The sequence below is a fragment of the Streptomyces pseudovenezuelae genome (assembly GCF_001513955.1).
Lineage (GTDB): Bacteria > Actinomycetota > Actinomycetes > Streptomycetales > Streptomycetaceae > Streptomyces > Streptomyces pseudovenezuelae.
The window spans coordinates 1-56747 of sequence record NZ_KQ948156.1; the positions used below are offsets into that span (position 1 = coordinate 1).

Annotated in this window: 51 protein-coding genes (1 of these 51 running past the window's edge); 26 read left to right on the forward strand and 25 right to left on the reverse strand. The window is 71.0% G+C overall.

Annotation, left to right across the window (positions count from 1 at the left end; genetic code table 11):
* The first annotated feature begins 368 nt into the window (after positions 1-368).
* Positions 369-1139, forward strand: a complete 771-nt coding sequence (locus AQI94_RS41355) for a polysaccharide deacetylase family protein (protein WP_031055373.1) — start codon at positions 369-371, stop codon at positions 1137-1139.
* Positions 1140-1203: 64 nt separating this feature from the next.
* Here the strand turns inward: AQI94_RS41355 and AQI94_RS41360 are convergent, their stop codons facing one another.
* The 5 genes from AQI94_RS41360 to AQI94_RS41380 all read right to left on the reverse strand — a co-directional run bounded on the left by AQI94_RS41360 (position 1204) and on the right by AQI94_RS41380 (position 4343).
* On the reverse strand, positions 1204-1782 hold the full coding sequence (locus AQI94_RS41360; RefSeq protein ID WP_031055376.1) for a hypothetical protein: 579 nt from the start codon (positions 1780-1782) through the stop codon (positions 1204-1206).
* 204 nt (positions 1783-1986) lie between these two features.
* Positions 1987-3027 carry an adenosine deaminase gene (gene add / locus AQI94_RS41365; RefSeq protein WP_051832667.1) on the reverse strand — a complete coding sequence of 347 codons (1041 nt, stop codon included), beginning with the start codon at positions 3025-3027 and terminating at the stop codon, positions 1987-1989.
* Positions 3028-3068: 41 nt separating this feature from the next.
* Positions 3069-3290 (reverse strand): helix-turn-helix domain-containing protein, encoded by a 222-nt coding sequence (locus AQI94_RS41370; RefSeq protein ID WP_031055381.1) that lies wholly within the window; start codon positions 3288-3290, stop codon positions 3069-3071.
* The gene (locus tag AQI94_RS41375; RefSeq protein ID WP_031055385.1) at positions 3290-3781 is read right to left on the reverse strand and encodes a DUF2975 domain-containing protein; all 492 of its coding nucleotides are present in this window, start codon (positions 3779-3781) and stop codon (positions 3290-3292) included. Before AQI94_RS41375 ends, AQI94_RS41370 begins: the two co-directional genes overlap by 1 nt.
* Before the next feature lie 142 nt (positions 3782-3923).
* Positions 3924-4343 (reverse strand): MarR family winged helix-turn-helix transcriptional regulator, encoded by a 420-nt coding sequence (locus AQI94_RS41380; RefSeq protein WP_031055388.1) that lies wholly within the window; start codon positions 4341-4343, stop codon positions 3924-3926.
* A 62-nt stretch (positions 4344-4405) separates the two neighbouring features.
* Here AQI94_RS41380 and AQI94_RS41385 point away from each other — a divergent pair, with 62 nt between their 5' ends.
* From AQI94_RS41385 to AQI94_RS41390, 3 genes are all read left to right on the forward strand, one after another.
* A complete protein-coding gene (locus tag AQI94_RS41385) occupies positions 4406-5200 on the forward strand; it encodes an alpha/beta fold hydrolase (protein WP_031055391.1) in 795 nt (264 codons plus the stop codon).
* Positions 5201-5406: 206 nt separating this feature from the next.
* A complete protein-coding gene (locus tag AQI94_RS45260) occupies positions 5407-5556 on the forward strand; it encodes a hypothetical protein (RefSeq protein WP_167348048.1) in 150 nt (49 codons plus the stop codon).
* Positions 5557-5730: 174 nt separating this feature from the next.
* Positions 5731-6588, forward strand: coding sequence for an oxygenase MpaB family protein (locus AQI94_RS41390; RefSeq protein WP_031055392.1), 858 nt, complete (start codon positions 5731-5733; stop codon positions 6586-6588).
* Between the two features lie 82 nt (positions 6589-6670).
* Here AQI94_RS41390 and AQI94_RS41395 read toward each other — a convergent pair whose 3' ends face one another.
* Positions 6671-7690 carry a LacI family DNA-binding transcriptional regulator gene (locus AQI94_RS41395; protein WP_031055395.1) on the reverse strand — a complete coding sequence of 340 codons (1020 nt, stop codon included), beginning with the start codon at positions 7688-7690 and terminating at the stop codon, positions 6671-6673.
* Between the two features lie 261 nt (positions 7691-7951).
* On the opposite strand from AQI94_RS41395, the gene AQI94_RS41400 reads away from it, so the two are divergent.
* From AQI94_RS41400 to AQI94_RS46360, 5 genes are all read left to right on the forward strand, one after another.
* A complete protein-coding gene (locus AQI94_RS41400; RefSeq protein ID WP_031055397.1) occupies positions 7952-9937 on the forward strand; it encodes a glycoside hydrolase family 127 protein in 1986 nt (661 codons plus the stop codon).
* Between the two features lie 90 nt (positions 9938-10027).
* Entirely contained in the window at positions 10028-11281 is a 1254-nt protein-coding gene (locus AQI94_RS41405; protein WP_031055400.1) for a sugar ABC transporter substrate-binding protein, read from the forward strand.
* 115 nt (positions 11282-11396) lie between these two features.
* A complete protein-coding gene (locus AQI94_RS41410) occupies positions 11397-12380 on the forward strand; it encodes a carbohydrate ABC transporter permease (protein ID WP_031055402.1) in 984 nt (327 codons plus the stop codon).
* Positions 12377-13198: a carbohydrate ABC transporter permease gene (locus AQI94_RS41415; RefSeq protein WP_031055405.1), complete on the forward strand. Its 822-nt coding sequence runs from the start codon at positions 12377-12379 to the stop codon at positions 13196-13198. The genes AQI94_RS41410 and AQI94_RS41415 overlap by 4 nt, the downstream gene beginning before the upstream one ends.
* A 187-nt stretch (positions 13199-13385) precedes the next feature.
* The gene (locus AQI94_RS46360) at positions 13386-15158 is read left to right on the forward strand and encodes an RICIN domain-containing protein (protein WP_031055408.1); all 1773 of its coding nucleotides are present in this window, start codon (positions 13386-13388) and stop codon (positions 15156-15158) included.
* A gap of 64 nt (positions 15159-15222) precedes the next feature.
* Here the strand turns inward: AQI94_RS46360 and AQI94_RS41425 are convergent, their stop codons facing one another.
* On the reverse strand, positions 15223-16680 hold the full coding sequence (locus tag AQI94_RS41425; protein WP_031055411.1) for an APC family permease: 1458 nt from the start codon (positions 16678-16680) through the stop codon (positions 15223-15225).
* A gap of 136 nt (positions 16681-16816) precedes the next feature.
* On the opposite strand from AQI94_RS41425, the gene AQI94_RS41430 reads away from it, so the two are divergent.
* The gene (locus AQI94_RS41430; protein ID WP_031055414.1) at positions 16817-18001 is read left to right on the forward strand and encodes an ROK family transcriptional regulator; all 1185 of its coding nucleotides are present in this window, start codon (positions 16817-16819) and stop codon (positions 17999-18001) included.
* A 532-nt stretch (positions 18002-18533) separates the two neighbouring features.
* Entirely contained in the window at positions 18534-22607 is a 4074-nt protein-coding gene (locus tag AQI94_RS41435; RefSeq protein WP_051832679.1) for a beta-galactosidase, read from the forward strand.
* Positions 22608-22714: 107 nt separating this feature from the next.
* Here AQI94_RS41435 and AQI94_RS41440 read toward each other — a convergent pair whose 3' ends face one another.
* The 4 genes from AQI94_RS41440 to AQI94_RS41455 all read right to left on the reverse strand — a co-directional run bounded on the left by AQI94_RS41440 (position 22715) and on the right by AQI94_RS41455 (position 26440).
* On the reverse strand, positions 22715-23215 hold the full coding sequence (locus AQI94_RS41440; protein ID WP_031055420.1) for a pyridoxamine 5'-phosphate oxidase family protein: 501 nt from the start codon (positions 23213-23215) through the stop codon (positions 22715-22717).
* Positions 23216-23311: 96 nt separating this feature from the next.
* Positions 23312-24943 (reverse strand): sodium/solute symporter, encoded by a 1632-nt coding sequence (locus AQI94_RS41445; RefSeq protein ID WP_031055422.1) that lies wholly within the window; start codon positions 24941-24943, stop codon positions 23312-23314.
* On the reverse strand, positions 24940-25383 hold the full coding sequence (locus AQI94_RS41450) for a DUF485 domain-containing protein (protein WP_031055425.1): 444 nt from the start codon (positions 25381-25383) through the stop codon (positions 24940-24942). Before AQI94_RS41450 ends, AQI94_RS41445 begins: the two co-directional genes overlap by 4 nt.
* Positions 25384-25840: 457 nt before the next feature.
* Positions 25841-26440, reverse strand: coding sequence for a DUF308 domain-containing protein (locus tag AQI94_RS41455; protein WP_031055427.1), 600 nt, complete (start codon positions 26438-26440; stop codon positions 25841-25843).
* Positions 26441-26568: 128 nt separating this feature from the next.
* Between AQI94_RS41455 and AQI94_RS41460 the strand changes: the two genes are divergently transcribed.
* Positions 26569-27753: a sensor histidine kinase gene (locus AQI94_RS41460; RefSeq protein WP_037944864.1), complete on the forward strand. Its 1185-nt coding sequence runs from the start codon at positions 26569-26571 to the stop codon at positions 27751-27753.
* Positions 27750-28409, forward strand: a complete 660-nt coding sequence (locus tag AQI94_RS41465) for a response regulator transcription factor (RefSeq protein WP_031055433.1) — start codon at positions 27750-27752, stop codon at positions 28407-28409. Before AQI94_RS41460 ends, AQI94_RS41465 begins: the two co-directional genes overlap by 4 nt.
* Positions 28410-28420: 11 nt before the next feature.
* Here AQI94_RS41465 and AQI94_RS41470 read toward each other — a convergent pair whose 3' ends face one another.
* The 4 genes from AQI94_RS41470 to AQI94_RS41485 form a co-directional block, all read right to left on the reverse strand.
* Complete coding sequence (locus AQI94_RS41470; RefSeq protein ID WP_031055435.1) at positions 28421-29044, reverse strand: TetR/AcrR family transcriptional regulator; 624 nt, start codon at positions 29042-29044, stop codon at positions 28421-28423.
* A 129-nt stretch (positions 29045-29173) separates the two neighbouring features.
* Positions 29174-29758, reverse strand: a complete 585-nt coding sequence (locus tag AQI94_RS41475) for a hypothetical protein (RefSeq protein ID WP_031055445.1) — start codon at positions 29756-29758, stop codon at positions 29174-29176.
* A 99-nt stretch (positions 29759-29857) separates the two neighbouring features.
* Positions 29858-31336, reverse strand: coding sequence for a rifampin monooxygenase (gene rox / locus AQI94_RS41480; protein ID WP_031055448.1), 1479 nt, complete (start codon positions 31334-31336; stop codon positions 29858-29860).
* A gap of 340 nt (positions 31337-31676) precedes the next feature.
* Positions 31677-32255, reverse strand: coding sequence for a TetR/AcrR family transcriptional regulator (locus AQI94_RS41485; protein WP_031055450.1), 579 nt, complete (start codon positions 32253-32255; stop codon positions 31677-31679).
* A gap of 90 nt (positions 32256-32345) precedes the next feature.
* On the opposite strand from AQI94_RS41485, the gene AQI94_RS41490 reads away from it, so the two are divergent.
* The 4 genes from AQI94_RS41490 to AQI94_RS41505 all read left to right on the forward strand — a co-directional run bounded on the left by AQI94_RS41490 (position 32346) and on the right by AQI94_RS41505 (position 35171).
* A complete protein-coding gene (locus tag AQI94_RS41490; protein ID WP_031055452.1) occupies positions 32346-32792 on the forward strand; it encodes a DUF1772 domain-containing protein in 447 nt (148 codons plus the stop codon).
* Between the two features lie 407 nt (positions 32793-33199).
* The gene (locus AQI94_RS41495; protein WP_031055455.1) at positions 33200-33625 is read left to right on the forward strand and encodes a DUF4267 domain-containing protein; all 426 of its coding nucleotides are present in this window, start codon (positions 33200-33202) and stop codon (positions 33623-33625) included.
* 233 nt (positions 33626-33858) lie between these two features.
* Positions 33859-34479, forward strand: a complete 621-nt coding sequence (locus AQI94_RS41500) for a hypothetical protein (RefSeq protein WP_078902879.1) — start codon at positions 33859-33861, stop codon at positions 34477-34479.
* A complete protein-coding gene (locus AQI94_RS41505; protein ID WP_031055460.1) occupies positions 34476-35171 on the forward strand; it encodes a hypothetical protein in 696 nt (231 codons plus the stop codon). Before AQI94_RS41500 ends, AQI94_RS41505 begins: the two co-directional genes overlap by 4 nt.
* A 62-nt stretch (positions 35172-35233) precedes the next feature.
* On the opposite strand, the gene AQI94_RS41510 is transcribed toward AQI94_RS41505, so the two are convergent.
* Positions 35234-36178, reverse strand: a complete 945-nt coding sequence (locus AQI94_RS41510; protein ID WP_031055463.1) for a hypothetical protein — start codon at positions 36176-36178, stop codon at positions 35234-35236.
* Positions 36179-36502: 324 nt separating this feature from the next.
* On the opposite strand from AQI94_RS41510, the gene AQI94_RS41515 reads away from it, so the two are divergent.
* The gene (locus tag AQI94_RS41515) at positions 36503-37471 is read left to right on the forward strand and encodes an SMP-30/gluconolactonase/LRE family protein (protein ID WP_031055466.1); all 969 of its coding nucleotides are present in this window, start codon (positions 36503-36505) and stop codon (positions 37469-37471) included.
* An 85-nt stretch (positions 37472-37556) separates the two neighbouring features.
* Here AQI94_RS41515 and AQI94_RS41520 read toward each other — a convergent pair whose 3' ends face one another.
* The 3 genes from AQI94_RS41520 to AQI94_RS41530 all read right to left on the reverse strand — a co-directional run bounded on the left by AQI94_RS41520 (position 37557) and on the right by AQI94_RS41530 (position 39698).
* A complete protein-coding gene (locus AQI94_RS41520; protein ID WP_031055469.1) occupies positions 37557-38153 on the reverse strand; it encodes a DinB family protein in 597 nt (198 codons plus the stop codon).
* A gap of 46 nt (positions 38154-38199) precedes the next feature.
* Positions 38200-39057, reverse strand: a complete 858-nt coding sequence (locus AQI94_RS41525) for an alpha/beta fold hydrolase (RefSeq protein ID WP_031055472.1) — start codon at positions 39055-39057, stop codon at positions 38200-38202.
* A 173-nt stretch (positions 39058-39230) separates the two neighbouring features.
* Positions 39231-39698, reverse strand: coding sequence for a MarR family winged helix-turn-helix transcriptional regulator (locus tag AQI94_RS41530; RefSeq protein WP_031055475.1), 468 nt, complete (start codon positions 39696-39698; stop codon positions 39231-39233).
* A gap of 102 nt (positions 39699-39800) precedes the next feature.
* Between AQI94_RS41530 and AQI94_RS41535 the strand changes: the two genes are divergently transcribed.
* The gene (locus AQI94_RS41535) at positions 39801-41015 is read left to right on the forward strand and encodes an amidohydrolase family protein (RefSeq protein WP_031055477.1); all 1215 of its coding nucleotides are present in this window, start codon (positions 39801-39803) and stop codon (positions 41013-41015) included.
* A 96-nt stretch (positions 41016-41111) separates the two neighbouring features.
* On the opposite strand, the gene AQI94_RS41540 is transcribed toward AQI94_RS41535, so the two are convergent.
* Both AQI94_RS41540 and AQI94_RS41545 read right to left on the reverse strand, forming a co-directional pair.
* Complete coding sequence (locus AQI94_RS41540) at positions 41112-41648, reverse strand: hypothetical protein (RefSeq protein ID WP_031055481.1); 537 nt, start codon at positions 41646-41648, stop codon at positions 41112-41114.
* Positions 41649-41714: 66 nt separating this feature from the next.
* On the reverse strand, positions 41715-42320 hold the full coding sequence (locus tag AQI94_RS41545) for a hypothetical protein (protein WP_051832669.1): 606 nt from the start codon (positions 42318-42320) through the stop codon (positions 41715-41717).
* A gap of 123 nt (positions 42321-42443) precedes the next feature.
* Between AQI94_RS41545 and AQI94_RS41550 the strand changes: the two genes are divergently transcribed.
* From AQI94_RS41550 to AQI94_RS41560, 3 genes are all read left to right on the forward strand, one after another.
* Positions 42444-44597 (forward strand): FUSC family protein, encoded by a 2154-nt coding sequence (locus AQI94_RS41550; RefSeq protein ID WP_225890411.1) that lies wholly within the window; start codon positions 42444-42446, stop codon positions 44595-44597.
* A 107-nt stretch (positions 44598-44704) separates the two neighbouring features.
* A complete protein-coding gene (locus AQI94_RS41555) occupies positions 44705-45883 on the forward strand; it encodes a cytochrome P450 family protein (protein WP_031055489.1) in 1179 nt (392 codons plus the stop codon).
* Between the two features lie 200 nt (positions 45884-46083).
* Positions 46084-46755 (forward strand): class I SAM-dependent methyltransferase, encoded by a 672-nt coding sequence (locus AQI94_RS41560; protein WP_031055491.1) that lies wholly within the window; start codon positions 46084-46086, stop codon positions 46753-46755.
* Positions 46756-46841: 86 nt separating this feature from the next.
* On the opposite strand, the gene AQI94_RS41565 is transcribed toward AQI94_RS41560, so the two are convergent.
* Both AQI94_RS41565 and AQI94_RS41570 read right to left on the reverse strand, forming a co-directional pair.
* The gene (locus tag AQI94_RS41565) at positions 46842-48488 is read right to left on the reverse strand and encodes a peptidoglycan-binding protein (RefSeq protein WP_031055495.1); all 1647 of its coding nucleotides are present in this window, start codon (positions 48486-48488) and stop codon (positions 46842-46844) included.
* Positions 48489-48699: 211 nt separating this feature from the next.
* Positions 48700-49146, reverse strand: coding sequence for a peptidoglycan-binding domain-containing protein (locus tag AQI94_RS41570; RefSeq protein WP_031055497.1), 447 nt, complete (start codon positions 49144-49146; stop codon positions 48700-48702).
* Between the two features lie 276 nt (positions 49147-49422).
* Between AQI94_RS41570 and AQI94_RS41575 the strand changes: the two genes are divergently transcribed.
* The 4 genes from AQI94_RS41575 to AQI94_RS41590 all read left to right on the forward strand — a co-directional run bounded on the left by AQI94_RS41575 (position 49423) and on the right by AQI94_RS41590 (position 53784).
* Complete coding sequence (locus AQI94_RS41575) at positions 49423-50274, forward strand: peptidoglycan-binding protein (RefSeq protein WP_031055500.1); 852 nt, start codon at positions 49423-49425, stop codon at positions 50272-50274.
* Entirely contained in the window at positions 50271-51284 is a 1014-nt protein-coding gene (locus AQI94_RS41580; RefSeq protein WP_037944867.1) for a helix-turn-helix domain-containing protein, read from the forward strand. The genes AQI94_RS41575 and AQI94_RS41580 overlap by 4 nt, the downstream gene beginning before the upstream one ends.
* A gap of 101 nt (positions 51285-51385) precedes the next feature.
* Entirely contained in the window at positions 51386-51952 is a 567-nt protein-coding gene (locus tag AQI94_RS41585; RefSeq protein WP_031055505.1) for a PadR family transcriptional regulator, read from the forward strand.
* A 113-nt stretch (positions 51953-52065) separates the two neighbouring features.
* A complete protein-coding gene (locus AQI94_RS41590; protein ID WP_031055508.1) occupies positions 52066-53784 on the forward strand; it encodes an acyl-CoA dehydrogenase family protein in 1719 nt (572 codons plus the stop codon).
* A gap of 18 nt (positions 53785-53802) precedes the next feature.
* Here AQI94_RS41590 and AQI94_RS41595 read toward each other — a convergent pair whose 3' ends face one another.
* Together AQI94_RS41595 and AQI94_RS41600 are read right to left on the reverse strand one after the other, a co-directional pair.
* The gene (locus AQI94_RS41595; protein ID WP_051832671.1) at positions 53803-55011 is read right to left on the reverse strand and encodes a serine hydrolase domain-containing protein; all 1209 of its coding nucleotides are present in this window, start codon (positions 55009-55011) and stop codon (positions 53803-53805) included.
* Positions 55012-55128: 117 nt separating this feature from the next.
* Positions 55129-56747, reverse strand: partial view of an alpha-L-fucosidase gene (locus tag AQI94_RS41600; RefSeq protein WP_031055515.1) — the 3' portion only. 742 nt of this gene lie beyond the right edge of the window; 1619 of the gene's 2361 nt are visible here — the last part of the coding sequence; its start codon lies off the right edge, out of view; the stop codon is at positions 55129-55131.

The following is a 56747-nucleotide window of genomic DNA, read 5'->3' on the forward strand; positions in this document are numbered from 1 at the left end:
TGTTCCGGCAACATACTTGTTGCGTCACTCGGCAATAACTGCAGGTGGAGTCCGCTATTTCATTGCAACGGATCAGAAAGCAACGCAACGTCAGTCATGCATTCGTTGCAATGGATGAGAAGTGAACGCTATGTCGGAAGGAGGCGGCGGCGTTCACGATCCTGCGAAGGACGGTGAACGTTCCCTCCCGGCGACCGGCGGGTCAACCCGTCCGTCCGCGCCTGCTGTCGGCCCGGTTGTCCGCGAAATCCCCCGGAATTGTCCTTGATCGGTAACGGACGCATCCCGCAGCCGCCGTTGCCCGTCTAGTGGGGTGGTCACGGAGTGGCCAGGGAAACGACGAGTAACTGCGCGGGAGCGAGGCGGACATGGCACGGCACGGCGGGCGGGGCTGGAACAGCAAGGTGCTCGGGGCGGCGCTCGGGGTGACGTTGCTCGCCGCCGGTGCCTCCGTGTGGACCGCGCAGGCCGACGCCGTCGGTGGCGCGTCGCCCAAGGCGAACACAGCGGCCGGGGCGGGCAGTGCGGTGAAGCCGGTCGCCGTGTCCATCGTGCACGCCTCGGACAAGGGGGCCCGTGGCGTCAACATCACGATCGACGACGGACCCGACCCCGTATGGACCCCCCAAGTGCTCGACGTACTGCGGGAGTACGGGGTCAAGGCCACGTTCTGCATGGTGGGGACGCAGGCGCAGGCCCACCCGGAGCTGGTGAAGCAGGTGGTCGCCGCCGGGCACCGACTGTGCGACCACTCCGTGTCCCACGACACCACCATGGACAAGAAGTCCGAGACCTACCAGTCGCAGCAGATACTCGACGCCGAGCGCATGATCACCCAGGCGTCCGGCGGTGTCCGGCCGATGTACTACCGGGCCCCCGGCGGCGCCTTCACCCCCTACAGCCGCAAGCTGGCCGCTTCCCGGGGCATGCGTCCGCTGGGCTGGAACGTGGACTCCAAGGACTTCGAGCGGCCCGGCACGGACGCCATCGTCGCCACGGTCCAACGGGAACTGCCGGGTGGTCCGACCCTCCTCTTCCACGACGCGGGCGGCGACCGTTCCCAGACCGTCGAGGCCCTGCGCCGGATCCTGCCGTCACTCAGGGAGCAGGGTTACTCCTTCGGCTTCCCCGTGCGCTGATTCCGGAAGCGGCGGGAGCGGTCCGCGAGCCTGTGGGCCGGGGGTCGGGGGTCGGGGGCCGGCCCTACTCGACGAAGTCCGGTTGCCAGGGCAGGACCCGGAAGTCGCCGGTGCCGTTCTTCACGCGCTCGAACGGCGCCGAACTCACGCACTTGGGCAGGTCCTTGGTCTCCACGGGGCTGCCCACGGAGGCCCAGCTGTAGCCCAACCGGTCATGCCGGCTCAGGTCGTGAACGGTGAAGCCCACGCGCTTGCCCTTCGCTCCCGGCAGGTCGCTGCCGGTGATGACACCGGTGGCGACCGCGACCTTCCCACCGGTGACCAGGCAGTCGATCCGCCCCCTGGCCCAGGCGCCCTCGCCGTCGAGGTAGTGGCTGAAGCGGAACGTCCCGGTGGCCTTGGCCGGGTCCGTCCGGTGCTCGGCGGCGAGATGGGCGTCGAAGGTGAAGGTGATGTCGTCTCCCAGTGTCCGGGCGAGCTTGGCGGACCCGGTCAGAGCGGCGGCCTCCCGCGGCTTGGTGGGGGAGTCGGCCCCGGGGGAGCGGCCGGACGCGGTGGCGGAGGCGGTGCACGCGACGGTGATCAGGGCGGCGACGCCTGCGGCGACACGGATGCGGGCGGAGGCTGAGGCATTGCGGCTCATCGCTGGTCCTTCCTCGTGGATGACGCCCGTACGCTGCGGGCGTTCGCCTCCCCAGCCTCCCGTGAGCTGACGGCACCTCACATCGCCCGCCGAGCTGACGTATCGCTCCCTCGCCCGGCGCACACCGCTGACCGCCGTGCGCCCGGAGAGGTACGTCCGCCTGCACCTGCGGTCCCACCCCGCACCCCGCCAGCTGTGACGCACCTACCCGTAGAGGGTGTGTGTGCCGTCCTCTCTGTCACCGGCGTGTTGTTGTTCGGACGAGGTTCCCAGCCAGTCGTCGATGCGGACGACCGCGTTCTTGACCATTGCGCGCGGGGCGCCTGACGCTTCGACCGAGACGCGGGCCGTCCCGGCGAGTTGGGCGTCGCTGAGCCCCAGGGTCGTGCGGGCGGATTCGTACTCGTCCAGCAGGCCGGCGCCGAACAGAAGCGGGTCGTCGGCGTTGAGCGTGCAGCGCACACCGGCTCGCAGCAGAAGCGGGAGGGGGTGGACGGACAGGGATCCCACGACACCGAGGGCGACGTTGGAGGTGGGGCAGACGTCCAGGACGACGCCGTCCGCCGCCAGGCGCGCGAGGAGGGCCGGATCCTCAATGGCTCGTACACCGTGGGCGATTCGTCGCGCCCCGAGCACATCGAGTGCGGAGCGCACACTCGCCGGACCGGCGAGTTCACCGGCGTGCGGAGCGGAAATCAGCCCGGCTTCACGGGCGATGGCGAATGCCTCGGCGAACGGCCCGGGAGGATGGTGGGCCTCGTCGCCGGCCAGACCGAAGGCGACCACGCCGCTGTCCGCCCGAAGTGCCGCGAGGCGGGCCGTCTCGACAGCCTGCGCGGGATCCCCGTTGCGCCGGGCGAACATCAGGACGCCGAAACCGATCCCCAGCCGGGCGGCAGTCCCGCGCCCCTCGTCGATCACCAGATCCAGCAGGTCGAGCGCGGCCTTCGGATCGTCCACGTAGGTCAGAGGATTGAGATGCGGCTCGACCCAGACCGCCCCGTCCGCGGCGGCGTCCTCGACCACCTCGCGCACCAGCCGCAGCAGGTTCTGGCGAGGGCCCTCGCGTACCAGCCGGGCGGCGGCGCGATACAGGGAGGTGAAGTCCTCGAAGGACGTGAACCCGCCCCGCGCGTCAGGCTGTTGGCCGTCCTCGTCCAGGAGTTCCCTGAACGTGGCGGGACGCATCGCGCCTTCGAGGTGGAGATGCAGATGGGCCTTGGGCAGCTGGGCCAGGTCGCGCATGGTGCCTCACCCTACGGCTGCCCGGGACGCCGTGGGGCACGTCATCCGTCCTCGGTGTCCTGCCCCTCCCAGCGCAGCAGGTCACCCGGTTGGCATTCGAGCACCTCGCACAGTGCGGCGAGCGTCGCGAAACGTACCGCCTTGGCGCGGCCGTTCTTGAGCACCGCCAGGTTGGCCGGCGTGATCCCGACGCGGTCCGCGAGCTCGCCCACGGACATCTTCCGCTTGGCCAGCATCACGTCGATGTCGACGGCGATCGGCATCAGATCACCTCGGACAGTTCGGCCTGCAGCTGCGCCGCTTCGGCGTCACGCGCGACGGCCTGGGCGAGCAGCATCCGCAGCACGTACACGATGAGAGCCACCCCCAGGATGGCCACGCCGATGCCGCCCATGATGACGCTGACGCCAGGATCGTCCCGCTGGCCCGGCGCGTTGACGGCGGTGACGGCGAACCACACGAGGGCGGCCGCCACGATCGCGCCGATCACGCCGTCGACGTACCGGAAGGCGGCGTGGGAGAACACGGTGCCGCGTCGCACCATCGTCACCAGGCGGCCCACGCACACTACGGCGACCTGGACCGACACCATGCCCAGGACCGTGATCACACGCAGCGCGGTCAGCGGGAGCGTTCCGTCCTCCGGGTCCTTCCCGCTGACCAGCGTCCACACCATCAACGCCTGTACGAGCACGGTGCCGACCAGCACCAGCAGGAGTACGGCGCGCAGCGCACCGACAGCCAGCTTTCCCATGACCTCACCCTTCCATCGACTTGCGATGGAAACCTATCGACTTTCGATAGGTTGCGCAAGGGCTGCGGATGGCGGGAGCGGCGGCGATCCCGTGTGGCGGCTATCCCGTGCGGCGGCGAGGCGCCCCCTGTTTCCTCCTCCGTCAGGCGTCCCGTGGCGCGGTGAGACGCCGGAGCAGATCGAGCAGGGTCGCGCGGTCCGTGTCGGGCAGGGCGGAGAAGCAGTCGGCGAGCACCTTGTCGGCCACCCTGCGGCCCGCCGCCAGGACCTGCTCGCCGGCCGGTGTGAGGTGGTGTTCGATGCGTCGGCCGTGTCCAGGCCGGCGCTCCACGAGCTCCTGGCCGGTGAGGCGGCCGGCGAGCGTGCCGAAGGCCTGCTCGGTCTGGAAGGTCGCCGCGGCCAGCTCGCGGGCGGATGCCCCGGGGGAGCGGCCGATCGCGCGCAGCGCGTCCCACTGGGCCAGGGTCGTGCCGACGGACTGGAGGGCGCTGTCGAGGGCCCTGTGCTGTCGGTACTGGGCCTGCTTGACCGCTCGTCCGAGTTCTTGCAGCTCACCGTGCATGCGATGAGTCTACGCCATGACCAAGCTAGCTTATATAAAGATGTTTAGTTACAGTGATGGGCATGTCCCTCAACGCGTCAGCCATGTACCCCGACCTGTCCCTCACCCTGTCCGAGGCCGGAGCGGGCAGGCCCGTCCTGATCCTGCACGGCGGTGGAGGCCCGGCCACCGTCGCCGGTCTCGCCCGGCATCTGTCCGGCGCCGCGCACACGATCACCCCCGTGCACCCCGGCTGGGACGGCACCCACCGTCCCGCTGGGCTCACCGGTGTCGACGACCTCGCGCTCGTCTACCTGAACCTTCTGCGCGAGCGCCGACTGCGCGATGTTCTCGTCGTCGGCTCCTCCCTCGGGGGCTGGGTGGCCGCCGACATGGCGTCGCGCGACAGCACGGGAAGCATCACCGGCCTCGTCCTGATCGACGCCGTGGGCATACGGGTCGAGACCGAACCGATCACCGACTTCTTCGCCCTTGACGCCCGGGGCGTCGCGGAGCACTCCTGGCACGACCCGGAGCGCTACCACCTCGATCCGGCCGACATCCCGGCCGACGAACTCGCGCGCAGACAGGCCAACATGGCCACCATGCGCATCCTCGCCGGCGACCCCTACATGCACGACCCCGCGCTGCTGCCCCGGCTGGGAGGGATCCAGGTGCCCACGCTCCTGCTCTGGGGCGAGAGCGACCGCGTCGTCACTCCCGCGTACGGCGCCGTGTACGCCGACGCGTTCGGCGACGGCCGACTGGAGGTCGTCCCCGAGGCCGGTCACCTCCCGCAGATCGAACAGCCGGACGCCACCTTCGCGCTCATCGACGCGCACCTTCGCCGGACGACCGGCACTTCGCGTCAGCATTGAGCGACTTCGCGTCAGCACTGAGCGAGCGCGCCCCCGGCGGGGAGGGGCCAGTGTCCGCACCTATGTCACCGGGCTCCCCCGTCCGCTGCTCTCTCTCGTCCTGACATCCCGGCTTTCAGGGGTGGGACGACGTGCCCTGGGTAGCCGCCTGTGTACGCAGGCCGCGCTGTACCGAAGTGGTCGTCGACCTTCCGGGGAGGACCGTCATGCCAGGCATGTTGGAGAAGATCAAGCAGTTCAGCAGGAGCCCGCAGGGGCGGCGAGCCGCTGAGCAGGTGCGCCGTGCCTCGGCCGATCCGCGCCGCCGGGCGCAGGCGCGCCAACTGCTCGGCAAGCTCCGTGGACGGAGCCGCTGAGACGGGCAGAGGTCACGCCGCCGGGTTTCCGAGCGGTCCGCGCGAGCGCTGCGCGGGCCGCTCGGAGGCGGCCGTAGGAGCGAGACCCCGCTCCCTGCATCCGTACGCACCGCCGCTGACGAAGAAGAGTGACCAGGCGTGCGCACCCGGGCCGGGGAAGGAGGCGCGTGGCGGATGACCGACCTTCGTGATCGGCTGGGCAGAGCCGTGTTCCGGCGGGTCGCCGGTCCGGACGGACCGGCCAACCGCGCCCGCATTCACGACACGCCCGGGCCCCGGTGGTTCGGCCCCGAGCGTCCCATCCGCACCGTCCATGGTGACGCGTCGATGTTCATCGGCGGACTGAGCGCTCTCCTCCTGCAGTCCCTGCATCCGACGGCCATGGCCGCGGTGTCCGCGCACTCCGGGTTCCGCGGTGATCCCTGGGGCCGCTTGCAGCGCACCAGCACCTTCCTGGCCGTCACGACCTACGGCACCGCCACCGACGCCGAGGACGCCGTCGCGCGGGTGCGGAGCATTCACGAGCGGGTGCGGGGGACGACGGCCGACGGACTCGCGTACCACGCCGCGGACCCGCACCTGCTGGGCTGGGTCCACGCCTCCGAGACCGACAGCTTCCTGCGCGCGCACGAACGCTACGGAGCCCGCCCGCTCGACGCGGCGGGGTACGACGACTACGTGGCCGACACCGCGCGGGTGGCTGAGGCCCTCGGCGTGGTGGATCCGCCCCGCGACCGCCGGGCCCTGGCCGACTGTCTGGCCTCGTACCGGCCGGAGCTGCGGGCGACCCCGGACGCCTGGGCCGCCGCCCGGTTCCTGCTGCTGCACCCACCCCTGCCGCTCGCCGTGCGGCCCTTCTACGGCGTTCTGGCGGCCAACGCGGTCGCCCTGCTTCCGCCGTGGGCACGGAGCGTGCTACGACTGCCCCGCATCCCTGTCGTGGAGGGTCTCGCCGTCCAGCCCTCGGGTCTGCTGCTGACGCACACCATCCGCTGGGCCATGACCTCGGGGGCGCGTTCCCGGACCGAGTGAGGCGAGAAAAGGGTTTCCCAAGTGGGCCACAGTCGCTTGACCGGCCCTCCCCGGCGCGCTCTCCGCCCGCCGGGCCCGCGCGTCAGGACGACTCGCGCACCACGAGACGGCAGGGGACCGTGTGCCGCCCGGGTTCCGGCTGGGCGCCGATGGCGTCGAGCAGCCGCAGGGCGGCCTGGCGGCCGATCTCGGAGAGGTTCGTGTCGATCGTGGTGAGCGGGGGCCGGCAGGCCAGGGCCATGATGTCCCAGTTGTCGTAGCCCACGATCGCGATCTTGCCCGGCACGTCCAGCCCGCTCTCGCGCAAGGTGTCGGCGACGCCCCTGGCGATCTGGTCGTTGCCGCAGAAGAACGCGTCCGTGTCCGGGGCGATGCGCAGGACCGCCTCCGCCGCGCGGCGCCCCCACGCCTCGCTCCACTCGCCGAAGTGGACACGCCCGGTGGCGAGTTCGAGCGAGGAGTGCTCCAGCAGCTCGACGGTGTGGCGGGCGCGGTCCTGGGCGGCCGCGTGGTGTGCCGGGCCGGTGACATGTGCGATCCGGGTGCGTCCGGTCGCCAGCAGATGTTCGACGGCCAGCTGTGCTCCACTGAGGTCGTCCGACACGACGGAGATGTCGTCCGGGTCCGTGGACGGCGAGAGCGCGTAGACCGTCGGGATCGGCTCGATGCCCTTCAGGGGCGGCCTCGGGTCGGTGCGGCGGCCGGTGACGATGATGCCGTCCACCCGCCGGTCCATGAGGTTGCGCAGATGATGCTGCTCGCGGATGGCGTCCCCGCGGGTGTCGCACAGCAGCACCGAGATCTTCCCGGCGCCGAGCGCGTCCTCGGCGCCGAGCAGGACGGGGGTGCTGAAGCGGCCGATGCCGTCGGTCGTCATCAGGCCGACGGTCCAGCTGCGGCCCGTGTGCAGGCTCTGCGCGTGCTGGTTGGGACGGAAGTCGAGCTGCTCCACGGCGGCCAGGACCCGTTGCCGTGTCTCGGGCCGCATCCTGCCGTTGCCGTTGAGCGCCTTGGAGGCCGTTCCGACACTGACGCCGGCCAGCTTGGCCACATCGGCGAGCTTTGCCCGTCCGGCGGCAGGGGAATCCGGAGCAGCGGTCACGCGCAATCCTTTTCCTGAAGAGGGTCGGCGCTGTACATCCTGGCACCGTTCCCGCGCACGGGCCAGTCCTGCCCGGGGCCAGGAAAATACTCGGTCGTACCTCTTGACTCGTACGCACCAGCTCTCTACTTTTCCGGCAGAAAAACGTTTTCCCAAGTGAGTCCGGAAAGCGGGCCACCGCCTGCCCGACGCTGCCGACACCGTGGCACCGGAAGTGCACCGTATCCCCGGCCCGCGCCCCATCCAACTGTTCGGAGAGCCATGCCCGACGCTCGTTCCGCCGTGCCCTCCTTCGAGTCCCCGGCCCCGTCCGGACAACCGGCCGCTCCCGTGGGCCCGGTCCGTCCGGGACCGGCCGCCAAGGCCGCGCTCGCCCCCGCCGCCGCCGAGGTGCGGGGCGGTTTCTGGAGCACCCGGCGCCGGGTGAACGGCGGGACATCCATTCCTCAGGGTCCCGGACTGCTGGAGTCCGCCGGAAACCTGAACAACCTGCGGGTGGTGGCCGGCCTCGCGGAGGGCGAGTTCCAGGGCGGCTACCCGTTCGTGGACTCCGACGTCTACAAGTGGCTGGAGGCCGCGTCCTGGCAGCTGGCGGGGCGGGCTCCCGAGGAGGACGGCCCGCTCGCGGCGGAGGTGGAGCGCATCGTCTCCCTGGTCGCGGACGCCCAGCAGCCCGACGGCTATCTGAACACCTGGTTCCAGCTCCTCAAGGGCGGCGAGCGCTACCAGAACCTGCGCTGGAGCCACGAGTTGTACTGCGCGGGCCACCTCATCCAGGCCGGCGTCGCCCACCACCGGGCCACCGGACGCCGTGAACTCCTCGACGTGGCGGTGCGGTTCGCCGACCACATCGACTCGGTCTTCGGCCCGCCCGGCAGCGGCAAGCCGATCGACGGCGTCGACGGCCATCCCGAGGTCGAGACCGCCCTGGTCGAGCTGTACCGGGAGACGGGGGAGCGCCGCTACCTGGACCTCGCCGGCTACTTCGTCGACCGCTTCGGCCACGGCCTGCTGGGCGGCGAGGCGTACTGCCAGGACCGCGTCCCGCTGCGCGAGGCGACCGACGTCGAGGGGCACGCCGTACGGCAGTTGTACCTGCTGGCGGCCGCGACCGACCTGGCGACGGAGAACGGGGACGCGGAACTGCGCGCCGTCACGGAACGGCTGTGGGCCGCGATGACCGCCGCCAAGACCCATCTCACGGGAGGCCTCGGCGCCCACCACGAGGAGGAGGACTTCGGTGACCCGTACGAACTGCCCAACGAGCGTGCCTACTGCGAGACCTGTGCCGCCATCGCCTCGATCCAGTGGAGCTGGCGCATGGCCCTGCTCACCGGCGAGACCCGCTACGGCGACCTGATCGAGCGCACCCTGTTCAACGGCTTCCTGGCCGGCGTGTCGCTGGACGGCGAGCGCTGGCTGTACGTCAACCCGCTCCAGGTCCGCGACGGCCACACCGACCCCGGCGGCGACCAGTCGGCCCGCCGCACCCGCTGGTTCCGCTGCGCCTGCTGCCCGCCCAACGTGATGCGGCTGCTGGCCTCCCTGGAGCACTACCTCGCCTCCAGCGACGGCAGCGGCCTCCAGATCCACCAGTACGTCACCGGCCGCTACACCGGCGAGCTCGACGGAACCCCGGTCGCGGTGAGCGCCGAGACCGACTACCCCTGGCAGGGCACGATCGCCTTCACGGTCGAGGAGACCCCGGCCGACCGGCCCTGGACCCTCTCCCTGCGCATCCCCCAGTGGTGCGGCACCTACCGGGTCCGGTGCGCGGACACGGTGTACGACCGGACGGACGCGCCCGTCACCGACGGCTGGCTGCGTCTGGAGCGGACCTGGGCACCGGGCGACCGGGTCGTGCTCGAACTCTCGCTGGCCCCACGGCTCACCGCTGCCGATCCCCGGGTGGACGCCGTGCGCGGCTGCGTCGCCATCGAGCGCGGACCGCTCGTGTACTGCCTGGAGGGGCTCGACCATCCCGGCGGCGGTCTCGACGACATCGTCCTGGACCCCGGCGTCCCGCTCGCCGATGCGCACCGCCCCGACCTGCTGGGCGGCGTGACCACCGTGACGGCCGCCGGGCACCGCCGGCCCCGTGCCGAGAACGGCTGGTGGCCCTACGCCCCCGCCGAGGCCCAGGCCCCCGCGACGGAACCCGCTCCCGTCGAACTCACCGCCGTGCCCTACTACGCGTGGGCCAACCGCCAGGACGGCAGCATGCGGGTCTGGCTGCCCACCCTCTGAGCCCGACCGACAACCCGCTGGGCCTCCAGGGCCCTCCGCACACCCCGCACCGCCCCTCCCGATGAGCCGTCCCAAGACAACGAGGTCGCCGTGAGAAACACCCGTCGCACCCTGATATGCGCCGTCGCCACCGTCGGCGCGCTCACCTCCGTCGCCGCCTGCGGAGGCGGTTCCGACTCCTCCGCCTCCGGGACCGGCGGCTCCGGCGGGACGTACACCTTCTGGGACCCGTACCCGCAGTTCGACGCCTCGTCGGCGTGGGGAAAGCTGGTCGGCAAGTGCGGCACCGAGGCCGGGGTCAAGGTCAAGCGCACCGCGATGGACACCACGGACCTGGGCAACAAGGCCCTGCTCGCCGCCCAGCAGGGCAACGCCCCCGACGTGATGCTCGTCGACAACCCGGTCGTCTCCACGCTGGTGGAGGCGGGCATCCTCAACAAGACCGGCGATCTCGGCCTGGACACCAAGTCGATCCAGAAGAACATCCTCGGCGCGGGCGAGATCGACGGCTCCTCCTACGGTGTCCCGATCGGCGCCAACACCCTCGCCCTCTACTACAACAAGAAGGTCCTCGCCGCCGCGGGCGTCGACCCGGCCTCCGTCAAGGACTGGAACTCGCTCACCGCCGCCCTGAAGAAGGTGAAGGCGGCCGGCAAGAAGGGCATCACCTTCTCCGCCATCAACACCGAGGAGGGCAGCTTCCAGTTCCTGCCCTGGTTCTGGGGCGCCGGCGGCGACCTCACCCAGCTCGACTCGGCCAAGGGCGTCGCCGCGCTGTCCCTGTGGAAGGGCTGGGTCGACGACGGCCTGGCTCCCAAGGACGTCCTGCAGAACACCCAGACCACCAGCTGGCAGGAGTTCGCCACCGGCACGTACGCGTTCGGCGAGAACGGCACCTGGCAGCTCGGCAACGCCGACAAGGCCGGCTTCGACTACGGCGTCATCAGCATCCCCGGCCAGAGCGGCGGAGCGGCACCGGTGCCGACCGGCGGCGAGTTCGTCACCGTCCCCATCCAGAAGGACAGCGGACGCTACGACGTCACCAAGAAGATCGTCACCTGCCTGACCAGCTCCGCCAACCTCCTGGCCACGGACACGACCCTGGCCTACGTCGCTCCCACCGCGGCGGTGCAGACCGAGCAGGTCAAGGCGAACCCCGAACTGAAGCCGTGGGTCGACGCGGTGGCCGCGGCGCGGGGGCGCACCAGCGGCGGCCTGGGCACCAAGTACCCCACCATCTCGCAGCCGATGTGGACGGCCGTGCAGAGCGCCCTGTCCGGGGGCCAGAGCCCGCAGGCCGCTCTCGACGCCGCCCAGAAGGCCGCGGACAAGGGCGGGAGCTGACCCTCGACGCCCCAGCGGCACCTTCCGGGGTCCTGTCCCCGGCCGCCGCACGGCACTCGCCACCGCCCGGGCACCCGCACCGGTCCCGGGCGGGCCACCCCCTCCAGGAGTCCGCATGACCCTCGCCCGCGTCGACCGCCGCGCCCCGCGGTCCCCGGCCAGGCCCCGGGAAACCGGCACCGCCGACCCGGCGGACGGTCCGGCCCTGCGGCGCCACCGGCGCCGCAGGAACCGGCTGACCGCACTGGCGTTCCTCGCGCCGCTGGCCCTCTACCTGGCCGCGTTCTACGTCTATCCCCTGTACCGCAACCTCGACCTGAGCCTGCGCGACTACACGGTCCGGTCGTTCGTCGCGGGCGACGCGCCGTTCTCCGGGCTGGACAACTTCAGGACCGTCCTGGACGATCCCACCTTCGGTCCGGCGATGCGCCACACCATGATCTTCACCTTCGTGTCGATCGCCTTCCAGTACGGTGCCGGGCTCGCCCTCGCGGTCTTCTTCAACCGGCACTTCCGGCTGGCCGCCACGCTCCGGGCGCTGTTCCTGATCCCCTGGCTGCTGCCGCTGATCGTGTCGGCGTCGACCTGGTCGTGGATGCTCAACAGCGAGTCCGGAGTCCTCAACCACGCCCTGCGCACGGTGGGCGTGGCCCCGGTCGACTGGCTCAACTCGCCGCACTGGGCCCTGACCTCGGTCATCATCGCCAACATCTGGATCGGCATCCCGTTCAACCTGGTCATCCTCTACAGCGGGTTGCAGAACATCCCCGGCGAGCTCTACGAGGCGGCCTCCCTGGACGGGGCGAGTGCCTGGCAGCAGTTCCGGCGGATCACCTTTCCGCTGCTGCGGCCGGTCTCCGCGATCACGCTGCTGCTGGGTCTCGTCTACACCCTGAAGGTGTTCGACCTGATCTGGATCATGACCAAGGGCGGTCCCAGCGACGCCTCCTCCACGCTGGCGACCTGGTCCTACCAGCTCGGCTTCGGCTCCCTGCTCCCGAAGTTCGGTCCCGGGGCCGCCGTCGGCAACATCCTCATCCTCATCGCCCTCGTCTTCGGACTGCTCTACATCCGCGTCCAGAGGAGGCAGGAAGCATGAAGTCCCGTACGGGAAAGCGCCGTTACACCGTCATCGGCCTCCTGCTGACCGCCGTGATGCTGTTCCCGGTCTACTGGATGATCAACGTGTCCCTGACCCCGCAGCAGGACATGCGCAAGAGCCCGCCCGACCTGCTGCCCCTGCACCCGACTTTCGAGGGCTACCGCGCCGTCCTCGACGACCAGATGCCCTATCTCGGCACCAGCCTGCTCATCGGTGCCGGCACGGTCGTTCTCACCCTGCTGCTCGCCGCCCCGGCCGGCTTCGCGCTGGCCAAGCTCCGCCCTCCGGGCGGGGGTCTCCTCGGTCTCGCCCTGCTGGTCGCCCAGATGATCCCCGGCATCGTCATGGCGATGGGCTTCTACGGCATATTCCTCGACCTGGGACTGCTGAACTCCTGGTGGGGCCTGATCATCGCCGACTCCACCATCGCGGTGCCGTTCGGCGTCATGATCTTCACGGCGTTCATGTCGGGCATCCCCGGTGAGCTGATCGCCGCGGCCCGGATCGACGGGGCCGGGACCTTCCGCACCTTCCGGTCCGTGGTGCTCCCGGTGAGCCGCAACGCGCTCGTCACGGTCTCGCTGTTCAGCTTCCTGTGGGCCTGGTCCGACTTCGTCTTCGCCAACACCCTCGACGGCGGCGGCGACCTGCGTCCGATCACCCTCGGCATCTACCACTACATCGGCAACAACAACCAGGAATGGAACGCGATCATGGCCACCGCCGTCGTCGCGTCGCTGCCGGCCGCGGTGCTGCTCGTCCTCGCCCAGCGCTATGTGGCCGCCGGAGTGACCGCGGGCGCGGTCAAGGACTGAACCACGGTGCCTGCCGCCCCCGGCCCACCGGCCGGGCGGGGCCGAGCTCCACCCTGCCCTGCAGCGTTCCCGGCGGTGACCCCTCACCGGGTCGCTGCCCCCACGCAACCGGTCGGACGGTCCCCGGGCCGTCCACAGCGCACCCACCCACCCACATGTCCTGACCCAGACTTCAGGAGAGCCGCCGATGTCGTCGTCCCCGATCCCCCGCCGCCGCTCCAGAATCCCGCTCGGCCGCGGTACCGCCGCCGTCCTCGCCACGGCGCTGGCCGCCGGCGCCGTCGCCCTGACCGGCGGATCCGCCGCGGCCGTGCCCACCTCGTCCACCACCCTGGTGGTCAACGCCGCGCAGACCCTGCGGTCCGTCACCCACGTCGGCACCGGCAGCCTCTACGGCCTCGCCGACAACAGCACACCGGCCGACAGCCTGGTCACGGCGCTGAAGCCGAACACCTTCATCCAGATGGCACCCGGCGGCAGCCAGCTGCCCAACGGCGAGCCCGCTCCCGCGGGCGACTCCCTCAAGGTGGCCGCGAAGGCGGCCCGGGCGGGCGCCAAGGTCGTCGTGCGGATGCCGGACTGGTACCCGAACTTCCCCTACAAGTGGGTGAGTTGGAGCGACTGGCTGTCCGCCGTCGACAAGCAGGTGGCCTCCGTGAAGGCCTCCGGTGCCACCAACATCAGCGCCTACGCGCTGTGGAACGAACCCGACTGGACCTGGGACACCACCAACGCCGGTGCGTTCAACGCGGGTTGGGCGCGCACGTTCAAGGAGGTCCGCGCCAAGGACGCCACGACGCCGATCCAGGGCCCGAGCTACTCGGCGTGGAACCAGTCCTGGATGAGCTCCTTCCTCACCGACGCGAAGGCCTCCGGCACGGTCCCCGATGTCATCGCCTGGCACGAGCTCCAGGGCAGCCAGGACATCGCCGCGCACGTCTCCGCGTACCGCGCGCTGGAGTCGAGCCTCGGGATCAGCCCGCGGCCGATCGACATCGAGGAGTACGGCACGCCCTCCGAGATGGGCAACTCCGGTGCCCTCATCGGCTACGCCGCCAAATTCGAGCGGACCGGCGTACGGGACGCGGAGCTCGCCTTCTGGAACCACTACGGCACCCTCGGCGACACCCTGACCGACACCGGCGGATCGCCCAACGGGTCCTACTGGACGTACAAGTGGTACGGCGACATGTCCGGCTCCATGCTGGCCACCACGCCCCCCGCCCAGACCGGAATCGACGGCCTCGCCTCGCGCAACGGCTCGGGCAACCAGATCAGCGTCCTCGCCGGCGGATGCGCCGGCGCCTGTGCCGTGACGGTCAACGGCCTGAACTCCCTGTCCGCCTTCGGCAGCACCGTCCACGTGAAGCTGGAGTACAGCCCCGGCACCGGCCGCACCACCGCCTCCTCCGGCCCGATCACGATCTCCGACACCGACTACAGCGTCAGCAACGGCTCCGTCACCGTGCCCGTCACCATGAACGCCACCGACGGCTACCACCTGGTGATCACCCCGAGCGGCACCAGCACCTCGCTGGCCGGGCGCTACCAGATCACCAACAGGAACAGCGGACTAGCACTGGACACCCTCAACGCGGGCACCGCCCAGGGCACTTCGGTCGTCCAGGCCGCGTCCACCACCGGCACCGACCAGAACTGGACCCTCGTGTCCGCCGGTTCGGGCCTCTACAAGATCGTCAACCAGAAGAGCGGGCTGCTGCTGGGCATCACCAACGCGGGCACCGGGGACGGCGGCACCGCCCTGATCTGGGGCGACAACGGCACCGCCGACCATCTCTGGCAGTTCGTCCCGGCCCGCGACGGCTACTACAAGATCGCCAACTACAACAGCGGCCGCCTGCTCGGAGTGGACCAGATGAGCACGTCCTCCGGCGCGCAGGTCCTGCAGTGGTCCGACAACGGCACCGCCGACCATCTGTGGAGACTGACCGCTCGCTGACCCACCCGGGCCCCGCGCAGGCCGACGATCCGGCCGGCGCGGGGCTCCCCCGTCTCCGGTGAGGTCACGTGCCGGCCGGCGCCGCCTGTGCCGTCTCCTCCGGCGTCGCGTAGTCCTCCGTGATCTCCTTCGGGCCGAACGGCCACACCTTCTCGAAGCGGGCCCACAGGACGAACGCCACACAGCCGAGGGCCAGCCAGGCCAGCGACCACTCGATGGGGTGGCGGCCCGGCGAGTTCTTGTCGGCGTAGCCGTAGATCACGCACCAGCCGACGAAGGCGATGACGCTCGGCACCGGGTAGAGCCACATCCGGTACGGCCGCTTCAGCGTCGGCCGGCGCCTGCGCAGCACGCTCAACGCCACGATCTGGGCCAGCGCCTGCACGATGACCATCACCGTCGTGAGGAGCTGGATCAGGGTCGCCAGGTCGGTGTGACGGCCGATCAGGAACCCGATCGCCGTGATCACACCCATCGTCGCGAGGCCCAGGGTCGGGAAGCGGTGCTGGGGGTGCAGCTTGGCGTAGGGGCGGAAGAAGACCCGGTCGCGGGCCGCGTCGTAGGGCACGCGCGAGCCGCCGAGCAGGCCGGTGAAGACCGACGCGAAGGCCGTGATGAGGATGAGGACGGTGACGGTGTCGGCGGCCCCCTTGCCCCAGGTCTCCTCCAGTACCGCCGAGGCCACCGAGGTGGAGGCGATGTCCTTGGCGTCCGTCATCCGGTGCCAGTCGATCACGCCCAGTGTGCCGATCTGCAACAGCAGGTAGATCGCCATGATGCCGAGGATGGAGAAGATGATCGAGCGGGGCAGATTGCGGCCCGGGTCCTTGATCTCCGCGCCCATGTAGGCCGTGGTGTTGTAGCCGAGGTAGTCGTAGATGCCGATGGTCAGGCCACCCGCGAAGCCGATCCAGAACGTGTTGCTGCCCAGGTCGAAGGCGTGCGCCGGGTAGGTGAAGGCCAGATGGGCGCTGAAGTCGGTCGCCGCGGCCACGATGACCAGGAGCACCGAGGTGATCATGACCGCCCACATCACGGCCGTGATCCGCGCGATGTGCTCGATGCCCCGCCACAGCAGCACCACGACCAGGGCGATGACGCCCAGGCCGATCAGATCGCCCGAGGTCCGTCCCAGGTCGGGGGCGAGGTAGCCCAGGTACTGGACGAAACCGACCACGCCGGTCGACATGATCAGCGGGATGAAGAGCATCGCCGTCCAGACGAACAGGAACGGCATCAGACGGCCGGTGCGGTACTGGAAGGCCTGGCGCAGATAGACGTAGCTGCCGCCGGAGCCGGGCATCGCCGCGCCCATCTCGGCCCACACCAGCCCGTCGGCCAGTGCGAGGACCGCGCCCGCGACGAATCCGACCACGGCCTGGGGTCCGCCGAACGCGGCGACCATCAGCGGGATCGTGACGAACGGGCCGATGCCGCACATCTGGCTCATGTTGATGGCCGTGGCCTGGAACAGGCCGACGCGGCGGACGAAACCACCGCTGGGCGGCGGGCTACCGGACATGAGGGCTCCTGGAGTGTGAGGCGCGAGGGAGTGAGACGCGGCGTGCGGGCCGGTATCCGGTGTCTGTTGGCCGATAAAGTTAAGGAGACTTACTTGATGCGTCAAGAGGGGGCCCGCCGTGCGTGAGAATGGTGCGATGGCCGCCGGTGACGTCGTGGAGCAACAGGACCAGCCCTGGAACCGGCAGCGGCTGCGCAGCACCAACGAGCGCCTGCTGCTGGAGCGGCTGCGCGCGGACGGCCCCACGTCCCGGGCCCAGCTCGCCCGGGGGACGGGCCTGTCCAAGCCGACCGTCTCCAGCGCCCTCGCCGCCCTGGAGTCGGCCGGACTGGTCCGCGAGGTGGGCACCCACGTACCCGAGCGGGGTCGGACGGCGGTGCTGTACGCGCCCGATCCGGCGGCCGGTCATGTGCTCGGCGTCGACATCGGCCGCAGCTGGCTGCGGGTGGCCGTGGCCGACCTGGACGGCACCGTCGTCGCCCGCTCCGACGTGCGCAACCAGGCCCGCAGCTCGGGAGCCATGGCCGACCTGGTGGTGTCGACGGCCCGGCAGGTGGTCGCCGACTCGGGTGTGGCGCCGGTGGAGGTGGTGCACGCGGTGGTGGGCACGCCCGGTGTGTACGACGAGGAGCACCGCCGGGTGCGGTACGCGATGCATCTGCCGGGCTGGGGGCGGGCCGGGCTCTTCGACCGGATGCGCGAGGAACTCGGTGTCCCGCTGGAGGTGCACAACGACGCCAATCTCGCGGCCCTCGGCGAGTACACGTACGGCGTCGGGGCGGGCAGCCGGCTGTTCGCGTACATCCTCATCGGTACCGGTCTGGGCATGGGCGTGGTGGCCGACGGGCGGTTGTTCACGGGTGCGCACGGTCTCGCCGGGGAGATCGGGTTCCTGCCGTGGCCGGGGCAGCAGAAGCCGGAGCGGCTGGAGGACGCGGTCTCGGGCGTGGCGGTGGTGGAGGCGGCGCGCCGGTTCGGCATGCGGGGACAGCTCACGGCGAAGTCCGTGTTCGACGCGGCCCGGCAGGGAGACGACGCGGCGGTCCGGGCGGTCCGGCTGGAGGGTGAGCGCATCGCCCACACGGTTGCCGTGGCGGCGGCCGTGCTCGACCCGGATCTCGTGGTCCTGGGCGGCGGGGTCGGGCACAGTGTGGACCTCCTGCTGAAGCCGGTGCGCGACAACCTCAGGGCCCTGACCCCGCTGCGTCCGAAGCTCGCTCCGAGCCGGCTGGGCGAGGACGCGGTACTGCTCGGAGCGGTGGCGACGGCCCTCGGGACCGCCCGGGAGGTCGTGTTCGAGCGCCGGTCGGCGGTGTCCTGAGCGGTCCGGTTGCGGGCCGTTCTGATCGAGAGGCCGTACCGCGCCGTGCGGGGGTTCACGGTTGCGGCGGGGGCGCGGGGGGCCGGCGCACCACCCGGGTCGGAGCGACGAACGGCCGCCGGATGACGTCGAGTTCGCCGCTGCGCACCCCCAACACCCGTGCGGCCCAGGCAACTTTCCCCGGACGAGCGTGCTCGGCGAGGCGGGCTGAGGCCGAGCCGCCTGCCGGCGCCGCCGGTCCCGTCCTGACGGGATGCGCCGGCAGCCCTCCAGCCGTCAGCCGCCTCCGCTGGACAGCCCGGCGCAATCAGCCGCCCCCGCCGTCCCGTCCGTGTTCTGCCGCCCCATTGTGCTGAGCCAACGGCCCCCTTACTGTTCGACTTTGCCTGAGTCTGTTTGATGCTGATCGCTCAGGCAGAGGGAGGCCGCAGTGCGAGGCAATCGGACCGATGCAGAGACGGCGAGACCCGGTCGCCGTGGGTGGTGGAGGGCGGTCCTCGCGACGGCCGCGACCATCGCCCTGGCCGTGGGCATGACCGCGCCCGCCACGGCGCGGGAGGCGAGCGGGCAGGCATCCGCCGCCGCGCCGGCCGCCGACCGGCAGGCGCACACGGTGACTCTCGACGGCTATTCGTTCCTCGTCGACGGCAAGCGCACCTACCTCTGGTCCGGCGAGTTCCACTACTTCCGGCTCCCGAGCCCGGACCTGTGGCGGGACATCTTCCAGAAGATGAAGGCCGCCGGCTTCAACTCCACCTCCCTGTACTTCGACTGGGGATACCACTCGCCCAAGCCGGGCGTGTACGACTTCAGCGGCGTCCGCGACGTCGACAAGCTCCTCGACATGGCCGAGGAAGCCGGGCTCTACGTCATCGCGCGCCCCGCCCCGTACATCAACGCCGAGGTCGACAGCGGCGGCCTGCCCGGCTGGCTGACCACCAAGGCCGAGAACAACCGCAGCAACGACCCGCGGTTCCTCACGTACGCCGACGAGTGGCTGACCCAGATCGACCGGATCATCGCCCGGCACCAACTCACCAACGGCACCGGGTCGGTCATCGCCTACCAGGTCGAGAACGAGTACTACAACGGCTCCGCGGCGTCCCGCTCCTACATGCAGCACCTGGAGGACAAGGCCCGCGCCGACGGCATCACCGTGCCGCTCACCGGCAACAACAACGGCACCTTCAACTCCGGTGCCGGCGCCCTGGACGTGGACGGTCCGGACTCCTACCCGCAGGGCTTCGACTGCTCGAACCCCGCGAAGTGGAACGGCGTCCCCGACATCAGCTACGACCACCCGGCCGGCAAGCCTTTGTACTCCCCGGAGTTCCAGGGCGGCGCCTTCGACCCCTGGGGCGGCCCGGGCTACGACAAGTGCGCCGAGCTGATCAACGACCAGTTCGCGAACGTGTTCTACAAGCAGAACATCGCGGTCGGCGCGACGGCGCAGAGCTTCTACATGACGTACGGCGGCACCAACTGGGGCTGGCTGAGCATGCCGCAGAACTACACGTCGTACGACTACGGGGCCGCGATCCGCGAGACCCGGCAGCTCGATCCGAAGTACGACGAGGACAAGCTGATCGGGTACTTCACCCAGTCGGTGGCCCCGCTGACCAAGACCGACGCGATCAGGACCACGCCCCCGGACGATTCGGCGGTCGTCGACACGGCCCGGATGAACCCGGACACCAAGACGCAGTTCCACGTGCTGCGGCACGGGAACTCCACCTCCACGGCGGTCGACAAGGCCCACATCTCCCTGGACTTCAACGCCCAGCCGGCCGCGGACACCAGCTACACCTGGGACGACCCCGACTCCGCGCTCCAGTACGCCGGTTCGTGGTCGCACGTCGCGGACACCAGCTATACGGGCGGCGACTACAAGCACACCGAGTCGTTCTCCAACAAGGCCGGTGACTCGCTCACCGTCCCCTTCGACGGCACCGCGATCCGCTGGATCGGCTCGAAGACGAACAACCACGGCAACGCCGACGTCTACCTCGACGGCACCAAGGTCGCGACCGTCGACGACTCCGGCGGCGAGAGCCAGGCGGTGATCTTCCAGAAGACCGGTCTGGCTCCCGGGGCGCACACGCTGAAGATCGTCGTCGTCGGCAACCACGGCTCGGGGTCCACCGACAACTACGTGGCCGTCGACGCCATCGACGTGCCGACCGGTAGCGCCGCCTCGGAACCGACCTACCCGGTCGTGCCCCAGCAGCCGGGCACCGCGATCACGCTCGACGGACGCGACTCCCATGTGATCGTGGCGAACTACCGCCTCGGGGAAGCGCAGTTGCAGTACTCGACCTCCGAGCTCATGACCGGCGCGACCATCGGTGACCGGGACGTCGCCGTGCTCTACGGCGACCAGGACAGCGACGGCGAGACCGTCCTGCGCTACTCCTCGAAGCCCACGGTGACCACCAGCGGCGGCACCGCCACGACCACCTGGGACCCGGCCACCGGTGACCTGCGGCTGAACTACACCCACAAGGGACTCGTCCGGATCAGCGTCAGCGGCGGCGGACAGCGCCCCCTGCTGCTGCTCGTGGGCGACAAGGCCACGGCGAAGACCTTCTGGCGCCAGGACACCGCGACCGGCCCGGTGCTGGTGCGCGGCACGCACCTGCTGCGGACGGCGACCAGCCGGGACGGCGGCCGGACCGTGGCGCTCACCGGCGACAACGCCGACGACAAGAACATCGAGGTGTTCGCCGCCGCCGACCACGTCACCTGGAACGGCAAGGCCGTCAAGACCCGGACCACCGACACGGGAAGCCGCACCGGCACGATCCCGGTGGCCGCCGCGGTGCACCTGCCGGCCCTGACGAACTGGAAGCACGCCGAGGAGTCCCCCGAAGCGACCCCCGGCTTCGACGACACCGGTTGGCAGGTGGCCGACAGGACCACGACCAACAGCGTCTCCGGCATCACCAAGCTGCCGGTGCTCTACGCGGACGACTACGGCTTCCACACCGGCAACACCTGGTACCGCGGCCGCTTCCGCGCCACCGGCAAGGAGACCGGCATCCACCTGGTCTCGGACTCCGGCGGCGGTGCGCAGGCCTTCTCGGCCTGGCTCAACGGCACCTTCCTCGGCAGTTCCACCACCGGCAGCGCCGACTTCACCTTCCCGGCCGGCTCGGTCGAGTCCCAGGGGGACAACGTCATCTCCGTGCTCACCGTGAACATGGGACATGAGGAGGACTACAACTCCACCAACGGCAACAAGACCGCCCGCGGCCTGACCAGCGCCTCCCTCGTCGGAGCCCCGCTGACCTCGGTCACCTGGCGCCTCCAGGGTGTACGCGGTGGCGAGGACCTCCAGGACACCGTGCGCGGCCCGCTCTCGACGGGCGGCCTGTACGGCGAGCGGGCGGGCTGGTCGCTGCCGGGCTACCCGGACGCCAAGTGGGACCGGGTAGCCCTGCCCACCACCGACACCCGCCCCGGGGTCTCGTGGTACCGGACCGACGCCGAGCTGGACCTGCCGAAGGGCCAGGACACCTCGCTCGGCCTGACCTTCACCGACGACCCGTCACGCAAGTACCGGGCCACGCTCTTCGTGAACGGCTGGCAGGTCGGCAACTACGTCAACTACCTCGGCCCGCAGCACACCTTCCCCGTCCCCGACGGAATCCTGAACCCGAACGGCCACAACAGCATCGCCGTCGCGGTGTGGAACCTGGACGGCAGCACCGGCGGCCTCGGCAAGGTCTCGCTCACCGGCTACGGCAGCTACACCTCCTCCCTGCGGGTAGCACAGAACGACAGCCCGCGCTACGACGCCCGGAAGTACGCGATGCCCAGGCGCCCGGGAGCGGAGGTCGCCCTGGAGGTGCCGGACACGGCCCAGCCGGGGGAGGCCTTCACGGCCCGGACGACCGTGCGGGTGCCGAAGGACGGGACGTCCGCGTCCCGGCTGACGGCCGCAATAGCCGCCCCCGAGGGCTGGAGCGTCAGCGCCACGAGCCCGCTGTCCCTCAAGAGCCTGAAGCCGGGCGGATCGGCCGCCTTCACCTGGAAGGTCCAGCCACCGGCGGGGGACCTGCCGTCCGCCTCGGCACTCACCACCACGGTGCGCTACGTACAGAACGGACGGCAGGCCACCGGCTCCGACGAGCGCATCGTCGGCGGGATACCGCCCGCTCCACCGGCCGGGAAGACCGCGGTGAGCGACCTGCCGTTCCTGTCCTCCAGCAACGGATGGGGTCCCGTGGAGCGCGACAGCAGCGTCGGCGAGCAGGCGGCCGGGGACGGCCGGGCGATCACCATCGGCGGCGTGGGATACGCCAGGGGCCTCGGCACCAACGCGCTCAGTGACGTCCAGCTCTATCTCGGCGGACGCTGCTCGCGGTTGACGGCGCAGGTGGGTGTCGACGACGAGACGAGCGGTGCGGGCACGGTGACGTTCTCCGTGATCGCCGACGGCAAGAACCTGGTGACCACGCCGACGATCGGCGGCAGACAGGCCGCCGTGCCCGTCGACGTCGACGTGAGCGGCGCCCAGGTGGTCGACCTCAAGGTCGGCGACGCCGGTGACGGCAACGGCAACGACCACGGCGACTGGGGGGTACCGACCCTGACGTGCGGCTGACGGCCGTAGCGGCAGAGCGGGCACCGGCTTCTGGTCCTCATCCCCCGACAGGGACGGGGACCAGAAGCACGGGCCGGTGACCGGACCACGGGGCGGTCGCTCGCCGCTCAGGCCCGTTGCCGTTCCTCCCGCTGCCGGACCAGCTCCTCGACCGCGCTCGGCAGTGTCGTCTCGAAGTCGATCAGCTTCGCCCAGGTCGGCGTCACGACGATCCGGACCATCCCGTCGTGATAGAGCGACCGGACCTCCGCCTCCCACTCGACCCGCTGCTCGGGGGTCATCTCGTAGCTGCTGGTCGGCTGGAGGTACTCGTCCGGGATGTCGTCGACAGGGTCCAGCTCGGCCCGGCCCCGGATGAGCAGGATCCTCGGCGGGTGCACCTCGGTGTCGATCGTCAGGGCGACCGCCGGGTTCTCGCGCAGGGACGGCAGCTTGGGGGCGTTCTTCGTGGTGCACATGACGATCTCCGAGCCGTTCCAGACGAACGCGATCGGGACGTTGCGGGGCGTGCCGTCCTTGGCGACGTAGGCCAGGCGGGCCACGTCGCGCGCCAGCAGTTCCTGGCTGATCGGCCGGTTCAGAACCTCGGTGATCTCGTTCGCTTGCACGGTCGTACCTCCCGTAGTGGCTACTGACGCACCTGGGACGGAGTCAGTGCCACGTTCTCGACACCCGGACGTCGACGATCTTCTCGGGAGTTCTCTCTACGGCCCGTCCGGGCTCCAGCTCGGGCGGCGCCGCGGAGGTCCCGCGAGGATCAGCTGCTCGATGCCGGCGTACCGTTCGCGGGCGCGGCGGGCGCTGCGGCGTCCGCTCAGGACCGTGCCCAGCCAGCCGCAGGCGAAGCCCACCGGCACGGACACCAGGGCGGTCGTGGTGAAGGGGAACCAGTTCAGGTCGGCCTCCGGGAACGCCGACGCCGGTGAGCCGGAGACGAGCCGGGTGCCCGACATCAGGACCAGCACGGCGACCGAGCCGCCGATGAGCGTGCCGAGCAGTCCGGCCTTGCTGAAGCGCCGCCAGAACAGCGAATAGACCAGCGCCGGCGCGATGGCGGAGGCGCCCATGCAGAAGGAGAGGGTGGCCAGCGGCTGCAGGCTGCGGTGCTGGGCGAGGGCCGCAAGCAGCACCACGGGGAGGCCGACGATCAGCGCGCAGACCCGCGCCAGGGTCATCTCCCGCAGCGCGGGCATGCCCTGGTTCCGGGAGGCGGTGACATCGTGCGCCAGTGAGTTGGCGCAGGCGAGCGTCATCCCGGCGACGGACGCCAGGAGGGTCAGGAAGATCGCCGTCGTGACGGTGCTGAACACCAGGCTCTCGGCGCGGGAGACCTCGGAGCCGAACACGGCCCGCGCACCCAGCAGGTAGGCGGTGCTGCCGTGCGGGTCGGCGGCCGTGATCTGCTCGCGGCCGACGAGTGCCGTGGCGCCGAGGGCGATGACGGTGATCACCAGCATGAACAGGGCGACCGAGGACACGGCCCAGGACATCGTGCGCCGTACCTGACGGGCGTTGCCCGCGGTGAACATCCGCATGGTGACGTGCGGCAGACACGCACCGCCGAGCACGATGGCGACCTGGGTGCTGATCATGTCCAGTCCGGGGTGCGGTCCGTCCGAGAACTGGAGGCCGTACTGGAGGAACGCCCGGCCGGTGCCGCTGCGCTGCGCCGCGGTGTCGACCAGCGTTCCCGGGTGCCAGCCGAAGGTGGCGAGGACGAGCACGGCGACGACGAGACCGGACCCGAGAAGCATCACGGTCTTGATGATCTGGATGAGCGCGGTCCCCCTCATGCCGCCCAGGGCCGCGTAGCTGATCATCAGGACGCCCGCGCCGACGATGCAGCCGGTCTGCATGGCCCGGTCGGAGAAGCCCAGGATGAAGGCCAGCAGCTGGCCCACGCCCGCCAGTTGCACGATCATCATAGGGATCAGCGACAGCAGGGTCACCACGCATGCGGTGATGCGCACGGCCCTGCCAGGGACACGGCGGCTCAGGGCGTCACCCATGGTGAACCGGCCGGAGTTGTGCAGGGGTTCGGCGAGCAGGAACATCAGCAGCAGCAGGGACAGCAGCGTGCTCAGGGCCAGGACCACTCCGTCGTAGCCGCACAGCGCGATGACTCCGCCGATGGTGAGCACGGTCGCGGCGGAGATGTAGTCGCCGGCGACCGCGAGGCCGTTGCGCAGCGGGGAGAGGGTCCGGTAGCCGGTGTAGAACTCCTCCAGGTCGTCGCGGTCGGGGCCGGTCAGTACGCACAGCAGGAGCGTGAGAGTGACGACACTGCAGAAGGCGACCAGGGACCAGGACTGCGCGGAGCCGCCGAGGTCGGTCATGCCTGTGCCCGCCCGTCGCCGTCGGCGGGGCGCGCGTACCGGCTGACCCGGCGGGCCAGGGGATCGACGAACCGCCGTGCCGAGTACTCGAACAGCAGGACGGCCAGCCAGGTGACGGGGATCTGTGCGACGGCGAGCAGCAGGCCGGTGGGGAGTCCGCCGAGGGCCGGGCGGGCCATGAAGGCGGGGGCCCGGACGGTGAGGGTGAGGAAGACGGCGAAGTAGCCGAGGGCCACGAGGGTGGCGACCCGTCGCTGCCACCGGCAGGCGCGGCGCAGGAGGCGCAGGGCGCGGTGGTAGCTGGACCAGGAACGCTGACGGGTCCCGCTGCCCGGGCGCTCTCGGGCCGGCGCGAGGGGCGCCGGCCGGTGTGCGGTGGGGGAGGGGACCCGTCCGTGGTGCCGGTGCGGCAGGGATAATTCCGAGCGGTCGTAGGACATCCCAAAGCTCCTAGCGCGGTGGGCCCGGCGTCACGGACCGCGGGAAGGTGGGGGAGGCGGAGGCGGTTCGGGTCACCGCACGGTATGCGGGAGTCCGGGCAGGAGATGGGTGTTCCGTTGAACTTTCCGGTGGACGGCCCGAATGCGGGGCCGCCTCGACCGGTTCCCGTGGTGAGGGTGTGACGGAAGGGACGACAGACATCCCCTGTGATCCCATCCCTTCCGAATCGCTCGTCCGTACGTCGTACACCAGTCCCAGTCGGCATGGTCTGCTCCGACGGAAGCGGACCGGGCGGCAGGGTGACGAGCGGTACGTCGAATGGGGCAGTGGAGTGCCGTCCATCGAGGCGGTGGTACTGCTGTCATATGCCTGGCGGGTATCGCGCTGCCCGAACGTGCCCCGGTGCGCGATCAGGCGCACTTCACGTCAACGCGCTCCACGTCGACGCCCTTCTGGTCAACGCGCTTCGCGTCGGCCCCGGTTGCTCAGGGCGACCGCGGAGACAAGGAACCAGAAGGCACCGAAGGCCGAGTACCCGGCGAGGGCGGACAGACCGCTCCCCGCCGACGCGGAGCCGACGGCGATGGTGACACCGGCGAGGACGGACTGCGCACCGCTGACGATCATGGGCCACTGGGCGCCGACGGTGCGCCGGCGCCGGATCGCCACCGTGAGCTGGACCGCTCCGGAAAGGAGGGCCCAGACACCGAAGACGAGGAGAGCCGCCCTGACGTCGGAGAAGACGGCGACGATCATCCCGGCCGTGGTGGCGAGGCCGAGAGCCATGTTGACGGCAGTGACGCGGTGTGTGGACCCGGGGCCGGCCAGGCGGCGTTCGAGGAGTGTGGCGATCACGTCCCACAGGGGGTAGGTGACGAGGAGCAGGCCCGCGATCACGGTGGGCCGGTCCGTGGACACCAGCGAGCCGGAGGTCGTGAGGACCAGCGTCACCCAGACCAGGGAGAAGGCGACGCGGATCAGGTGGAGCGACCGGAGCCCGGAGGACGTCGTCGTGGTCGTGGCGGAGGCCGGAGAAGTGACGGTGGTGTGTGTCATCGGGTGTCCCGTTGCGTTCGTGACGGTGTGAGGCGGGCGCCTCGACGACGAGTCTCAGCGGCTTCGGGCGCCGCCGTGTACTTCGAACGAAGTACACGGCCGCTGCACACGTGAACGAGAATCGGCTCATGGCCAAGGCGCACGACAGTCAGGACGGACCCGTGGCACCCCTGTGGGTCCGCCGCCCCGAGGTGCTGCACCGGGCCGCCTACGCGGTGGCCGCACTGGTGTTCACCGGGCAGATCGTGGCGGTCATCCTGCGAGGGTCGGACTGGCCCACGGCCCTCTCCGTGCTCCTCGCCGGCAGCGGTGTCGCCCTCTCCTGGCGCAGGCCGTGGGCCGGACTGGTGGTGGCGAGCGCCGCGTCCTTCGCCGTCACCGCGGTGGGTCACGACCCCCTGTCGGTGTGGATGATGGCGGTGCTCGTCCTGTTCTCCGTCACGTTCAGGGGACTGCAGCCGTTGGTGGCGACCGGTGTCGTGGCGGCGTTCTTCCTGGGGGCGTTCATGACCCTGGGCGGATTCCGCGGCGGCGCGGTCGTGGGAGCGGCCGCCGTCTTCTCCGCCATGGCCGGAGGTGCGAGCGGGGCCGCGCTGCGCATCCACCGAGAGCACTGGTGGACCCTGGAGGAGCGGGCGGAAAGCGCCATCGCCACCCGTGAGATCGAGGCCACCCGGCGCGTGACCGAAGAGCGGCTCCGCATCGCCCGCGACCTCCATGACGTCATCGGCCACCAGGTCGCGATGCTCAGCATGCACCTCGGGGCGGCGGAGATCGGACTGCCCGAGGCCGCCGAGTCCTCCCGGCAGGCCCTCGTCTCCGCCAGGTCCAGCGCCCGTACCGTCGTCGTCGAAACGCAGCGCATCCTCGCGCTCCTCCGCCTCGGGGACGACGTCCGCGACGACGAGGCGCTCCGGCCGGTCCCGGCGCTCAGCGGTCTGGAAGCACTGGTCGCCTCGTTCGAGAGCGTCGGCCTCGACGTCCGCCCCTCCCTGGACATCCCCGCCGGTTTCGTGGAGCCCAGCGTCGGCGTGACGGTCTACCGGGTCGTCCAGGAAGCGCTCACGAACGCCTACCGGCACGGAGAAGGGTCGGCGACGGTGGAGGTGCGCGAGGTCGACGGCACGATCAGCGTCACCGTGGAGAACCGCGTCGCGCACTCCTCCCGCGGCGCCGACCCCGGCAGCGGACTGGGCCTGGTGGGGATGCGCGAACGCGTCGAGTCCTCCAACGGGCGGCTGACGATCGACGGCGACGACGGGCGGTTCCGGGTCCACGCGGAGTTCAGCCTGCTGGGAGCCGCCGTCCGATGACGCGCATTCTGATCGTCGACGACCAGGACGACATCCGGGCCGGAATCCGGGCGATGCTCCGGCTCGACCCGGGCCTCGTGGTCGCGGGGGAACTCTCCGACGGACTCCAGGTCGTCCCCTTCCTCCGGGACCACCCCGTCGACCTCGTCCTGATGGACATCCGGATGCCCGGCATCGACGGCGTCGAAGCAACCCGCCGGATCCGCGCGCAGCATGCGCCCGAAGAGACACGGGTGATCGTGCTGACCACGTTCGACCAGGACGACATCGTTCTCGCCGCTCTGCGCGCGGGCGCCAACGGTTTCCTGAGCAAGACCGTGAGCCCTGCCGAGCTCGTCGCCGGGATCGTCGAGGTCGTCGGCGGCGGAGGTGCCCTGTCGGCCGCGGCGACGGCCGCGCTGATCGGTCACATGACCGACAGTCCGCCGCCGGTGATCGACCGGGAACTCCTGCGCCGCTTCGACGCGCTGACCCCCAGGGAGCGGGACGTGGTCGTGCTCGTGGCGAGCGGTCTCGGCAACGACGAGATCGCGGCCCGGATGTCGGTGTCGCCGTTCACCGTGAAGACGCACGCGGTACGGGCCATGACGAAGGTCGGCGCACGCGATCGAGCACAACTCGTCTCGTTCACCTTCCGAGCCGGTCTGTATCCCTGAGCCCGGGCCGCTCACGCCTCGCCGTGGTCCGCCCCGGCCCCGGGCCGCTGCGGATGGCGCAGTCCGGCGACGAGGAGCGCGACCAGGGCGCGCGCGTCGTAGCTGGGGTCGTTCTCCGCGCCGACGCAGAGATTGCCCACGCCGCGCATCAGCTGGAGCCCTCCGATGCCGGAGCGGATCTCGCCGGCCGCCGCGGCGGCGTCGAGGAGCTGCGTGCACACGGGGACGAGGTGGTCGATGAAGTAGGCGTGCAGGGTCTCGAAGCCGGCGTTGTCGTGCTGCAGGGCGGCGGCGAGGCCGTGTTTGGTCACCAGGAAGTCGACGAACAGGTCGATCCATCGTTCCAGCGCCTCGTACGCGGTGGGGCAGCTCGCCAGCAGGGCGGGTCCGGCCTCGACGCAGGTCTCGACCTGGTGGCGGAAGACCGCGACGATCAGGTCCGCCCGGGTGGGGAAGTGGCGGTAGATCGTGCCGATGCCGACGCCCGCCCTGGCCGCGATGTCGCGTACCGGCGCTTCCACGCCCGAGGTGACGAAGACGGCGGCAGCCGCGTCCAGCAGGATCTGCTTGTTGCGCCGCACGTCCTTGCGCTGGGGCGCGGCGCCCTTCTCCGTGCCCTGGCGGCTGTCGCTCACCGTGAGGCTCCTCTCCTGCTATCGCACCGCGGATGCGGGATCCGTACGGCTTCTGGAACCGGGTTCCGTTTCGCTCATGATGTCAGATCCGGCCACCGGGCCGCCCGCTGACCTCGGCGTGCCTGCGGCTCATGCGGGTGCGCCGCCGCTGTTCGGAGGCCGACGGAGCAGATGCAGACAGACGACCGAGGCGACGACGGTCCGCCGTTCCGACGTGTCCAGGCGCGGGTCCGTCACGACGACGTACTGCTGCAACCCGAGCCACGCGTCGACGGTGCTCACCGTGACCCGGCCGAGAACCTCCGGTGCCGGGCTCCGGTGCGGATCGCTCTCCGTGAGCTGCCACTCGGTGGACAGCAGACCGCTCCGCGTGAGGAGCAGCGCGCGTCCCCGCGCGGTCCGCAGTCTCAGTTGCCAGGTCCTGACGGGGCCACGGGCGTCGACGGTGCCTGCCTCCCGGCCGGTGCCGTCGGTGACATCGAACCGCACGGCTCCGAGCTGCCCGAAAGCGGAGTGCTTCGCGATGCGTACGATGCCTTCGCCGGACGCCCTCGCGAGGAGGGAGTGCGTGTCGTCGGTGTACGTGACCTGGGCGAGCACCGTCCCCTCCACGGTCGACACGGCCAGCGCGGGGCCCTTGTACCGGCGCCACCGTGAACGCTTCGGCTGCGCCACGACGAGGGCTTCCCACGCGAACAGGCCGGCTTCCGGCAACGGTCCTTCTTCCCCCACCACAGCTTCCCCCTTGACCGAGTACGTTCACTGTGACCGATGACCGGTCCCCTGTGCGACGTGCGGACCCATTGACCTGACCTAGTGCCTGACGGCGGGCCTGCCGAACCAGCGGGCGAGATGGCTGTCCAGCTCGCGCTGATCGTCGCCGATCCAGGCGACATGGCCGTCGGGGCGGAGCAGCACGCCGGGAACATCCAGTGCCGCGGTGGGATCGGCCAGGTGATCGACCCGGTCCGACCAGGCGCCGACGGTGAGACGTTCGGTGCGGTCCAGCAGCAGACCGCGGCCGCGGTGCAGCAGATCGTAGAGCCGGCCCCCCTGCACGTCGATGTCGCGCATCCGGCGGCCGAGCAGGTCGGGGCCCTCGCCGAAGTCGTAGCGGATGCCGATCGCGGTGATCTTCTCGATCAGATGACGGTTCACCTCGTCGAAGTCCATCAGCTCGGTGAGCAGTCTGCGTACGGCCCGCGGACCCGGTTCGGGGGACAGGAGTTCCATCTGGGCGCGGGTGTTGTCCAGCACGGCCTCGGCGACCGGATGCCGTTCGGCCTGGTAGGTGTCCAGGAGCGTTTCCGGCGCCCGGCCCCGGATCTGTGCGGCCAGTTTCCAGCCGAGGTTGAAGGCGTCCTGAACACCCAGGTTGAGGCCCTGCCCGCCGACGGGCGGATGGATGTGTGCCGCGTCGCCGGCCAGCAGCACCCGCCCGACCCGATAGCGTTCGGCCAGCCGTGTGGCATCTCCGAAGCGGGACAGCCAGCGCGGGGAGTGCACGCCGAAATCGGTTCCGGCGACGGCGCGCAGTTGTCGTCGGAAATCCTCGAGGGTGGGCGGAACCGAGCGATCCGCGACTCCCGCCGCGGGGACGACGACGCTGTAGACCCCGGCGCCGAACGGCCGCAGCCAGAACCGGTGGTGAATCGCGCGGAGTTCGGCCGTCCTGGCGGCGATCTCCTCCTGCGGCGCACCCACTTCCATCTCACCCATCAGCGTGTCGGTGCGCGAGGGCTCGCCGGGGAAGCCGACTCCGAGCAGTTTGCGCACCGTACTGCGCCCGCCGTCACAGCCGACGAGGTAGCGCGCACGCAGTTGTTCGCCGTCGGCCGTCTCGACGGTCACCCCCTCGTCGTCCTGCTGGAATCCGGTCACCGCGCACCCGCGGCGGACCTGCGCACCCCGTTGGATCGCATGGTCTTCGAGCAGGTCGACGATGACCGGCTGCGGGATGCCCAGCAGGTAGGGGTGTGCGGAATCCAGGCCCTGAGGCGCGGGTTTGTTGATGGCGGCGAAGAATCCGCCGGCCGGACGCTGCCTGCCGTGCGCGCGCACGCGATCCAACAGCCCGCGCATTGCCAGCAGTTCGAGACTGCGCATGTGAAGACCGACGATGCGGACGTACGACGCCGGCTCGGTTTCCTTCTCCAGCAGGAGTACCCGCACGTCGTGCAGCCGGAGTTCGGCGGCCAGCATCGCGCCGGTCGGCCCGCATCCGGCGATGATCACGTCGAAGTCGACCGTGCCGTTGGACGACGGCGCCGGGGTGAACTGCGGAGAGCCCATGGGTGTGGCCTTTCAGGAGTGCCTTGTTGTCGAGGCGCTCCCGGCGACACCTACGTCAATCGCCGGCCGTGACGGCAAGGGGGAGCACCCACATCGCTACAGCGTTCATGGGTCTCACCTCCTCGGGCGGCGTCACGGTCGAGTGCAAGCTACAAGCCCTTCGTCGGTCCGTCCAACCCTTTTGTCGCGCGAGTCGACTCACGCGAGGGGGCGTGGAAGGGGCAGTTGCTGACTTCGCCGGCCGGCGACGGCGCGGGTGCATGACGCGCTGTCCGGGCGCGTATCGGCTGGTGAGCGACGGACCCGAGGGCCTCGGCTGTGCGCCGGCCCGGACGGTGCGTCAGAGAACGGCGAGCCGGTCCACCAGCAGCTCCACCCTCGGCCCGGTTTCGTGCGGCGGCAGCCGTCCCGCCCGGGTCAGGGTGACCAGCCCGTGCAGGCATGCCCAGAAGGTCTCGGTGAACAGCCCCGGCTGGACACCGTCCCCGGCGACCTCGCCGAGGCACTCCAGCAGGGCGGCGAAGGCGTCCTTGAGCGGTTCCGGGGTGTCCTCCTGCGCGTACGCCAGACCACCGTCGAGCTGGAAGATGGCGTCGTAGACCGCCGGGTTGCGCTCGGCGAAGTCGAGGTAGGCGCGCGCGAGGGCGGCGACCCGCTCGCGCGGGCCGTCCGCGGCGGCGGTCGAGGCCCGCACCGCCACGGCCAGCTCCGTGGCTCCCTGGAGCGCGACGGCGCCGATGATCTCGCGCTTGCCGCGGAAATGGCTGTAGAGGACGGGCTGGCTGTACTCGATGGATTCGGCGAGCCGGCGGGTGGTGACGGCGTCCCAACCCTGCTGCTCGGCGAGTTCACGGGCCGTCGCCACGATGAGGCGTTCGCGCTCCGCCCGTTCCCGTTGCTTGCGTTCCTGTACCGACATGATCCGATCCTAGCACCGCTAGACAAGAGAGCGGCAGTAGTACTAGCGTTGCCTCAACAGCTAGCAATGCTAGATATCGAGAGGGTCGTCATGCTCAACGCACTTGAGGTCGTCACCACCGTGGTCGTCGGCGTGATGGTGGGGGTGGAGTTCTCCGTCGCCTTCGTCATGAACCGGATTCTCAACGCCCTCCCTGAGGACAGCAGCCAGCTCGGCCACGCCCACGGGGGCCGGATGCTCGGCGCCGTGATGCCGGTCTGGTACATCGGCTCACTCGTCCTCGTCGGCATCTGGGCCGTCGCCGGATGGCACCACCACGGCTCCGGCCTCGTCGTCACCGCCGGCGCGCTCCTGGTCCTCAGTGTGGTCATGTCGGTGCTGCTGCTCGTCCCGATCAACAACCGGAACAAGACGTGGACCCCGGAGAGCCGGCCCGCCGACTGGAAGCAGCAGCTGAACCGGTGGGAGCGATTCCACTACGTCCGCGTCGCCGTGATCATCGCCGCCTTCGCCCTGCTGGTCGTCGCCCTCGCCTGAGCCCCCGGGCCCACCGGCCCGGTCGTCAGCCGCTACGACTCGGCCGTGCGCGATGGCTCGGCAGTGCGCCACGGCTGGCAGTGCGCCCGGAGCGCGGCACCGCTGTCCGCGGGACACCCGCCCCGACACACCCACCCGGCACGTCACCGCGTAGGAATGGCCCCCCGGGCGGCCTTCCTGGGCGACCGCCCGAGGGCCGACACGCCCAAGCGCACATCGCTCAGCCCTCCTCGGCCTCGCCCTGCGGGACGTGAACCAGGCCGAGCGCACCACGCTCCTCTCCGCACTCCAGGCCCGGCCCGCCCCATCCCATCCGGCACGCCCTCGGCGGCCTCGCCGCGGCCAGATCTGGTTGCGCGCCTCACCCACCCCCATCGAGCTCACGAAGACCCGCAAGGAGACGAACCATGGCGCTGAAAAAGATCAACACCGTCCTGACCGCCGCCTTCATCCTCTTCATCCTCTGGTTCGGGGCGGAGTTCATCCTGAGCCCGGAGACGACCGCGCCCGGCTTCGGCCTGCCGAGCCGGCCGTCCGGGGACGGTGGCGGCTTCCTCGTCGTCAAGGGAATCCGCGACGTCGTCCTGGCACTGGTCCTGGGCGTCCTGCTGGTGACGGGCCATCGCCGGGCGCTGGGCTGGGTGTTGCTCGTGGAGGCCCTCGCCGCGTACGGCGACATGACCACGGTGCTGGCCCACCACGGCTCCGTGGCCACCGCGTTCGGCGTCCACGGCCTGACCGCGACACTGATGGTGGTCAACGGCCTGCTGGTGCTGCGCGAGACCCGCAAGGTCGCCTCCGTTCCGGCCACACCCGCCCCACAGCCCGCCTGACCCCTGGCACATCGTTCCGAGGTGGCCCGGACCCCGACCGGGCCACCTCGGCGCGTACCGGTGTTCGCGCGTCACCTGATGGGGGCCGATCGGCTGATGGGGGCCGATCGGCCCGGCGCACCCGCAGCGAACCGCGAAACTGCCCAGCCGACGGGCCCGCCTGAGCCCGCTGCCGCAGTCAAAGCCCGTGGCGCCGTGCCGGTGGGTCCGGCATCATCCCTCGGGTGATCGTGATGCGACCCGTCCTGGAGATCTGTGTCGCCGACGGCTTTGCGCTGTGGCCGATCGGGGAGCACGAGTCGTACAGCTACCTCGTGCTGGACGGGAAGCTGACTCCGCGGGAGGTCGGCACGGCGGTCATGCGGATCGCCGACTGCAACGGCTCCGAGCCGGAGGACGAGCCCGAGCCGTACTCGACCGACCCGCTCGGCACCTTCCTGCACGGGCTGCTCACCCTGCCCGACCTCGTCGCCAACGGAGGGTTCCGGGTGACCGACGACGCCACCGGCACCGTCTTCGTCGAGCCGGGCTGCTGCAGCGGGCTGGAGACCTGGCGGGACTGGCTGGAGGTGCTGGACGGCACCGGCTGCGCGTCCTTCGGTCACGACCCGTTCTCGACGGCCGAACGCGTCGGCGACACCGTCCGACTGACTCTCGACGCCCACGCGAAGGACGCCGCCCCGACGACCGAGTTGCCGGTGGACCAGCTGCGCACACTCATCACCGGTGCCGAGCAGGACTTGCGGGACTTCCTCGCTCTCGCGGCAACCTGGGCCGAGGAACATCTGCCGGCACAGGCCGCCCCCGTCACCGCGGCCCTGGCCCGCGCACTGGACCTGGAGCCCACGCCATGACCAGCTTCCTGACCCACCGGGCGCGCGTGCACGACGTCCGCCTTCCTCTCCACCGCCGACACAGCGCGCTGCGGACCTGCGTCACCCTCTTCGCGCCGTACGGCTTCCGGGCGACGTACCACCACCTCACGCTCAGCGCCGGAATCCCCCGGCGGCTGGAGGCGGACCCGGACGCGCTGGTGCGAGCGGTGGAGGAACTGCATCAGGCCCGGGTGCTGTGGCTCGCGCGGGCGGAGGAGTACGTCGTGCAGCGCCGGGCGGAGAAGCGGGCCGGGCGGCGGGCTGTGCCGAACCCGCGACCATGGTGGCTGCGGAGCTGGTGGGCGGGCTGGGCGGGCCCGGAGCGCGCCTGGTACGAAGACCCGTTTCGCCACCCTTCGCTGCGCCTGCCCGAGTACGTCCGCCGACGGAACGCGCTCCTCGACGGTGCCGACCTGCCGGGCTGCCCGGCCTGCGGGACCGAAGGACCGCCGACGTCCGTCTCGACGGGGCACAGCTGGGTCGAGCTGTGTCAGGGGTGCGCGTGGGCGGCAGCGCCCTGTCCCTGCGGGCAGCGGCACCGGCTCCTGCCGGAGACCCCGTACGGCTGGGACGAGATCTGGCAGCGGGCGCACATGAGTGATGACGGCTTGCCGCATCCGCACTGGCCCGCGGGCCGGTCGGCCGGATGCGGCAGGCGACCCGTCAGCTGACGCGAAGATGCCGGCCGGCGGACCTCAGGAATCCCGGGCACCGCGCACTTCCGCCCCCGGACCTACCTGTTGCGTGAGCTCAGGCGCTTCAGCTCCCGTTCAGCCTCGCGTGCCTCCCGGCGGGCCCGTACGTGTGCGTCAGCGGCGGCGTGGCCGCGTTCCTCGGCCTCCCGCTGTGCACGGTCGGCTCGCTGGAGTTCCTCCCGCGCCTGCCGCAGTTGCCGCTCGGCGGCGGACACCTGCTGCCGGGCCTGCTCGTGCCGGTCGCGCGCCTGCTTCTGTGCCGCCTCGGCCTCGGCTTCCTCGGTCCGGGCGTCCCGCAACCGCCGTGCGGTCTCCTCGGCCGCCGTCCGGGCGTGATCGAGCCGCTCCTCCCGTTGACGCTTCTGACGGCTCTCGGCGAGTTCGTTCTTGGCCCGGGTACGCGCTGATGGTCGCGGAGTCGTCTTCGGGCGTGGCTTGTGCGTGACGCCGGTCGGCGAGGCGGTGCCGGGAAAGTCCGACGGCGGGGTGAGAGCGCCCTCCAGGCGGCCGCCCGCCCACCGGTCGGCCGCGTCCGGATCGGTGAGCACGGCGCGCAAGGTGGCTTCGACGTCCTGCCGGACCTGGTCCGACAGCCGGTGCCCGGCCTCCTGAGCGAGCTGCGCCGCCTGCCGGGACAAGGCAGCCACGATGCGCCGCCGCTGTTCGGACAGCTCGTTGATCCCTACGGCGTCCAGGGCGCGGTACGCCTCGCGCAGGGCCTGCCCCAGCTCCAGGAACTGCCGGCTCTCCCGCGGCCGGGAGCGCAGCAGGAGGTTCGCGGCCCAGGCCGCCAGGGTGGGGCGGCGAGCTGCGTGAATCCGGCGGGCGTCGTCCGTGTGGCCGGCTGCTCCGGCCGCGGCGGCCAACTCCTGGCGGCGAGCGACGAAGTCGGCCGGGGGCGTGGTGTAGAGGTCGTCGAGAACCGCTTCCACATCGCGCTCCGCGCCGGTCTTCGCTCCCTTGCGCCTGGTCACGGCGGCCATACGCAGGGCGGGTGGACGATGGCTCGGCGCTCTGACACGGCACCAGCGTCGCCCGCGGGGGGTGATCCCGCATCCCGGCCGGCACCTGCGGACGCGCCTCGGCGATGCCTCGGCCATGCCTCGGAGATGTTCCGGAGAAGCCTTCCCGCTGCTGCCGTGGGCGGCCGGCGTGGACCGTTCATGGCAAGGCGGGGGCCTCCTTCTTCGTTCCGTGGGCCGCGAGGGTGATCTCCCGGCCGTGACTCCGGTACGCGCCGACCGGCGTGGCGCAGGCTGCCTCCGGCGCCACAGCGGTGGCGCCGGAGGCAGCCCAAGGAGAGGTTCATGCCCCGACTCCCGCACCTGGCCGGTATCGCCGCGACCGCCGTCGCCCTCGGCGTGCTGGCATCCGCTCCCGCATCCGGTGACGAGCCGATCGTGTCGCAGCCGCGTGTGGTCGCACACTTCGACTTCGCCGCCGGGGAGACACCCGAGAACATCGCGGTCGAACCCGACGGCTCCGCCGATCTGACCTTCGCCTTCGCCCGCCAGGTCGCCAACGTCACCCGGCACGGAGACATCCGCGGGCGCGTCACCCTGCCCGCCGTCGAGAACCCGAACACCCCCGTCGTCCACAACGCGATCGTTCTAGGCATCGCCCGCGCCCACGACGGCACCCTCTACGTCAACTACGCCACCGGCACCAGCAAGACCGGCATCTGGCGCATCGCCCCCGACGGCGGCAAGCCCCGGCAGATCGCGAAGCTGCCCGCGAACGGGTTGCCCAACGGCCTGGCCCTCGACGAGCACCGGGGCGTGCTCTACGCGGCCGACTCGGTGCGGGGGATCGTCTGGCGCGTGCCGTTGGCAGGCGGCGAGCGCACCGCCTGGGCCACCGGAACGGCTCTCACCCCGGTCCCGTCCGGAACCGGCTTCGGTGCCAACGGAATCAAGGTCCACGACGACGCCGTCTGGGTGTCCAACACCGACCGCGGGACGCTGCTGCGCATCCCCGTAAGGCGAAACGGCTCCGCGGGCCCGATCGGGACCCGGGCCTCAGGGCTCGGCGGTATCGACGACTTCGCGTTCACCTCACACCACGGCGACACGGTCCTGGCCGCGGTGAACGGCACCAACCAGGTGGTCGTGATCCGCCCGGACGGCACCCACTCCGTCGTCCTCACCCAGCAGGACGGGCTCTCGAACCCGACCTCCGTGGCCGTACGCCACCGGACGGTCTACGTCCCCAGCGCCTCGTACTTCGCCACCGAGCCGGACCCGAACCTCCTCCTGGCCCACCTGAACCATGGATAGGGCCTGACCGGGTTTGACGGAAAGGGCGGGCCCGCTTTCCGGGCCCGCCCTTCCGGCGCTCTCCCGGCTGGGACAGTGGCCGGGATCAGCTGTCGGCTTCCCGTGCGACGCGCTCCAGCCGGCTTCGATAGCTCGCCCACCACGCCTGATCTCCTGGCGGCATGTCGCCCTTGTGCTGCAGGCACCCGACGGAACCGTCGATGAGTTCTCGCACGATGTCCGCGTGGCCCGCGTGCCGCTGCGTGTCGGAGATCACGCGCACCAGGATGTGGTGCAGTGTCGTCTCGCGACGTTCCTCCGGCCACCAGGGCACCCGGCCGACCGCGTCCAGCGCCAGCGTCGCGATCGTGCTGTCGGAGTGCTTCCACGCCAGGCGGTACAGCCCGACGATGTCTTCGCGTGACTCGTCCGCGGTGGCCCACATGTCCGCGTTGGGTTCTGCGTCCTCCGTGTACCACCAGGCCGGCGGTCGCTCCTCGAAGAACGGCCGCCCGAACGTGTCGCCGAAGTACCCAAGCTCCACACCGGCGACATGTTTGACCAGCCCCAGCAGATTGGTTCCCGTGGGGGTCAGAGGACGCCGGACGTCGTATTCCGAAAGCCCGTCGAGCTTCCAGAGCAGGGCGTCGCGCGCTTCTTGCAGGTAGCGAAGAAGGTCCGCTTTCGGGTTCGGTTCGATCATGCGGGCAGTCTTGCAGTCGGCACTGACAGCGGGAGTGCCGACCGGATCAGCCTCGGTCGAGCTGTTCGAGACGGAGCATCGCCTCGGTGACCTCGCCGACCGCCGTGCAGGGAATCGCCGTGGCGGCCTCATCGAGGACGAGCAGCCGGGCTCCGGGGATGTCGCGCGCGATCGCCTCGCCGTTGCCGACGGGGAAGAACGGGTTGCGGCGGCCGTGGACGACGAGTGTGGGGACCTCGATCCCGGGCAGGCGCTCGCGCCAGCGGGGTGCGCAGTCGAGCCTGGCGAACACCACGCCCATCTGGTTGGCCAGCTGGACCGGGGGCGCGGTGCCGGGCGTGCGGTCCCAGATCCGCTCGGCGGCGGCGCGCGCGGTGACGGGTTCGTCGCCGAGGATCTCCGCGCCGGCGGCGGCGAAGGCCGCGACCGCGTCGCGGTCGGTCCAGTCCGGCATCGCACGCGCGAACAGCCGACTCATCGTGGCCCGGTCGTGGTCGGGGAGATCCTCGTCGACCGGGCCGGGGGCGACGGCGCGGGTGCCGATCAGGGTGAGCGCCGAGAACGCGTTCGGATGGTCGAGGACGGCCACCTGGGCGACCATCCCGCCGACCCCGATCCCCGCGAGGTGCGCTCGCCGCCCGCCGAGCGCGTCGACAAGGGCCGCCGCGTCGGCGGCCAGGTCGCGCAGGGTGTAGGCGGGCGCCTGCGGATCCGTGGTCGTCGACTCCCCGCTGTCGCGCAGGTCGTAGCGCACCACCCGGCGCCCGCCGGCAGCGAGTTGCTCGCACAGCGCGTCCGGCCAGGAGAGCATCGTCGTCCCGCCCGCGAGCAGGACGAGTGGCGCGTCGTGGTCACCGAACGACTCGATGCCCAGGAGGGTCCCGTTCGCGGTGACCGTGGTCATCGGATCACCGCGAGACGTCGTCGGCCGGCCGCGTCACGGTCGATGCAGCGATCACGCTCCAGCGCGCGGCTGTGAGGGACTTCGGTTCGAGTCATGCCAGGGCAGACCCGATCCAGCGCCCGAACTCATCGCTCACTTGTCAGAGCCCCGGAGGAGCTGGCGTGATCGCTCGTTCAATCGCGGCTCGCGGCCTGCTTCCTGGACCATGCGGTGGCGTCGACGCCGTAGCGAACCAAGAGGCGGGCGAACTGGATCCGTTCCTCCGGTGACCAGGCTGCGGTGATCTCCTGAAACGCCTTTCGCTGTTCGGCGGCGAAGCGGCTGCGTTCGGCCTCGCCGTGCTCGGTGAGTTCGAGCACGGTGCGGCGTCCGTCGACCTGGGACGCCGCCCGGCGCAGCAGTCCGTCCTCGATGCAGGCGGCGACGGTCCGGCTGGCCACCGGCTGCGCCACGCCCATCTCGGCGGCGAGTCCACCGACGGTCGTCTCGTCCGGCGCGTCGGCGATCACATTGAGCACCAGGTTGCGGGAGAGGTCCTTGCTCGATGCCGGTGCGCGTCGTCGCAGACGCGACAGGGCGGGCCCGATCTGGTCCAACGCCGCGTCGTCGGAAGGCTGCTCGGAGAAGGACGGGCTGCTCATGTGCCTGAGTCTAGGCCCAGCTCCCGCATTTGCATACCTCCAGGCATGTATATAGCTTGGGGTATGCAAATTCTGACGAGCGAGAAAACGAGGCGGACTGCTATGGCGCTCACCGCGATCACCAATGCGCAGATCTTCGACGGGGAGAAAACGGTAGGTGTGCGGACCGTGGTCATCGACGGCGGGAGGATCTCTCGCATCGGTGGCGATGCTCCCCGGGGCAGCGAGATCGTGGACGGCGGCGGCGCCACACTGCTGCCGGGGCTCATCGACGCCCATGTCCACTCCGCTCCGGGATCCCTGGCGCTCGCCCTGCGGTTCGGGGTGACGACCGAACTGGAGATGCAGGGGATGAACACCCGGGAGAACAGGGCCCGCATCACCGACGACGACGCCCTGGCAGACGTGCGCTCCTCGGGCTTTGCCATCACGCCGCCCGGTGGTCACCCGAGCGAGCTGATGCCCGAGGGCTTCCGGCCGAAGTGGGATCTCCCCCCGGTGATGCCGTTGATGCCGTTCTCCACCACGCCCGAGGAGGCGGCCGCCTTCGTGCCCCAACTCCTCGCCCGGGGATCCGACTTCATCAAGTTCATGATCGACGACGGCAGTGTGGAGGGACACCCCGGGCTGCCCTCGCTCGACCAGGCCACCGTGGCCGCCGGTGTGGCCGAAGCCAAGAAGTACGGCGCCCTGACCGTGGCCCACGCGCTGACCCTGGAGGCCACCAGGACGGCGGCAGAAGCCGGCGTCGACGGCCTCACCCACGTGTTCATGGACCAGCCGCACACCGACGAGATCATCGCCCTCATCAAGGACGCGGGCATGTTCGTCATTCCCTGCATCAGCCTCAACGCCTCGATGATGGGAATCACCGGCAGCGAACTCGCCGACGACCCCCGCGTGGCCGCACGCCTCGACAGCGCATGGGAGCGAACGCTGCGGTCCAGCTACGACCGTTACCCGCAGGGCAAGCTCCAAGACGTGTACGACACCGTGCGCGCGCTGGACGCCGCCGGCGTCGACGTGCTGGCCGGTACCGACGCGTCCATGCCCGAGACCTTCTTCGGGGGCCTGGCACACGGGGCGAGCCTGCACCACGAACTGCAGTACCTCGTGGCGGCCGGCCTCACGCCCGCACGGGCCCTGCGTGCGGCCACGGCGACCACGGCCCGCCGCTTCCGCCTCAGCGACCGGGGCCGCATCGCGGAGGGACTGCGCGCCGACCTTCTGCTGGTCGACGGCGACCCGACCAGCACCATCGGCGACACCCTCAACACCCGTGCCGTCTGGCGCCGGGGCACCCGCCTGGCGGTATGAGGGCGGTGCTTTCCTCCGGCGGCACAGGCGTATTTCTTCGACAGCGCGCCCTGGAGCCGGATGCCCTGGGACGGCGGGCGTCGTCGCCGTCGGCCGTCACGGACTACCGGGGCCGGCCGCTGTCACGGCTTCCGCCGCCGTCCGCCGCAGCGCACGGACGGTGATCCAGCGGTTCTTTCCGTCGGCAAGGTGTGCGACGGCATGGCCCACCCATTCCGGGTCCCCGAGGAGATACGGCTTGCCCTCGTCGATGAGGTGCCGCAGCAGATACTCAAGCCGAAGGACGTCCACCGCCCGGTACGCGCGCGCGTGTTGGTCGAAGCGCAGTTGCTGGTCCTCGAACGGATGACGCAGCGTCATGTGCAGCCAGCCGCCCCCGTGCCCGGCGACCATGCCCTTGACCGTGTACCTGCCCCTGCTGCTCGCGTTCCAGGACTGCTTTCCCCAGGTGATCCAGACGCCGGTGACGATCCTGGACCAGGGGACCAGCCGTCCCTCGGACTCCGGCTCGTGCTGGTGGAGCCCGTCCGGGCGCAGCTCCACCCAGTGCGTGCCCGCTCGGGTGGCGTCGCCGACGACCCAACGTCCGTCGAGCAGTTCCAGCGGACCCAGGAATGCACCGTCCTTCAGCATGCGGTCATTGAATCACCTGACTCCGAACTGTTGCGCTATTTCGGTGCGCACCCCCGTCTGTGTCGGTCAGCGCTGATACAGCTGCCACATGGCGAGTTCGTCGTCGTGCGCGCGCAGGCGTTCGACGGCTGCCATGGGGGAGCGCTTTTCCGTGAGCTCGTAGAAGAAGAACAGCGGGGCGAACACGCTCGCGTAGCCGAACGGCGCGCCCCGAGGGGCGACATAGACGCCGGCACCGGCGTCGAGGAAGGCCTCGGCGAGCGCGGGATCTCCCGTGTCACATCCGGTGACGAGCGTGACGCTGCCCGGCAGCCGGAAGTGCTCGCGTACGTGGTCCGGCCCGACGGCACCGTTGAACGGCTGGAATCTGGCCAGTTCCTCGGCGACGTCGTCCATCAGGATTCGGCCCTCGTCGCCGTGACAGGACAAGATCACGTACGGGGCGATCGGTCTCGTGCCGTCCAGCGCGGCCACCAGATGGCGAGGTTGCCCGACGCGCAGGTAGTTGACCTGGACACCGAAGACCTCCAGCCCGTCACGCAACGGACGCGCGAACCCGCCCTCGAGATCGATCAGGTCGACCTCGGTCCATGCCAGGCGACCGGCCTGGACCTCACGCACCCGTGACGGACGCTGAGTCGCCAGCCACTCCTCTTCCTCTCCATGCACCATTCGGGCCACGATGCCACGGCCACAGCCGTCGACACCCCGGTTAGCGAAACCGGGCGCGCGGCGTCAGCCCGCGGGGCGGGGCGGGCAGGTGCCGGGTCGGGAGGTGTGGGCGATGCTGAAGGGGTGCGGGATGTCGTAGCCCGGTGGGTGTGCCCGGCGGCGTACGCCGCCTCGGGTCGACGGGCCGTGCGGGTGTCGGTGGTCGCGGCGACCGGGTTCTACGTCTTCCGCTACGGCCTGGACCGTCCCGTGGCGGCGACCTACGCGCTGTTCGCCGCCATCGCGCTGGGCGGCCTGTCACGGATTCCCGGCACCGGACGGCAGCGGGCGGCCGTGCTGCTGAGGGCGGTGCCGCTGAGCTGGGTCCTGGTGGTGATCGGCACCTACCTGTCGGTGCGTACCTGGAGCGCCGCCGTCGGCATGCTGGTGGTCGGCTTCGCGCTGGCCTTCTCCGCCGTGGGCGGCCCACGTGCGGCGGGGACGGCACCGGGTCTGCAACTGCTCTACATCCTGCCCTCGTTCCCGCCCTACGATCCCGCCTCGCTCGGCGACCGCCTGCTCGGGACGAGCACCGGCCTGGTTCTGCTCGTCGCGGCGGAGGCGCTGCTCCTGGCCGAGCCGCGCCCTCCGGCGTACGAGGAACGGGCCGCCGGGGCCGCGCGGGCCGCGGAACGGTGCGCGCGGCACCTCGCCGCACCGCCGTACACCCTGACCGGCGACGACCGGGCGGCGGGTCGGGAGGCCGGGCAGGCGCTGCGGCCCCTGCACGTGCCGGAGGCGGAACGCCCGGCCGGGCCGGGCAGACGGGAACGCGCGCTGGCGCACACCGGCCTCGCGACCCGCACCCTGCTCAGCCGGCTGGCCGGGCTCGGCACAGGCCGCGGCGAAGCGGACCCCGCGGTCACGGCCGTGCTGCGCGCGGTGGCGGACCTGGCGGAGGCGACCGCGGGCTGTCTGTTGTCCGGGCCGTCGCCGCGGGCGTCGTACGAGGCGCTGGTCGCGGCGCGCGCACACCTCTCGGCCGTCTCCGCCGGCCCCTACCGCGGCAGCGGTGTCCGGACCGTCGCTCCGGCGGTGCTGCGCGGGCACGCCGCCGTCCTGGAGGTCGCCGACGCGGCGCTGGCCATGGGCGTCGCCGCCGATCTGGCCGCACGGGGCAGACGTGCCGAGGTGCCGGTACCGCCGGGCCGCTTCTGGTACGCCACGACGTGGGCGCCGCTGTTGTGGTGGCACCGGATACGCGGTCACGCCGGGCGCCGCTCGGTGTTCTTCCAGAACGCGGTGCGCATCGCGCTCGCGCTGACGGCCGCGCGACTCGTGGCCGGGGTGGACACGCTGCCCCACGGCTTCTGGGCCATGCTGGCGACCCTCACGCTCACCAGGACCACCCTGGACGAGACCTGGCACACCATCCGCCTGGCGCTGACGGGCACGCTCGCCGGAGCGCTGCTGACCGCCGGGACACTGACCCTGGCCGGGACGGACACCCGTGTCTACGCGGTCCTGCTGCCGGTGTGGATGCTGATCGCCTTCACCGTCGGGCCGGTCCGGGGCGTCGGCTGGGCGCAGGGCCTGTTCACCGTGCTCGTGGCCCTGGTCTTCGCGCAGCTCGCGCCTCCGACGTGGCACCTGGCCGAGGTACGGCTGCTGGACGTGCTGGTCGGCAGCGTGATCGGCGCGGTCTTCGGGGTGCTCGCGTGGCCGCGCGGCGCCCATGACGAGCTGCGCTACGCGGTCGCGGAGCTGCTGCGCAGGGCGGCGGAGATCGTCGTGGCGACCAGCGCCTCGGCCGCGCGGGGCACCGAGGCGGTCCCGTCCTCGGGAGCGCCGGCCGGTCACCGGTCGCTGCATCGCTCGGTCATCCTCGCGGAGTCCGCGTACGCCCAGTACCAGAGCGAGCCCGTGCGCTTCGGCGGCCGGGCACGCGCGGTGCCGCCCGCGGTGGACTGGCAGGCGACGCTGATGGCGGGCCATCACACCCTGTGGGGCGCGCAGCGGCTGCTGGAGCCGCCCATCGCCGAGCTGGGCCCGGTGGCGGCAGAGGTGCTCGCCGGGGCGGGGGAGCGGGTGGCGGGTCGGATGCTGCTGGTCTCGGCTGCGCTGGACCCCGGTGGTGACACACCGAACGCGTCCGTGCCGGCGATCGACGGGGCCTTCGCGGAGTTCGCGGCCGAGCCACCGGACGCGCCGCGGCTGTACTACGCGGCGGTGTCGTGGCTGGAGTCGCTGACGACGGACCTGACGCGGATCGGGTCCGGTGTTTCGGACGGCACCTGAGGATGTCGTTCTCCTTGGGGGCGTGTCCCGAGCGGGAAAGGTCAGCTGGAACCGTGTCGGGCGTGTCGCCCATGACGGCGAGGAGGGGTCCGTTGGAGCCTGACGGCATGACCGACCCGACGCAGGATCCCCGCTTCCTCCAGGACCCCTGTCCCACCTTCGCTGCCCTGCGGTCCAACTGCCCTGTGCAGCCCATGCATGCGGAGTCGGGCGGACGGCCCGGTTACCTGGTCACCGGCTACGCGGAAGCCAGGGAAGCCCTCGGCGACCCTCGGCTGTCGAAGGACACGGCCGCCTTCTTCGCGGGCAAGGAGTCACGGCGCCGTCTGCACCCCGCGGTGGCGCACAGCATGCTGGCGAGTGACCCGCCCCGGCACACCCGGCTGCGCAAGCTGGTGACCAAGGCGTTCACGGCCGGGGCCGTCGCACGGCTGCGTCCGTTCATCGCGCGGGTCACCGAGGAACTGCTGGACCGATGGCCGATCGGCGAGCGGTTCGACTTCATGACCGCCCTGGCGGTGCCCCTGCCGGTCATCGTGATCTGCCAGTTGCTCGGAGTTCCGCAGAAAGACCGTCCCGATGTCCGGCGCTGGTCCGGAGAACTGTTCGCGGCAGGCAGGCCCGACGTCATCGACGCGGCCTCGCACTCCATGGCCGACTACATGACGGGCCTCGTGGCCGCCAAGCGCCTGGACCCCGGTGACAGCCTCCTCGACCAGCTCATCTCGGTTCGCGACGGGACGGACCGGCTGAGCGAGGAGGAACTGGTCTCCCTGGCGGTGCTGCTGCTCGTGGCCGGGCACGAGACCACGACCAACTTCCTCGGCAACGCGACCCTGGCACTGTTGCGGCGCCCCGCCGAGTCGGATCGCCTTCGGAGGAATCCGGACGATGTCCCAGCTGTGCTGGACGAGTTGCTCCGGTTCGATTCCCCCGTCGGCACAGCCACCTTCCGCTTCACGACGGAGGCGGTCACGCTCGGCGGAGTGGACATTCCGCCCGGGGCTCCCGTACTCGTCGCTCTCGGCGCGGCCAACCGTGACCCCGTGCGGTTCCCGTCCCCGGACCGGCTCGATCTGGACCGAGACGCCGCCGGCCATCTCGGCTTCGGCCACGGTGTCCACCGCTGTGTCGGCGCGCCCCTGGCCAAGGCCGAGGCGGAGATCGCCCTGCGAGCGGTCCTGACCCGGTTCCCCGACATCCGTCTCGCCGTACCGCCCGATCGACTGGAATGGCGGCGCACTCGACTCGTGCGCGGGCTCGCGGCGCTTCCTGTCACGGTGTAGCCGGTCGGTGCGCGGGATTCGGGGCGCCATGACGGCCGGCGAAACCCACCGGCGGGAGGAGTTCGTCCGGGGTCCCCGAGGCTCCTGACTTTTGCCGGTCCGGCAACTTCGCGTGCGGTTCGGCGCGGGCCCCAGCACCATCGAGAACGTGCCCGCATGGGCCGGCGCGGCAGCGCGTCACGAGCAACGGGAGGCATCCGGTGTCAGGACACCACGAGCACGGCCGAAACGGTGAGCACGGCGAACAGACGGCCGCCGAGATGTTCGAGCCGGCGGCCTGGGACGAGCGGTACGCGGGTCAGGAGCGGTTCTGGAGCGGTGAGCCCAATCCACAACTCGTCGCCGCCGCCGGTGAGTTGAACCCGGGCCGTGCGCTGGACGTGGGGTGCGGTGAGGGCGGTGACGTGGTCTGGCTGGCCGGGCAGGGCTGGCACGTGACCGGCGCCGACTTCTCGGCCGAGGGCCTGGCCCGTGCCGCCCGCCACGCCGAGCAGGCCGGCGTGGCCGACCGTGTCGACTGGTGGCAGGTGGACGCCCGGGCCTTCGATGCCGGTGACCGTTCGTACGACCTGGTCACCAGCCACTATCTGCACGCGCCGGACGGGGGCATGGTCGAGGTGACCCGCCGCCTCGCCGCGGCTGTTCGCCCCGGTGGCCTGCTCCTGGTGGTCGGGCACGCGCCCTCGCACGAGTTCACGCACCTCGCCGAGAGCCACCGCAAGGCGATGTTCCTGGCCGCGGAACTCCTCCCCGGCCTGCCGGACGACTTCGAGCCCGTCGTCGTGGAGCAGCGCACTCGGACGCTGAAGCGGGACAACGGGCCGGTCGAGGCGGAGGACTCGGTTCTGCTGGCCCGCCGCGCGGAGCGCTGAACACCCACTGCGCGGCCGGCCGCGCGGACGCATCCCCTCGTGTGCGTCCGTGCGGCCTTGCCCGGCCCGTGACGTGCCCCTCCGGCTCAGCGGACGCGGATGAAGACCACGTCGTAACCGCTGTTGGTGGCACGGGACTTGACGTAGACGCCGTCGCTGCCGCCGTTGGGGTTGCTGGTGTTGCCCTCGACGGTGGTGAAGGAGGAACCCCCGGACACCGTCCGCACGATGCCGATGTGCTCGTTGCCGCCGGTGAAGTCGCTTCCGCCGTCCCAGTCGAAGGCCACGATGTCACCCGGCTGCGGGTCGGTCGTCACCGAGAGGTGGTAGTTGCCGGCCCGCGCCTGCTTGACCCAGCCCGAGACATAGGAGTTGCGGTAGGAGCTGGCTCCCGTCTGCTTCGCCACCCAGCTCACGAACGTCGCGCACCAGGCGTAGTCGCTGGTGGACAGCGACAGACCCACGGCCGAGCCGTAGCTGTTCGCGCGGGCGCTGCCCTCGACCGTGCCGGCCTCGGCCGCCGCCACGTCGAGGATCTTGGCGTATCCGCCGCCCGGCGGGGGCGACGACGGCGGCGTGACCGTGCCGTACAGGGCGGCCTTGGTGTTCGGTCCGACGTGGCCGTCGACCGAGAGACCCTTCTCGGACTGGAAGTCCCTGACGGCACTGTCGGTGAGCGGACCGAAGTCGCCGTCCACGGCGAGATCGGCACCATGGTGGTTGAGCAGGCTCTGCAACTCGGTGACGCAGCCGCTGCGTTGGCCCTGCACGATCTCGTTCGGGCAGGAGGCCGAGTTCAGGTTGACCGGCGCGGGCGCGCCGTTGCCGCCGCCACCACCGATGTTGGAGTACAGGGCGGCCTTGGTGTTCGGACCGACCTGGCCGTCGGCGGAGAGACCGCTCGCGGACTGGAAGGCCTTCACGGCCGTCAGCGTCTGCGGGCCGAAGCTGCCGTCGACGGCGAGGCTCTGGCCCTTGCCGTTCAGCAGGGACTGCAGCGTGGCGACGCAACCGCCGCTCTGCCCCTCCACGATGTTGTCCGGGCACGACGCCGACCGCAGGTCCAGGCCCGTCGCCGGTGACTCGTCGGTGTCGTACAGCGCCCGCTTGGTGTTCGTGCCGACCTGGCCGTCCGCCGTCAGGCCGTGGGCGGACTGGAAGCTGCGGACGGCACTGGCGGTCCCGGCGCCGAAGTCGCCGTCCACGTCGACCGGGTAGCCGTGGTGGATGAGCAGCCGCTGGAGCTCGGTGACGCATCCGCCCTTGGCGCCCTGGACGATGTTCGCGGGGCACGAGGAGGAGTTGAGATTGACCGGGGCGGGCGCCGAGCCGCCGGTCGCGTACAGCTTGCTCTTGGTCGCGGGGCCCACCCGGCCGTCCACGGCGATCGCGGTGGCCGCCTGGTACTCACGGACGGCGTAGAGCGTGGCCGAGCCGAACTGGCCGTCCACCGACAGACCGGCGCCGTGCGCGTTGAGCAGGTTCTGCAACTCCCTGACGCAGCCGCTGGTCTGGCCCTGCACGATCTCGGCGGGGCAGGACGCGGACGTCAGCCTGATCGGGGCGGGCGCCGCCGACGCCGGACCCGCACCGAGCACGATGCCGGCCGAGACCATCGCCGCGGTGGCGGCGAACGTCCCGACGCGGATACGCCAGCCCGGCCCGGTGCGGCGCGCGGCCGGGTGCGGAGGGTGTTTGTCTTCGGCGCGGACGGCGAATGCGAGTCTTCCCATGGCGGCGAGGTTCTCCTTGTCGAGACGAGCGTGGAGTGCGGGGCGTGGCCGCAGGCGTGCGGAACCGGTGCGTAGCGGGGAGCGGGGAGCGGGGAGCGGGGAGCGGGACCACGCGGCCGCGGCCCGTCCTTGCGGGCAAGGACGGGCCGCGGTCGGTCACTCGGCGATCAGCCCGAACGGCACGTCGTACCGGTCGAGCGGGGCGTACCGGTCAGGCGGCGAAACGCTTGAACGCCGCCCGGGTGCCCGATCCGGCGATACCGTCGATGTCGCCCGTGTAGCCGTAGTCGGCCTTCAGCAGGCGCTGCAGCGCCTTGATGGTGTTGGTGCCCGGGTCCCCGTCGATGGCGCCGGTGTAGCCCCAGTACGTGGCGAGGCAGCGCTGGAAGGCCTTCCAGCTGTTGGTGCCCAGCTGACCGTCGATGGCGCCCGTGTAGCCCCAGTAGTCCGCGAGGAAGTCCTGGACGTTCTTGGCCTCGGCCGAGGTCAGCCCGAAGTTCTGTGTCGCGGCCACTGCGGCGGGCTGGGCGACAGCCGTCGTCTGCGCGGTGCTCGCGGTCGCCGCGAAGCTCGTGCCCGCCGTCGCCACGCTGCCGGCGGCGAGGCCGACAACGGCGATGACGCCGGCGATGGTCCTGCCCAGAGCGTTCGGTCGCATGCGTTCCTCTTTCGTTTGTGGGGTCGGCACCTGGTCACGCCGAGCGGGCCAGGTGGCGAGACCAAGGTGCAGGGTGCCCGGGCACGGCGGCCACGAGTGCGGCCCAAGTGGCGGTCTTATGGGACGGCCACCCTTCTGACCTGCGGCGACAATCCCCGGCGGGACGGTGATGCGGGACGCCTGTGACAGATGTGGCGGGCTCATGCAGAATGCGCAGCAACGGTGGGGACCGTAGTTCACGCACACGACCACGCTGATGACCGCTTTGGGGGAAACATGCCGCGCTCCAAGACGCTGCCCGCGGAACTCGACCCCAGCGCACGGCAGTTGGTGGCCCGCTTACGCCGGCTGAAGGACCACAGCGAGCTGACGATGCGACAGCTCGCCGCCAAGACCGGCTACAGCGCCAAGTCGTGGGAGCGGTACCTGGGCGGTGTGTCGCTGCCCCCGCGGGAGGCGGTGGAGGCCCTGGCCCGGATCACCGGCACCGACCCCGTCCCCCTGCTCGCGCTGCACGAGATCGCCGCCGACTCCCGGGACGGCCGCCGCGCAAGACCCGCCGTGCAGCGGCAGGACGAGCAGCATGAGTGTGACCAGGAGCCGTCGGCCGGTTCGACGGCCCCGCACTCCGGGCCAACGGTCGCGCACTCCGGGCCAACGGTCGCGCAGACCGCGCCGACGCCACCCCGGGCCGCGGAACCGACCCCCGGTCGCTTCCCGCACATCGCGCTCACCGCAGGCATCGCCGCCCTGGCCGTAGCCCTTTCGGCGGTGCTGCTGCTCATGCTGCGCCTCGACGACGACGCGGGCCAGGCAGCCGTCACCACGTCTCCCCGCACCACCGCGGCCTCCTCGCCGCCCTCCTACACCTGCCGCATCGCACGGGTCGACGGCCGCTGGTCGGCGGGCATCAACCAGGGCCGCGACACCGAGATCGGCTACGGCGCCACCGGCGCCGACGTCGCGGAGGCGCAGTGCCTGCTGCGCCGGGCAGGCATCTCACCCGGCGGGATCGACGGCATGTTCGGCCCGCTGACGCTGCGGGCGGTCAAGACGTTCCAGGATCGCGCGGGCCTCACCGTGGACGGCATGCTGGGGCCGCGCTCGTGGAAGGCGCTGCGCGGATGACACCCGGCCCACCCTCACCACCGGGCGCGCGACTGGCCGCCGTACTCCAGCAGTTGCGCCAGCGCACCGGACTGAGCCTCGCGCAGCTCGCGCACGCGACCACCTACAGCAAGTCGTCCTGGGAGCGTTACCTCAACGGCAAGAGCCTGCCCCCGCGCAGCGCGGTCAAAGAGCTGTGCCTTCTCGCCGACGAACCGGCCGACCATGCGCTGGCACTCCTGGACATCGCCCGCGCAGACCGGACGGAGGACAGCGGGGCGCCGCCGACGGCACCGGTTTGCCGGCACACGGCCACCCGGACGGACACACCGGCCGCGCGCTCCACCCCCGCCCCGCCCAAAACCGCCCGGCCCGAAACCGCCCCATCCGACACCGCCCCAACCGAAACCGCCCCCGCCGAGACGGCTCCGAGCGACACCATCGCGGCCGACGCCCTCCCGGCGCCCATCGGCCCGGGCGAGACGGTTCCGGGTGGCGCCGACCCCACGCGTGCCCTCCCGACCGGCCACCGGCGCGCGAACATCGTCACCGCTCTCCTGTCGACCTGTGCCGTAGTCCTCGGGGCACTCGTCCTCACCCACCTTCCCCCGACGCGCCGCGAGGCGGCGGCACCCACTCCCACGCCCACCGCGGCCAACGGCACTCTCTGCCGCCGCACGGCCTGTCAGAACAAGGACCCGATCGCGATGCGCTGCGGTGCCGCACCGCTGACCCTCGCCGAACACGAGACCACCACCGGTGCCTGGATCCAGATCCGCTACAGCCAGGAATGCGGGGCGAGTTGGGCCCGGATGTGGGGCGCCGCGCTGCAGGACCGCGTCGAGTTCCGAGGGGGAGGCCGGCACGGTTTCCTGCACAGCGCCCAGGTCACCAACCGCAACGAGGCGGACACCTATGTCCACACCCTCATGAGCGTGGTCAGCCCCGGAACCCCCGTGCAGGCCTGCTTCACCCCTGCGGCCGGCGGCGTGCGGGAATGCTTCGAGGCCCGCTCCACGGACGGACCGTGAGGCGCGCGGGGCTGTTCCTCCCGGCCCGGCCCCGCGTGAGCCCCGTCTCACCTGGGCAGCGCCCCTTGGCTATGCAACGAGTTGCATAGAAAGATCGCGGCATGGCCCTCGAGCACGCGATCCTCGTCTCCCTGCTGGAGAAGCCGGGCTCCGGTTATGAACTGGCCCGGCGGTTCGAACGGTCCATCGGATACTTCTGGACCGCCACACACCAGCAGATCTACCGCGTTCTCCGACGCATGGAGAGCGACGGCCTGCTCGCCGTCCGTGAGCTGCCGCAGCAGAGCCGACCGGACAAGAAGGAGTACTCCGTCGTAGGCCCTGGCCGTGCCGCCCTGTCCCGGTGGCTGCACGAGTCGATCCAGCCCGAGAGCATGCGGCACGACCTCGCCGTCAAGATCCGGGGCGCGGCCTTCGACGACCCGTCCGTGCTGGTCCGTGAGGTCGAACGGCACCGTCAGGTGCACAGCGAACGGCTCGCGCACTATCTGGCGGGCGAGCAGCGCGACTTCACCGGACCGGCGGCTCCCCCCTCGCTCGACGCCGCTCAGGAACTGCAGCATGTCGTGCTGCGTGGCGGCATCGCGTACGAGCGGATGACGATCGCCTGGCTCGACGACGTGCTCGACACCCTCCGGCGGCTGGGCACGGCAGAGCCGCACGCCTGAACCGCCGCCGGCCGCCACCGCCCGCGCTCCACGCCGTTCAGCTCCGCACCATCCACCCTCACCCCCTCAACCCTCACCCCCCTCAACCCTCGACTTCCGGAAGGCGGATCGTCATGGCCGACTCCCTCCTCTTCAACCCGCGCACGTACGACCCCGCGCACTTCGACCCCGAGACCCGCAGGCTGCTGCGTGCCACCGTCGACTGGTTCGAGGACCGTGGCAAGCGCAGGCTCATCGAGGACTACCGCTCCCGCGCCTGGCTGGCAGACTTCCTCGCGTTCACCGCGAAGGAAGGGCTGTTCGCCACCTTCCTCACCCCGGCGTCCGCCGGGGGACCGGAGGACCGGCGGTGGGACACGGCCCGGATCGCGGCCCTCAACGAGATCTTCGGCTTCTACGGTCTCGACTACTGGTACGCATGGCAGGTGACCATCCTCGGCCTCGGGCCGGTCTGGCAGAGCGAGAACGCCGCCGCGCGCGCCCGTGCGGCGGAACTCCTGTCCCAGGGCGAGGTGTTCGCCTTCGGCCTCTCCGAGAAGTCCCACGGCGCCGACATCTACTCCACCGACATGCTGCTGACACCGGACGCAGGCGGCGGCTTCCGGGCGACGGGTTCCAAGTACTACATCGGCAACGGCAACGCGGCCGGGCTCGTCTCCGTCTTCGGCCGCCGCACCGACGTCGAGGGCCCGGACGGCTACGTCTTCTTCGCCGCCGACAGCCGTCACCCGGCGTATCACCTCGTGAAGAATGTCGTCGACTCCTCGAAGTACGTCAGCGAGTTCCGTCTGGAGAACTACCCGGTGGGCCCGGACGACGTCCTGCACACCGGCCGCGCCGCCTTCGACGCCGCCCTCAACACCGTCAACGTCGGCAAGTTCAACCTCTGCACCGCCTCCATCGGCATCTGCGAGCACGCGATGTACGAGGCGGTGACCCACGCGCACCAGCGCATCCTGTACGGCCGCCCCGTCACCGCCTTCCCGCACGTGCGCCGGGAGCTGACCGACGCGTACGTCCGCCTCGTGGGGATGAAGCTGTTCAGCGACCGCGCCGTCGACTACTTCCGCTCCGCCTCCCCGGAGGACCGCCGATACCTGCTGTTCAATCCGATGACGAAGATGAAGGTGACCACGGAGGGCGAGAAGGTCATCGACCTGATGTGGGACGTGATCGCCGCCAAGGGCTTCGAGAAGGACACCTACTTCGCGCAGGCCGCCGTCGAGATCCGGGGGCTGCCCAAGCTTGAGGGCACGGTGCACGTCAACCTCGCGCTGATCCTCAAGTTCATGCGCAACCACCTCCTGCACCCGGCCGAGTTCGCGGCCGTGCCCACCCGCCTGGACGCGGCCGACGACACGTTCCTGTTCGAGCAGGGACCGGCCCGCGGCCTCGGCTCCGTGCGCTTCCACGACTGGCGCCCCGCCTACGACGCGTACGCCGGGACACCGAACGTCGCCCGCTTCCGGGAGCAGGCCGACGCCCTGTGCGAGTTCGTCGCGACCGCCGCGCCCGACGAGGAGCAGAGCCGCGACCTCGATCTCCTCCTCGCCGTCGGCCAGTTGTTCGCGCTGGTGGTGCACGCGCAGCTGATCCTGGAGCAGGCCCGTCTGACGGATCTCGACGAGGATGTGCTCGACGAGCTGTTCTCCGTCCTGGTCCGCGACTTCTCCGCCTTCGCCGTCGAACTGCACGGCAAGGACTCCGCCACCGTGGATCAGCAGCGCTGGGCCCTCGGTGCCGTGCGGCGTCCCGTCGTCGACGAAGCGCGGTCGGGCCGCGTCTGGCAGCGGGTGGAGGCACTGTCCGGGGCGTACGAGATGGCGCCGTGACGCCTTCCGGCCGGCACGTCACAGGCGCGCAGGCAGGGGAGGGGAGATGCCGAGGCTCGGGTCGCGGGTGAGCAGGTCGGCGACCCGAGCGATCAGCTGGCTCTCGGCGCCGTCGCGGGCGGTCGTCGGGTGGTACGCGAGCACGAAGCGGCGCTGCTGGTCACGAGTGGAGAACGCGGCGTTCTTGTAGCCGTACGTCTCCCCGGTCTTGCCCCAGAAGGTGACGCCGTTGACGGTGGCCTGCTGCAGTCCGGTGCTGTAGCGGGCCGGCGTGCCGTCCAGCATCCGCACGTCGTCGGGCGGCAGGGTGAACATCAGCCGGAGCAACTCGGGCGGGAGCAACTCGCCCGAGAACAGCGCGACAAGCAGGTGCTCCAGGTCGCTCGTGGTGGAGATGATGTCGCCCTCGCCCGTGCTGGACGACTGGTCGTACGTGGTGATGTCCCGCAGGCTGCCGTCGGCCATCGTCAGGTAGCCGTGCACATGTCGGCCGTGGAGACGCGGGTCGTCGCCCGGCACGACGGTGCGCGCCAGGCCCAGCGGGCGCAGGATCCGGGCCGCGACGGCCTCCCCGTACGAGCGGCCGGTCACCTTTTCGATGATCAGTGCGGCCAGTGCGTAGTTGATGCCTCGGTACTCCTGCCGGGTGCCGGGGGCGAACTTCAATGGTCCGTGGGTCGCCGTCGCCACCCACTCCCGAGGCGTCCAGTGGTCGAAGCGGTGACGGAACACCTCCTCCGCGGTGCGTGGGTCGGGGATGCCGACGTGGTCGGGCAGTCCGCTGGTGTGGTTGAGCAGGTGTGCCAGGGTGACAGCCGCGAACCGGTCCGGCAGCAGCCCCGGCAGGACCCGCCGGACCGGCTCGTCCAGGCGGATCCGCCCCTCCGCCACCAGCTGAAGCACGACCGTGGCGACGAAGACCTTGGTGACGCTGCCGATCCGGACCCTGTCGTCCGTCGTGACCGGACGCCGTGTTCTGATGTCGGCCACCCCCGAGGTGCCTCGCCAGGAGCCGGACGTGCCGCCGACGCGCAGCTGGGCCGCGGTCGACGGCGGGTGCCGCAGATCGTCGACGGCCGCCCGCAGAGCGGCGGGGTCCAGCGGCGGGAGCGGCGCGGACAGTGCGGCCGCCCGCTGCACCGGCAGGACCGCGGTGGCGGCCAGCGCCGCCGTACCCGACGCGGCGACGCTCACGAAAGACCTGCGGGACATGCGTGTGGAGGTCATGCCAGCCACCCTGTCAGCGGGCACTCCCGTGAGCATCGGGGTCCGCCCCCACCTGATCCCCCATCGCACCCTGACCCGTCCCGGACGCGTTGCGTGTCGGGCTCGGGGTGCCGTCGGTCAGGAACTCCACCGCACCTTGAAGACCCACACGTGCCGGCCCGCCTTGCGCGCTGCCGCGGGGACGTCGATCACCAGTGCTCCCTTGCTGACGGTCCAGGTCAGTGGCCGGTCGTGGCCCAGCATCGTCACCGTGTCCCCGCTGCGGATCGGTACCGGCGCCTCGATGGTGAGCCGTGCGCCCGGCTCGGCCAGGGAGTGGATGTAGAAGGCCCGGTTCGGACGGACGGTGAAGCGGAGGTCCGCCCCCAGTTCCGCCGTCTTCGACCAGTACGTCGTGTCGTAGACGGCTTCGCCGTTCGTCCGCAGCCACCGACCCGTCTCCCGCAGCCGCGTCTGCATGATCTCCGGGATGGTGCCGTCGGCGCGGGGGCCGATGTCGAGCAGGAAGTTGCCGTTCTTGGAGACGATGTCCACCAGGCTGTGCACGACCTGTTCCGTCGTCATGTAGGACCCGTCGGGGGTGGCCTGGTTGTAGCCGTAGCTGAAGGGGTCCAGGCCGCGGCTGGACTCCCACTTGGCGATCACCGTGTTGTCGTACGTCGTGTACTCGGGCGTCGTGAAGTCGTGGAAGGAGATGCCCGAGCGGTTGTTGACCGTGACGTCGATGGGACGGGCCCGGTTCTTGGCGTGGTTGAAGTACTCGGCGAGCACGTGCACGCTGTCGTTGGCGCCGCCGATGTCGCACCAGATGAGCTCCGGGTCGTACCCGTGGATCAGCTCCAGCATCTGCGGTGCCTGATAGTCCCTCACGAAGTCCTTGCCCGCGCGGTATCCGGTGTAGGGCACGGGATCGAGGGTGTACGGGTTGCGCGGGGCGTGCCCCATCCAGGGCTGGTCCGGGTTGAACCACTCGGGCATCGAGAAGTAGAGGCCGCGGTGGAGCTCGGGCGTGTAGCGCCGGGAGGCCTCGAAGAGCTCCTTGACCAGGTCCCGCTTCGGGCCCATCCGCACGGCGTTGCGGTCGGAGACCTTGGTGTCCCAGAGGGCGAATCCCTCGTGGTGCTTCGAGGTCAGTACGTGGTACTGGGCACCGGCGTCCCGGAACAGTTCGACCCAGGATCGCGGGTCGAACTTCTCCGCCGTGAAGCGCGGGATGAAGTCGTCGTAGGCGAAGTCCTCGCCGTAGGTGTCCCGGTGGTGGGCGTACGTGGGGTTGTTCGGGTCCTGCATCTGGTCCCAGTACCACTCGGCGTACTGCGTGCCGACGGGAGCCCAGGCGGGCACCGAGTACACGCCCCAGTGGATGAAGATGCCGAACTTGGCGCGGTGGAACCAGTACGGCGCCTGATGACCGGAGAGGGAGGCCTCGGTCGGCTGGTAGTCGGCGACGCCGAGGGACAGCCGGCTGCGCCGCGTGGCCGCGGTGGTGCCACGGCCGGTGACCGTCACCACGCCGTCCTGGGACGTGCCCGGTGCCGTCCCCGCACGGTTGCGGATGCCGACGCGCACGCGTGCCTGCTCGCCGGGGTCGAGGCGGCGGACGGCGGCGGGCTCCACGGTCCGGGCACCCGGCACGTCCACGTGCACCGCCACGTGGTCCCCGGCCAGCACGGCGGCGGTGCCCGCGTTGACGACGGTGGCCTCGACGCTCTGGGCGCCGGTGGACGGCAGGAGGG

Coding starts and splice junctions, on each gene's coding strand:
- AQI94_RS41455 (WP_031055427.1), bottom strand. CDS start 26,440: ATGACACACACCACCGTCACTTCTCCGGCCTCCGCCACGACCACGACG.
- AQI94_RS41390 (WP_031055392.1), top strand. CDS start 5,731: ATGACCGACCTTCGTGATCGGCTGGGCAGAGCCGTGTTCCGGCGGGTC.
- AQI94_RS41380 (WP_031055388.1), bottom strand. CDS start 4,343: ATGCACGGTGAGCTGCAAGAACTCGGACGAGCGGTCAAGCAGGCCCAG.
- AQI94_RS41540 (WP_031055481.1), bottom strand. CDS start 41,648: ATGCTGAAGGACGGTGCATTCCTGGGTCCGCTGGAACTGCTCGACGGA.
- AQI94_RS41520 (WP_031055469.1), bottom strand. CDS start 38,153: ATGATCGAACCGAACCCGAAAGCGGACCTTCTTCGCTACCTGCAAGAA.
- AQI94_RS41410 (WP_031055402.1), top strand. CDS start 11,397: ATGACCCTCGCCCGCGTCGACCGCCGCGCCCCGCGGTCCCCGGCCAGG.
- AQI94_RS41465 (WP_031055433.1), top strand. CDS start 27,750: ATGACGCGCATTCTGATCGTCGACGACCAGGACGACATCCGGGCCGGA.
- AQI94_RS41400 (WP_031055397.1), top strand. CDS start 7,952: ATGCCCGACGCTCGTTCCGCCGTGCCCTCCTTCGAGTCCCCGGCCCCG.
- AQI94_RS41595 (WP_051832671.1), bottom strand. CDS start 55,011: ATGACCTCCACACGCATGTCCCGCAGGTCTTTCGTGAGCGTCGCCGCG.
- AQI94_RS41485 (WP_031055450.1), bottom strand. CDS start 32,255: ATGTCGGTACAGGAACGCAAGCAACGGGAACGGGCGGAGCGCGAACGC.
- AQI94_RS46360 (WP_031055408.1), top strand. CDS start 13,386: ATGTCGTCGTCCCCGATCCCCCGCCGCCGCTCCAGAATCCCGCTCGGC.
- AQI94_RS41490 (WP_031055452.1), top strand. CDS start 32,346: ATGCTCAACGCACTTGAGGTCGTCACCACCGTGGTCGTCGGCGTGATG.
- AQI94_RS41535 (WP_031055477.1), top strand. CDS start 39,801: ATGGCGCTCACCGCGATCACCAATGCGCAGATCTTCGACGGGGAGAAA.
- AQI94_RS41580 (WP_037944867.1), top strand. CDS start 50,271: ATGACACCCGGCCCACCCTCACCACCGGGCGCGCGACTGGCCGCCGTA.
- AQI94_RS41430 (WP_031055414.1), top strand. CDS start 16,817: ATGGCCGCCGGTGACGTCGTGGAGCAACAGGACCAGCCCTGGAACCGG.
- AQI94_RS41385 (WP_031055391.1), top strand. CDS start 4,406: ATGTCCCTCAACGCGTCAGCCATGTACCCCGACCTGTCCCTCACCCTG.
- AQI94_RS41545 (WP_051832669.1), bottom strand. CDS start 42,320: ATGGTGCATGGAGAGGAAGAGGAGTGGCTGGCGACTCAGCGTCCGTCA.
- AQI94_RS41375 (WP_031055385.1), bottom strand. CDS start 3,781: ATGGGAAAGCTGGCTGTCGGTGCGCTGCGCGCCGTACTCCTGCTGGTG.
- AQI94_RS41495 (WP_031055455.1), top strand. CDS start 33,200: ATGGCGCTGAAAAAGATCAACACCGTCCTGACCGCCGCCTTCATCCTC.
- AQI94_RS41450 (WP_031055425.1), bottom strand. CDS start 25,383: ATGTCCTACGACCGCTCGGAATTATCCCTGCCGCACCGGCACCACGGA.
- AQI94_RS41500 (WP_078902879.1), top strand. CDS start 33,859: ATGCGACCCGTCCTGGAGATCTGTGTCGCCGACGGCTTTGCGCTGTGG.
- AQI94_RS41530 (WP_031055475.1), bottom strand. CDS start 39,698: ATGAGCAGCCCGTCCTTCTCCGAGCAGCCTTCCGACGACGCGGCGTTG.
- AQI94_RS41575 (WP_031055500.1), top strand. CDS start 49,423: ATGCCGCGCTCCAAGACGCTGCCCGCGGAACTCGACCCCAGCGCACGG.
- AQI94_RS41355 (WP_031055373.1), top strand. CDS start 369: ATGGCACGGCACGGCGGGCGGGGCTGGAACAGCAAGGTGCTCGGGGCG.
- AQI94_RS41445 (WP_031055422.1), bottom strand. CDS start 24,943: ATGACCGACCTCGGCGGCTCCGCGCAGTCCTGGTCCCTGGTCGCCTTC.
- AQI94_RS41460 (WP_037944864.1), top strand. CDS start 26,569: ATGGCCAAGGCGCACGACAGTCAGGACGGACCCGTGGCACCCCTGTGG.
- rox (WP_031055448.1), bottom strand. CDS start 31,336: ATGGGCTCTCCGCAGTTCACCCCGGCGCCGTCGTCCAACGGCACGGTC.
- AQI94_RS41590 (WP_031055508.1), top strand. CDS start 52,066: ATGGCCGACTCCCTCCTCTTCAACCCGCGCACGTACGACCCCGCGCAC.
- AQI94_RS41585 (WP_031055505.1), top strand. CDS start 51,386: ATGGCCCTCGAGCACGCGATCCTCGTCTCCCTGCTGGAGAAGCCGGGC.
- AQI94_RS41425 (WP_031055411.1), bottom strand. CDS start 16,680: ATGTCCGGTAGCCCGCCGCCCAGCGGTGGTTTCGTCCGCCGCGTCGGC.
- AQI94_RS41360 (WP_031055376.1), bottom strand. CDS start 1,782: ATGAGCCGCAATGCCTCAGCCTCCGCCCGCATCCGTGTCGCCGCAGGC.
- AQI94_RS41415 (WP_031055405.1), top strand. CDS start 12,377: ATGAAGTCCCGTACGGGAAAGCGCCGTTACACCGTCATCGGCCTCCTG.
- add (WP_051832667.1), bottom strand. CDS start 3,027: ATGCGCGACCTGGCCCAGCTGCCCAAGGCCCATCTGCATCTCCACCTC.
- AQI94_RS41510 (WP_031055463.1), bottom strand. CDS start 36,178: ATGGCCGCCGTGACCAGGCGCAAGGGAGCGAAGACCGGCGCGGAGCGC.
- AQI94_RS41555 (WP_031055489.1), top strand. CDS start 44,705: ATGACCGACCCGACGCAGGATCCCCGCTTCCTCCAGGACCCCTGTCCC.
- AQI94_RS41570 (WP_031055497.1), bottom strand. CDS start 49,146: ATGCGACCGAACGCTCTGGGCAGGACCATCGCCGGCGTCATCGCCGTT.
- AQI94_RS41515 (WP_031055466.1), top strand. CDS start 36,503: ATGCCCCGACTCCCGCACCTGGCCGGTATCGCCGCGACCGCCGTCGCC.
- AQI94_RS41565 (WP_031055495.1), bottom strand. CDS start 48,488: ATGGGAAGACTCGCATTCGCCGTCCGCGCCGAAGACAAACACCCTCCG.
- AQI94_RS45260 (WP_167348048.1), top strand. CDS start 5,407: ATGCCAGGCATGTTGGAGAAGATCAAGCAGTTCAGCAGGAGCCCGCAG.
- AQI94_RS41370 (WP_031055381.1), bottom strand. CDS start 3,290: ATGCCGATCGCCGTCGACATCGACGTGATGCTGGCCAAGCGGAAGATG.
- AQI94_RS41525 (WP_031055472.1), bottom strand. CDS start 39,057: ATGACCACGGTCACCGCGAACGGGACCCTCCTGGGCATCGAGTCGTTC.
- AQI94_RS41505 (WP_031055460.1), top strand. CDS start 34,476: ATGACCAGCTTCCTGACCCACCGGGCGCGCGTGCACGACGTCCGCCTT.
- AQI94_RS41435 (WP_051832679.1), top strand. CDS start 18,534: ATGACCGCGCCCGCCACGGCGCGGGAGGCGAGCGGGCAGGCATCCGCC.